Annotated in this window: 64 protein-coding genes, 1 tRNA gene and 1 pseudogene (2 of these 66 only partly in view); 23 read left to right on the top strand and 43 right to left on the bottom strand. The window is 68.3% G+C overall.

Features of this window, described 5'->3' with window-relative positions; translation table 11 throughout:
* Nucleotides 1-1,921, top strand: the 3' portion of a protein-coding gene (locus ACFQGD_RS31460) for a glycosyltransferase (RefSeq protein WP_390183443.1). Its footprint begins 41 nt before the window's first position; 1,921 of the gene's 1,962 nt are visible here — the last part of the coding sequence; the start codon falls outside the window, past its left edge; it ends in the stop codon at nt 1,919-1,921.
* Between the two features lie 151 nt (nt 1,922-2,072).
* Here the strand turns inward: ACFQGD_RS31460 and glfT1 are convergent, their stop codons facing one another.
* The 3 genes and pseudogenes from glfT1 to wzm all read right to left on the bottom strand — a co-directional run bounded on the left by glfT1 (nt 2,073) and on the right by wzm (nt 4,939).
* Entirely contained in the window at nt 2,073-2,987 is a 915-nt protein-coding gene (gene glfT1 / locus ACFQGD_RS31455; protein ID WP_345391600.1) for a galactofuranosyltransferase GlfT1, read from the bottom strand.
* A 266-nt stretch (nt 2,988-3,253) separates the two neighbouring features.
* Nucleotides 3,254-4,000, bottom strand: a pseudogene (gene wzt / locus ACFQGD_RS31450) (galactan export ABC transporter ATP-binding subunit Wzt/RfbE); the annotation flags it as partial.
* Nucleotides 4,001-4,003: 3 nt separating this feature from the next.
* Complete coding sequence (wzm, locus tag ACFQGD_RS31445) at nt 4,004-4,939, bottom strand: galactan export ABC transporter permease subunit Wzm/RfbD (protein WP_390183416.1); 936 nt, start codon at nt 4,937-4,939, stop codon at nt 4,004-4,006.
* A 423-nt stretch (nt 4,940-5,362) separates the two neighbouring features.
* On the opposite strand from wzm, the gene ACFQGD_RS31440 reads away from it, so the two are divergent.
* The 3 genes from ACFQGD_RS31440 to ACFQGD_RS31430 are packed head-to-tail and all read left to right on the top strand — an operon-like array spanning nt 5,363 to nt 9,440.
* Complete coding sequence (locus ACFQGD_RS31440; RefSeq protein WP_345391597.1) at nt 5,363-6,481, top strand: spore coat protein; 1,119 nt, start codon at nt 5,363-5,365, stop codon at nt 6,479-6,481.
* Between the two features lie 9 nt (nt 6,482-6,490).
* Entirely contained in the window at nt 6,491-7,654 is a 1,164-nt protein-coding gene (locus ACFQGD_RS31435; protein ID WP_345391594.1) for a polysaccharide pyruvyl transferase family protein, read from the top strand.
* Nucleotides 7,655-7,706: 52 nt separating this feature from the next.
* Nucleotides 7,707-9,440: an acyl-CoA dehydrogenase family protein gene (locus ACFQGD_RS31430; protein WP_345391591.1), complete on the top strand. Its 1,734-nt coding sequence runs from the start codon at nt 7,707-7,709 to the stop codon at nt 9,438-9,440.
* Nucleotides 9,441-9,460: 20 nt separating this feature from the next.
* Here the strand turns inward: ACFQGD_RS31430 and ACFQGD_RS31425 are convergent, their stop codons facing one another.
* A complete protein-coding gene (locus ACFQGD_RS31425) occupies nt 9,461-11,065 on the bottom strand; it encodes a lytic murein transglycosylase (RefSeq protein ID WP_345391588.1) in 1,605 nt (534 codons plus the stop codon).
* Between the two features lie 160 nt (nt 11,066-11,225).
* A complete protein-coding gene (locus tag ACFQGD_RS31420) occupies nt 11,226-11,807 on the bottom strand; it encodes a bacterial proteasome activator family protein (RefSeq protein WP_390183417.1) in 582 nt (193 codons plus the stop codon).
* A gap of 145 nt (nt 11,808-11,952) precedes the next feature.
* Between ACFQGD_RS31420 and ACFQGD_RS31415 the strand changes: the two genes are divergently transcribed.
* A complete protein-coding gene (locus ACFQGD_RS31415; RefSeq protein WP_345391582.1) occupies nt 11,953-13,152 on the top strand; it encodes a cysteine desulfurase-like protein in 1,200 nt (399 codons plus the stop codon).
* 3 nt (nt 13,153-13,155) lie between these two features.
* Here ACFQGD_RS31415 and ACFQGD_RS31410 read toward each other — a convergent pair whose 3' ends face one another.
* Nucleotides 13,156-14,130, bottom strand: coding sequence for an NAD(P)H-quinone oxidoreductase (locus ACFQGD_RS31410; RefSeq protein ID WP_345391579.1), 975 nt, complete (start codon nt 14,128-14,130; stop codon nt 13,156-13,158).
* Nucleotides 14,131-14,331: 201 nt separating this feature from the next.
* Between ACFQGD_RS31410 and ACFQGD_RS31405 the strand changes: the two genes are divergently transcribed.
* From ACFQGD_RS31405 to ACFQGD_RS31360, 10 genes are all read left to right on the top strand, one after another.
* Nucleotides 14,332-15,885: a M28 family metallopeptidase gene (locus ACFQGD_RS31405; protein WP_345391576.1), complete on the top strand. Its 1,554-nt coding sequence runs from the start codon at nt 14,332-14,334 to the stop codon at nt 15,883-15,885.
* 858 nt (nt 15,886-16,743) lie between these two features.
* Nucleotides 16,744-17,091 (top strand): site-specific integrase, encoded by a 348-nt coding sequence (locus tag ACFQGD_RS31400; protein WP_345391573.1) that lies wholly within the window; start codon nt 16,744-16,746, stop codon nt 17,089-17,091.
* Complete coding sequence (locus tag ACFQGD_RS31395) at nt 17,088-18,110, top strand: tyrosine-type recombinase/integrase (RefSeq protein ID WP_345391570.1); 1,023 nt, start codon at nt 17,088-17,090, stop codon at nt 18,108-18,110. The genes ACFQGD_RS31400 and ACFQGD_RS31395 overlap by 4 nt, the downstream gene beginning before the upstream one ends.
* Nucleotides 18,111-18,150: 40 nt before the next feature.
* On the top strand, nt 18,151-18,435 hold the full coding sequence (locus ACFQGD_RS31390) for a hypothetical protein (RefSeq protein WP_345391567.1): 285 nt from the start codon (nt 18,151-18,153) through the stop codon (nt 18,433-18,435).
* Nucleotides 18,436-18,583: 148 nt separating this feature from the next.
* A complete protein-coding gene (locus ACFQGD_RS31385) occupies nt 18,584-19,795 on the top strand; it encodes a helix-turn-helix domain-containing protein (protein ID WP_345391564.1) in 1,212 nt (403 codons plus the stop codon).
* 365 nt (nt 19,796-20,160) lie between these two features.
* Entirely contained in the window at nt 20,161-20,538 is a 378-nt protein-coding gene (locus ACFQGD_RS31380) for a hypothetical protein (RefSeq protein WP_345391561.1), read from the top strand.
* A gap of 34 nt (nt 20,539-20,572) precedes the next feature.
* On the top strand, nt 20,573-20,962 hold the full coding sequence (locus ACFQGD_RS31375) for a hypothetical protein (RefSeq protein ID WP_345391558.1): 390 nt from the start codon (nt 20,573-20,575) through the stop codon (nt 20,960-20,962).
* A gap of 239 nt (nt 20,963-21,201) precedes the next feature.
* The gene (tgmA, locus tag ACFQGD_RS31370) at nt 21,202-21,555 is read left to right on the top strand and encodes a putative ATP-grasp-modified RiPP (protein ID WP_345391555.1); all 354 of its coding nucleotides are present in this window, start codon (nt 21,202-21,204) and stop codon (nt 21,553-21,555) included.
* On the top strand, nt 21,552-22,505 hold the full coding sequence (tgmB, locus tag ACFQGD_RS31365; RefSeq protein WP_345391552.1) for an ATP-grasp ribosomal peptide maturase: 954 nt from the start codon (nt 21,552-21,554) through the stop codon (nt 22,503-22,505). Before tgmA ends, tgmB begins: the two co-directional genes overlap by 4 nt.
* Complete coding sequence (locus ACFQGD_RS31360; RefSeq protein WP_345391549.1) at nt 22,502-23,653, top strand: methyltransferase domain-containing protein; 1,152 nt, start codon at nt 22,502-22,504, stop codon at nt 23,651-23,653. Before tgmB ends, ACFQGD_RS31360 begins: the two co-directional genes overlap by 4 nt.
* Nucleotides 23,654-23,777: 124 nt before the next feature.
* On the opposite strand, the gene ACFQGD_RS31355 is transcribed toward ACFQGD_RS31360, so the two are convergent.
* From ACFQGD_RS31355 to ACFQGD_RS31265, 19 genes are all read right to left on the bottom strand, one after another.
* Nucleotides 23,778-23,864, bottom strand: a tRNA-Ser gene (locus ACFQGD_RS31355).
* Between the two features lie 55 nt (nt 23,865-23,919).
* Nucleotides 23,920-24,189 carry a hypothetical protein gene (locus ACFQGD_RS31350; RefSeq protein ID WP_345391546.1) on the bottom strand — a complete coding sequence of 90 codons (270 nt, stop codon included), beginning with the start codon at nt 24,187-24,189 and terminating at the stop codon, nt 23,920-23,922.
* Between the two features lie 55 nt (nt 24,190-24,244).
* Nucleotides 24,245-24,382: a hypothetical protein gene (locus tag ACFQGD_RS31345; RefSeq protein WP_390221126.1), complete on the bottom strand. Its 138-nt coding sequence runs from the start codon at nt 24,380-24,382 to the stop codon at nt 24,245-24,247.
* Nucleotides 24,379-25,062, bottom strand: a complete 684-nt coding sequence (locus ACFQGD_RS31340; RefSeq protein WP_345391538.1) for a peptidoglycan-binding domain-containing protein — start codon at nt 25,060-25,062, stop codon at nt 24,379-24,381. The genes ACFQGD_RS31345 and ACFQGD_RS31340 overlap by 4 nt, the downstream gene beginning before the upstream one ends.
* Before the next feature lie 3 nt (nt 25,063-25,065).
* On the bottom strand, nt 25,066-25,209 hold the full coding sequence (locus ACFQGD_RS31335) for a hypothetical protein (RefSeq protein WP_345391535.1): 144 nt from the start codon (nt 25,207-25,209) through the stop codon (nt 25,066-25,068).
* A gap of 96 nt (nt 25,210-25,305) precedes the next feature.
* Nucleotides 25,306-25,866: a hypothetical protein gene (locus ACFQGD_RS31330; RefSeq protein WP_345391533.1), complete on the bottom strand. Its 561-nt coding sequence runs from the start codon at nt 25,864-25,866 to the stop codon at nt 25,306-25,308.
* 3 nt (nt 25,867-25,869) lie between these two features.
* Entirely contained in the window at nt 25,870-29,133 is a 3,264-nt protein-coding gene (locus ACFQGD_RS31325) for a hypothetical protein (protein ID WP_345391530.1), read from the bottom strand.
* A complete protein-coding gene (locus ACFQGD_RS31320) occupies nt 29,130-29,999 on the bottom strand; it encodes a hypothetical protein (protein WP_345391527.1) in 870 nt (289 codons plus the stop codon). The genes ACFQGD_RS31325 and ACFQGD_RS31320 overlap by 4 nt, the downstream gene beginning before the upstream one ends.
* A gap of 4 nt (nt 30,000-30,003) precedes the next feature.
* Entirely contained in the window at nt 30,004-32,724 is a 2,721-nt protein-coding gene (locus ACFQGD_RS31315; protein WP_345391524.1) for a phage tail protein, read from the bottom strand.
* A 30-nt stretch (nt 32,725-32,754) separates the two neighbouring features.
* Nucleotides 32,755-32,919: a hypothetical protein gene (locus ACFQGD_RS31310; RefSeq protein ID WP_345391521.1), complete on the bottom strand. Its 165-nt coding sequence runs from the start codon at nt 32,917-32,919 to the stop codon at nt 32,755-32,757.
* Entirely contained in the window at nt 32,916-33,419 is a 504-nt protein-coding gene (locus ACFQGD_RS31305; RefSeq protein WP_345391518.1) for a DUF7426 family protein, read from the bottom strand. Before ACFQGD_RS31305 ends, ACFQGD_RS31310 begins: the two co-directional genes overlap by 4 nt.
* The gene (locus ACFQGD_RS31300) at nt 33,419-33,940 is read right to left on the bottom strand and encodes a phage tail tube protein (protein WP_345391515.1); all 522 of its coding nucleotides are present in this window, start codon (nt 33,938-33,940) and stop codon (nt 33,419-33,421) included. Before ACFQGD_RS31300 ends, ACFQGD_RS31305 begins: the two co-directional genes overlap by 1 nt.
* Before the next feature lie 13 nt (nt 33,941-33,953).
* The gene (locus ACFQGD_RS31295; RefSeq protein ID WP_345391512.1) at nt 33,954-34,388 is read right to left on the bottom strand and encodes a minor capsid protein; all 435 of its coding nucleotides are present in this window, start codon (nt 34,386-34,388) and stop codon (nt 33,954-33,956) included.
* Nucleotides 34,385-34,753, bottom strand: coding sequence for a hypothetical protein (locus tag ACFQGD_RS31290; protein WP_345391509.1), 369 nt, complete (start codon nt 34,751-34,753; stop codon nt 34,385-34,387). Before ACFQGD_RS31290 ends, ACFQGD_RS31295 begins: the two co-directional genes overlap by 4 nt.
* An 18-nt stretch (nt 34,754-34,771) precedes the next feature.
* Nucleotides 34,772-35,095, bottom strand: coding sequence for a hypothetical protein (locus ACFQGD_RS31285; RefSeq protein ID WP_345391506.1), 324 nt, complete (start codon nt 35,093-35,095; stop codon nt 34,772-34,774).
* 119 nt (nt 35,096-35,214) lie between these two features.
* A complete protein-coding gene (locus ACFQGD_RS31280; RefSeq protein WP_345391504.1) occupies nt 35,215-35,616 on the bottom strand; it encodes a head-tail connector protein in 402 nt (133 codons plus the stop codon).
* Between the two features lie 3 nt (nt 35,617-35,619).
* Nucleotides 35,620-35,883, bottom strand: a complete 264-nt coding sequence (locus ACFQGD_RS31275; RefSeq protein WP_345391501.1) for a hypothetical protein — start codon at nt 35,881-35,883, stop codon at nt 35,620-35,622.
* Nucleotides 35,880-36,761 (bottom strand): major capsid protein, encoded by an 882-nt coding sequence (locus ACFQGD_RS31270; RefSeq protein WP_345391498.1) that lies wholly within the window; start codon nt 36,759-36,761, stop codon nt 35,880-35,882. The genes ACFQGD_RS31275 and ACFQGD_RS31270 overlap by 4 nt, the downstream gene beginning before the upstream one ends.
* 2 nt (nt 36,762-36,763) lie before the next feature.
* Complete coding sequence (locus ACFQGD_RS31265) at nt 36,764-37,414, bottom strand: hypothetical protein (RefSeq protein ID WP_345391495.1); 651 nt, start codon at nt 37,412-37,414, stop codon at nt 36,764-36,766.
* A 147-nt stretch (nt 37,415-37,561) separates the two neighbouring features.
* Between ACFQGD_RS31265 and ACFQGD_RS31260 the strand changes: the two genes are divergently transcribed.
* Both ACFQGD_RS31260 and ACFQGD_RS31255 read left to right on the top strand, forming a co-directional pair.
* Nucleotides 37,562-38,020, top strand: coding sequence for a hypothetical protein (locus tag ACFQGD_RS31260; protein WP_345391492.1), 459 nt, complete (start codon nt 37,562-37,564; stop codon nt 38,018-38,020).
* A 10-nt stretch (nt 38,021-38,030) separates the two neighbouring features.
* A complete protein-coding gene (locus tag ACFQGD_RS31255) occupies nt 38,031-38,300 on the top strand; it encodes a hypothetical protein (RefSeq protein WP_345391489.1) in 270 nt (89 codons plus the stop codon).
* On the opposite strand, the gene ACFQGD_RS31250 is transcribed toward ACFQGD_RS31255, so the two are convergent.
* The 18 genes from ACFQGD_RS31250 to ACFQGD_RS31165 form a co-directional block, all read right to left on the bottom strand.
* Nucleotides 38,288-38,479, bottom strand: coding sequence for a hypothetical protein (locus tag ACFQGD_RS31250; RefSeq protein WP_345391486.1), 192 nt, complete (start codon nt 38,477-38,479; stop codon nt 38,288-38,290). The genes ACFQGD_RS31255 and ACFQGD_RS31250 overlap by 13 nt on opposite strands.
* Nucleotides 38,476-40,428, bottom strand: coding sequence for a phage minor capsid protein (locus tag ACFQGD_RS31245; protein ID WP_345391483.1), 1,953 nt, complete (start codon nt 40,426-40,428; stop codon nt 38,476-38,478). The genes ACFQGD_RS31250 and ACFQGD_RS31245 overlap by 4 nt, the downstream gene beginning before the upstream one ends.
* A gap of 21 nt (nt 40,429-40,449) precedes the next feature.
* Nucleotides 40,450-41,964 (bottom strand): phage portal protein, encoded by a 1,515-nt coding sequence (locus ACFQGD_RS31240; protein ID WP_345391480.1) that lies wholly within the window; start codon nt 41,962-41,964, stop codon nt 40,450-40,452.
* A 22-nt stretch (nt 41,965-41,986) separates the two neighbouring features.
* A complete protein-coding gene (locus ACFQGD_RS31235; RefSeq protein WP_345391477.1) occupies nt 41,987-43,249 on the bottom strand; it encodes a PBSX family phage terminase large subunit in 1,263 nt (420 codons plus the stop codon).
* Entirely contained in the window at nt 43,242-43,733 is a 492-nt protein-coding gene (locus ACFQGD_RS31230; protein WP_345391474.1) for a helix-turn-helix domain-containing protein, read from the bottom strand. Before ACFQGD_RS31230 ends, ACFQGD_RS31235 begins: the two co-directional genes overlap by 8 nt.
* Before the next feature lie 137 nt (nt 43,734-43,870).
* On the bottom strand, nt 43,871-44,728 hold the full coding sequence (locus ACFQGD_RS31225) for a hypothetical protein (protein ID WP_345391471.1): 858 nt from the start codon (nt 44,726-44,728) through the stop codon (nt 43,871-43,873).
* 59 nt (nt 44,729-44,787) lie between these two features.
* Entirely contained in the window at nt 44,788-45,111 is a 324-nt protein-coding gene (locus tag ACFQGD_RS31220) for a hypothetical protein (RefSeq protein WP_345391468.1), read from the bottom strand.
* A 120-nt stretch (nt 45,112-45,231) separates the two neighbouring features.
* Entirely contained in the window at nt 45,232-45,747 is a 516-nt protein-coding gene (locus ACFQGD_RS31215) for a WhiB family transcriptional regulator (RefSeq protein ID WP_254234706.1), read from the bottom strand.
* 154 nt (nt 45,748-45,901) lie between these two features.
* Nucleotides 45,902-46,528, bottom strand: coding sequence for a hypothetical protein (locus ACFQGD_RS31210; RefSeq protein ID WP_345391461.1), 627 nt, complete (start codon nt 46,526-46,528; stop codon nt 45,902-45,904).
* A 17-nt stretch (nt 46,529-46,545) separates the two neighbouring features.
* Entirely contained in the window at nt 46,546-47,067 is a 522-nt protein-coding gene (locus ACFQGD_RS31205; protein WP_345391458.1) for a zinc finger domain-containing protein, read from the bottom strand.
* Complete coding sequence (locus ACFQGD_RS31200) at nt 47,064-47,957, bottom strand: helix-turn-helix domain-containing protein (protein WP_345391455.1); 894 nt, start codon at nt 47,955-47,957, stop codon at nt 47,064-47,066. Before ACFQGD_RS31200 ends, ACFQGD_RS31205 begins: the two co-directional genes overlap by 4 nt.
* Entirely contained in the window at nt 47,954-48,202 is a 249-nt protein-coding gene (locus ACFQGD_RS31195; protein WP_345391452.1) for a hypothetical protein, read from the bottom strand. Before ACFQGD_RS31195 ends, ACFQGD_RS31200 begins: the two co-directional genes overlap by 4 nt.
* A gap of 95 nt (nt 48,203-48,297) precedes the next feature.
* A complete protein-coding gene (locus tag ACFQGD_RS31190) occupies nt 48,298-48,636 on the bottom strand; it encodes a hypothetical protein (protein WP_345391449.1) in 339 nt (112 codons plus the stop codon).
* Nucleotides 48,615-48,884, bottom strand: coding sequence for a hypothetical protein (locus tag ACFQGD_RS31185; RefSeq protein WP_345391446.1), 270 nt, complete (start codon nt 48,882-48,884; stop codon nt 48,615-48,617). Before ACFQGD_RS31185 ends, ACFQGD_RS31190 begins: the two co-directional genes overlap by 22 nt.
* Nucleotides 48,881-49,297: a hypothetical protein gene (locus ACFQGD_RS31180; protein ID WP_345391443.1), complete on the bottom strand. Its 417-nt coding sequence runs from the start codon at nt 49,295-49,297 to the stop codon at nt 48,881-48,883. Before ACFQGD_RS31180 ends, ACFQGD_RS31185 begins: the two co-directional genes overlap by 4 nt.
* Nucleotides 49,294-50,118, bottom strand: coding sequence for a recombinase RecT (locus ACFQGD_RS31175; RefSeq protein ID WP_345391440.1), 825 nt, complete (start codon nt 50,116-50,118; stop codon nt 49,294-49,296). Before ACFQGD_RS31175 ends, ACFQGD_RS31180 begins: the two co-directional genes overlap by 4 nt.
* The gene (locus ACFQGD_RS31170; protein WP_345391437.1) at nt 50,115-51,020 is read right to left on the bottom strand and encodes a YqaJ viral recombinase family nuclease; all 906 of its coding nucleotides are present in this window, start codon (nt 51,018-51,020) and stop codon (nt 50,115-50,117) included. Before ACFQGD_RS31170 ends, ACFQGD_RS31175 begins: the two co-directional genes overlap by 4 nt.
* Nucleotides 51,017-51,265 (bottom strand): helix-turn-helix transcriptional regulator, encoded by a 249-nt coding sequence (locus ACFQGD_RS31165; RefSeq protein WP_345391434.1) that lies wholly within the window; start codon nt 51,263-51,265, stop codon nt 51,017-51,019. The genes ACFQGD_RS31170 and ACFQGD_RS31165 overlap by 4 nt, the downstream gene beginning before the upstream one ends.
* Nucleotides 51,266-51,453: 188 nt before the next feature.
* Between ACFQGD_RS31165 and ACFQGD_RS31160 the strand changes: the two genes are divergently transcribed.
* From ACFQGD_RS31160 to ACFQGD_RS31135, 6 genes are all read left to right on the top strand, one after another.
* Entirely contained in the window at nt 51,454-51,921 is a 468-nt protein-coding gene (locus ACFQGD_RS31160) for a helix-turn-helix domain-containing protein (RefSeq protein WP_345391431.1), read from the top strand.
* Nucleotides 51,922-51,929: 8 nt separating this feature from the next.
* The gene (locus tag ACFQGD_RS31155; protein ID WP_345391428.1) at nt 51,930-52,478 is read left to right on the top strand and encodes a hypothetical protein; all 549 of its coding nucleotides are present in this window, start codon (nt 51,930-51,932) and stop codon (nt 52,476-52,478) included.
* A 182-nt stretch (nt 52,479-52,660) separates the two neighbouring features.
* A complete protein-coding gene (locus ACFQGD_RS31150) occupies nt 52,661-53,410 on the top strand; it encodes a GAF and ANTAR domain-containing protein (RefSeq protein WP_345391424.1) in 750 nt (249 codons plus the stop codon).
* A gap of 205 nt (nt 53,411-53,615) precedes the next feature.
* Nucleotides 53,616-54,011, top strand: coding sequence for an STAS domain-containing protein (locus ACFQGD_RS31145; RefSeq protein WP_345391421.1), 396 nt, complete (start codon nt 53,616-53,618; stop codon nt 54,009-54,011).
* Nucleotides 54,012-54,105: 94 nt separating this feature from the next.
* Nucleotides 54,106-54,327, top strand: coding sequence for a hypothetical protein (locus ACFQGD_RS31140; protein WP_345391418.1), 222 nt, complete (start codon nt 54,106-54,108; stop codon nt 54,325-54,327).
* 357 nt (nt 54,328-54,684) lie between these two features.
* A protein-coding gene (locus tag ACFQGD_RS31135) for a choice-of-anchor P family protein (protein WP_345391415.1) crosses the window boundary here: on the top strand, nt 54,685-55,067 show its 5' portion. Its footprint extends 1,186 nt past the window's final position; 383 of the gene's 1,569 nt are visible here — the first part of the coding sequence; its start codon is at nt 54,685-54,687; its stop codon lies off the right edge, out of view.

Genomic DNA, 55,067 nt, shown 5'->3' with positions numbered 1-55,067 from the left:
CGCCACGGCGACTGCCGAGGATCTGGCGAAGGCCAAGGCGGACAACGAGCCCATCCTCACCGAACACGTGTCGCATGGTCGCCTGCTCGCCCAGCGTGGCCTGTTCGTCGGGCCGTCCGACTTGGTAAGCCGGGATCTCTACGCGAGGGTCTCCGAGCACAGCAAGGGCATCGTCACGCGCACGCGCGACACCCTGACCGTTGGGCCGAACGCCGAGGTCACGACCAATACGTACTTCGGCAGGTTCCCCGCGTCCTACTGGCAGCGCTGGACCACGGCACGGGATGTGACGGTCGAGCTGACCGCCACCGGTACTGGCAGCGTTTACATCGGGGCGTCGGACTACGAAGGCGAGCCGCGCCGGGTGACGTCGTCCCATGTCGCCGACGCCGCCGCTCAGCGGGTCACGCTGGACGCTAAGATCGACAAGTTTTTCGACGGCGGCGCGATGTGGCTGGAGATCGAGACCGGCTCGGGCGAGTCGCTCACGATCGAGAACGTTCGCTGGACCGTCGACGCACCGGAGAAGATCCGGCCGACCGCGGTGACCATCTGCACGATGAACCGCGCCGACGACTGCCTGTCCAACCTGCGCGCGCTCGCCGATGACATCGACTCCATGGAGACGCTCGACGTCATCTACGTCGCCGACCAGGGTACGGACACGGTTGACTCCCGTGAGGGCTTCGCCCAGGTCGCCAGTGACCTCGGCGCGAAGCTGGAGTACATCCAGCAGCCCAACCTCGGTGGTGCGGGCGGCTTCACCCGTGGCCTCTACGAAGTCGCGAGCCACACCGAGACCGAACACGCCAACGTGCTGTTCATGGACGACGACGTGCTGCTCGAGCCGGACATTATCGTCCGCCTCACCGCGTTCTCGAACCGCTCGGCCGCGCCCGCCATCATCGGCGGTCAGATGCTGAACCTGCTGCACCCGCACCAGTTGCATCGGAGTGCCGAGTACGCGCTGCCGAACACACTGGAGACCGGCCAGGTCGTCAAGCACGCGCTCGCCCGCGCTGACCTGCTGCGCCTAGATCCCCGCAGTGGTAAGCCCAGGCAGCAGGAGCGCCGCGTCGATGGTGCCTACAACGGCTGGTGGGCCTGCCTCATCCCGTACGAGATCGTCGCGAAGTGTGGCTACCCGCTGCCGTTCTTCTTCCAGTGGGACGACCAAGAGTACGGCTTCCGGGTGAAGTCCAAGGGCTTCCGTACCGTCACGTTGCCCGGTGCTGGAGTCTGGCACGCGGACTTCCACTGGAAGGACTGGGACGAGTGGCACCGCTACTTCAACCTGCGTAACGCGATGATCACCGCGGCGCTGCACACGCCGTTCGACATCAACCTGCTCGCCAAGACGGTCACCGGGCACATGATCCGGTACCTGCTCGGCATGCAGTACGCGCTGACCGCCACGCTGTTCAAGGCGGTCGAGGACTTCCTCGAAGGGCCGGACGTCCTGCACGACGGTGGCGTCAAGGCGATGCAAGAGATCCGTGAGCTTCGGTCGCACTACCCGGAGTCGAAGCGCCACGATGCCACCGAGGTGCCCGGCGTCGGCTCGAACCGGATCGCCATCGTCAACGCGGGTCCGACGCCGACCAGGAAGAACCTGGTTATGATCAAGCGGATCATCGACAAGCTCCGCGGCAAGCACCGCTACAAGATCGGCCAGATCCCGGTCACCGATGCGCAGTGGTGGCACGTCGCGTTGTTCGAGACCGCCGTCGTCACTGACATGTCGCAGGAAGGCGTGCGGCTGCGCAAATACGACAAGCAGGAGATGATGCGGCTCGCCAAGCGCGGGTTCAAGCTGATCCGCCGTCTGCGCAAGGAAGGCCCCGCCGTGCGGGAGCAGTACAAGAAGGCGATGCCGGAGTTGACCAGCCGGGAGAACTGGCAGCGGCTGTACCGGTTGTGAGGTGAGTGGCGGGCCGGGCGGCGGCGCAGCCGCCCCATCGGCCCCGGTTCGCTGTTGATCTGAAGACGTTGCGGTCGCCATGACGACCACAATGTCTTCAGATCAACTTGTCGGACGGCGACCCGACGGACGTTGCCCGACGTCGCGCGGATCAGTAGCGGAAGAAGCGCTCGCGCTGGCCCTGCCGGACCAGCCGCAGCCACCGCACGAACTCGCGTGGGCTGTGCTTGTGGCCGATGAAGTACAGCCCGAACCGGATAACCTCAAGCATCCCCAGCTTGCGCATGCCGGGCTGGGAGAGCAGGTAACCCCGGTTGCGGTAGGTGAAGTACCGCTTGACGTCGTTCTCCGGGTCCTGCGCGTGGAATTTGCCCCACAGCATCGGCTTGAACTCGTCCGAGCCGTCGGGGTGCAGGTAGCGCACCTTCAGCGACGTCCCGAACGGCAGCCCGGAGCGCACCAGCCGCCGATGGACTTCGACCTCGTCGCCACGGAAGAACAGCCGCAGATCGGGCACGCCAACGACGTCCAACGTCGACGCGCGGAACAGCGCCCCGTTCATCAGTGAGGCGATGCCGGGAAGGAAGTCCTCGCCCAGCTCCTCCGACGTGCGCTTCCATGTAAGGCCGCGTCGTAGCGGGAAGGCGAGCTGATCCGGGGTGTCGATGTTGACGACCATGGGCGAGATGGCGGCCAGCTCGCGCGTCGTCGCTTCGTTGAGCAGGACTTCGAGTACGTGCTCATCGGCTGGCCTGCCGTCGTCGTCGGCGCACCAGACCCAGTCCGCTCCCATCGCGAGAGCGTGCAGCATGCCGAGCGCGAATCCGCCCGCGCCGCCGAGGTTATGGTGTGACGGCAGGTAGGTATGCGGCACGCCCGCCGCCTCGACGACGTCCTTGGCCGGCTGATCAGGGCCGTTGTCGACGACGATGAGGTGGTCGACCGGCCTTGTCTGCGCCGCGACGATCTTGAGGGAGTTGGCGAGCAGTTCGCGTCGATGCCGGGTGACGACGACCGCCACCACTGATCCGGTCGGCAGTGCCTGCCGCTCGCTCGACTCAGTCACTGGTCACCGCCGGTCGAGGGGGTGCCGGTGCTCGCCGGGTTGCTATCGGCCGCCGCGGGCTTGCCGTCGGACGTGGGCTGAGTGGGGCTGTCTGAGTTCCCGCCCGCGGGTGTAGCGCCGTTCGCGCCAGCACCCTTACCGCCACCGGCGCGGGGGCCGCCGCCAGCGCCAGGGCCCTTGCCGCCACCGCGACCGCCTCGGCCGCCGGGACCGCCCTTGCCCTTGCCGCCGGGGCCCTTCTTCACGCCGCGCCGGGCCGCCCGCTTTTCGAAGGGGTCCTTGCCCTTGTATTCCGTCAGCACGTCGCGCAGCGGGCCTTGCTGCTTCATCTCCCCGCCGTCCATCCAGATGGCTGACGTGCAGAGGTCCATGAGCAGGCCGTCTTGGTGGGAGGCGAAGACGAGCAGGCCGGAGCGGTTGACCAGGTCGACGAGCCGGGAGCGCGCCTTCTTGAGGAACGCGGCGTCGACCGCGCCGATGCCCTCGTCGAGTAGCAGGATTTCCGGATCGATCGACGTCACGACGCCGAGCGCGAGCCGCACCCGCATGCCGGTGGAGTAGGTGCGCAGCGGCATCTGGAGGTAGTCACCCAGCTCGGTGAAATCCGCGATGTCATCGACCCGTTTCTCCATCTGTTTGCGGGTCATGCCCAAGTAGAGGCCACGGACGATGATGTTCTCGTAGCCGGAAGTCTCGTTGTCCATGCCGACACCGAGGTCGAACACGGGCGCGACCCTGCCCCGGATCTTCGCGGTGCCCCTCGTCGGTTCGTAGATCCCCGACAGCAGCCGCAGCAGGGTCGACTTGCCCGCGCCGTTATGCCCCACGAGGCCGACGCGATCGCCCTCGGACAGCGAGAGGTTGATGTCGCGCAGCGCCTCGATGATGGGCACCTTGCTGTCCATGCCGATGTGGCCGCCGACCTTGCCGAGCACGCGTTTCTTCAGCGAACGGGTCTTGGCGTCGAAGATCGGGAAGTCGACGTAGGCGTTACGGACCTCAATACTGACCATGAGTCACACCCAATACGAGACACGGGCACGGTAGTTGCGCAACACCACCAGGGTGAGGCACCAGCCAATGACGGTGACGCTGAGAACGATCCACCAGTGGTGCCAGCTCTGCTCGCCACCGATCAGCGGCGCCCGCACGATCTGCAGGAAGTGATACATCGGATTGAGCTGGTAGATCAGCGTGCGTGGCCCGGTGTCGGCTCCTTCGCCGAACTTCGCGGCCAGGGTGTCAACAGACCACACGATCGGCGTCATGAAGAACAGCAGACTGCTGATCGAGTCGATGAACTGCGGGACGTCCCGAAACCGGGTGGAGATGATGCCGAACAGGAGGACGACCCACACGCTGTTGATCAAGAAAATCGCGAGAGCGGGGATCGCGAGCAGGGAGTACCAGCCGAGCCCGGGGTGTACGTCCTTCGCGTTGTCGACCAGCTTGTACGGCTCGTTCAAGCTCGTGAAGAACACCGCGATGACGATGACGTAGATGACGAGGTTGTGCAGGAAGATGATTGACAACCGCCACGTGGTGCGCAGTGCGTAAACCGTCAGCGGCGAGGGGAGGTGTTTGACGAGACCCGCGTTCCTGATGAACGTGTTCGACCCCTCTTTGAGGGACGACATGATGAAGTTCCAGGTGAGAAACCCCGCCGTGATGTACGGCACGTACGCGCTGATCGGAGCGCCGAAGAGCTGGGAGTACAGCAGCCCGAGGCCGATCGCGGTGATACCCATGCTGAGGGTGATCCACAGCGGCCCGAGTGTCGACCGGCGGTAGCGCTGCCTGATGTCTTGCCAGCCGAGGTGACTCCACAACTGGCGGGTGCGTAGGCCCGCGCCGATGTCGGCGAACGCGCGCCTGAACGTGCGCGACTTGTCCGTGTCGACCGCGGCTGGTTGGGTCCTGACGGGCGGCTCCGTCGTGCTTGTTTGCTGCACGAGCCATGAGGGTACCGGTCCGCTGCCGGGGCGGTTATGGCAGGCAGGACGTGCGACCGGACGAGCGGTGAGCCACGTCGATCGGCGTCTGGGATGTCGTATTCCGGTGTTTTCCCACTGCCGCGCGTCGGTGTCACAGGTGTCACAGGGCGCTCACCGGGAGCGCCTTCAAACGGGGACCAAAACTGATCGAGTCCGACCCCGCGTAGAGCACCACGCTCGCGGTGAAGGCGTCGCCCGCCTGACGCTCGACACGTCGTAGCCCAGCGAAGTAAGGCGTCCGGCAACTGAGCTGCTGTCCAAGTAGCCGTGAGATTCGTGTCCAAGTGGCCGCGTAGCGCGCGCATCCTTCGCCCTCCTGTGTCCCGTGTCATGCCGGTCGGACATCATGTGCGCGGACGTCGAACAGAAGGAGGTGCGGCCGTGACCCGGCTGCTGCTGCGGTCCGATGCGTCGGGCGCCATGGGGATCGGTCACGTCGGCCGCGCCGTCGCGTTCGCGGAAGAGGCGACGGCGCGAGGCTGGCAGGTCACCCACTCCGGCACCGTCGAGAACGCTGACTGGCTGGTCAGCCGGCTTGACGAGCTCGGTGTGAAGCGGGTGCCCGCCGCCGACGGTCCCGCCGCGCTCGGTGTGCTCGCCGCTGACGCGGATGTCGTGCTCGTCGACCACTACGACCTCGATGAGCTGCGCGACCCGGTCAACGCCGCCGGTGCGCTGCTCGTCTCGGTTGAGGGCGGGACGTTCGGTCGCAGGGCGGCGGACATCGTCGTGGATGCGGCGCTCCGGCCGCACGAACGGCCGGACGACGGCTCGCCGACCGTGCTCACCGGACCCCGCTACGCGCCGATCCGCCGGACCGTGCGCGACGCGCGTGAGCGCCGGAGCACCACATCACCCGACGGCGACCCGCCGCGTGTCGTCGTCGTGCTCGGCGGTGGGTCATTGTGGCGCGACACGGTGACGGCGCTCCTGACCGCGCTGCGCGACACCGAACAGCCGTTCCACGCGGACGTTCTCGCCCACGGAGACCCGGACGTCCCCACCGAGGGCAAGGGGCAGCGGTTCGACGTCGTCGCGCCGCATGACGGCCTGCCCAATCTGTTCGCCGACGCGGATCTGGTCATCAGCGCGGCGGGGATAACCCTGACCGAACTGTGCTGCATCGGTTCGCCCGCCGCGGTGGTCCAGCTCGTGGACAACCAGGCGATGAACTACGAGGCGGCCGTCGAACTGGGCGTCGCTGCCGGGCTAGGCACAGCGGAAGACCTGGCCGAGGACAACTCGGGTGCGGTTCGCGAGCTACGGCGGTTGCTGACCGACCGCGAACCGCGTGTGGCCTACGGCGACCGTGCCGCCGACATCGTCGACGGCGATGGCGGGGGACGAGTGCTCGACGTTGTCACCGAGCAGTTGGCGGAGGCTCCGAAACGCCCAAGCACGGCCGAGCGGCTGGCGGCGGTAGCCGAGCAGGCGGATGCGGACGAACCGCCGGCGGAATCGGCCGATTCGTCTCCGTCACTGGCGGAGGATGCGCCCTAGGATGTCGGCATGGCGCCCTGGGATCATCCACGAGACCGTATCTACTACCTGATCACCCCTGCCGGGTTCCCGAACTACGGCGATGAGCTGATCGCCGACGGCTGGCTGCGCTACCTCGCCGAGGTAGCGCCGGACGCCGAGGTATGGGTCGACACCCACTCGCCCGGCCCGGCTCAGCTGCTGCACGGCGCCACGCATCCCAGGGTGCGCTTCGTCGACACGCTGTGGCGGCTGTGCGGTGACGCCACCCGCGAGCTGGACTCGGACGACCCGTGGGAGGTCGCGGCGTGGGTGCAGCGCGCGGTCGCCGACCCCGGAATAGCTCCCGCGCGGCAGCACGGCATCGCACAGCTGCACCGCGCCGACGTCTTCCACGTGCTCGGCGGCGGATACGTGAACGGCATCTGGCCGCACCACTTCGGCTTGCTCGGCGGGGTCGCCGCCGTCGCGCGGACCACCAACGCGCGCACCGCGATGACCGGTCAAGGCCTCGTCCCGGTGCCTGAGGACGCGACCCCGCTGCTGCGGGCGCTGACCGGACGGTTCGACGTCGTCGACGTCCGGGACGCGGAGTCAGCCGACGTCCTCGGCATCGAGCCCGGGTTGGACGATGCGTTCCTAGCCATCGCGCAGCGGCCCGCCGTCGCGCCGGAGGACGTCTGGCCGGGCCAGGCGCCGCCCGAGGTGATGGTGTGCGTGCAGTCTGACCGCAACGACACCGGCCCCGGCGCGCTCGCGGGGGCGGTGCTGTCGCTGTTGCGGGTGTGGCGGGTGCGGCCGGAGACGGTGTGCTTCCTCGAGGGCATCCCGCGGGTCGACAACCGGATCGTCGGGCTGATCGAGCAGGAACTGCCTGGTGCGCGCTTCTACTCGTTCGCCGAGTTGTGGGACAACGGCTTGCCCGTGATGCCCTCGCAAACGTGGGTGTCGACGCGGTTCCACCTGCACCTGGTCGCCGCGGCGGCCGGAGCGTCCGGGATCGCGGTGCCGATCAGCGAGAACTACTACACGACCAAGCACCGCTCGCTGCTCGACCTCGGGTCCAACTGGACGTTGCTGTCCGACTTCGGCGAGCTTCCCGCGCGCCCCGGCCGGGGCGGATTCGACACGGAGACGCTGGACGGGTACCGCAAGCGCAAGCGCCAGCTGGCGGAGTCGGTGTACGCGGTGTGAAGTGACACGCCGCTGACGGGCGAGACGCGCCGAGTTCAGCCATGATCGGGGGATGAGCGACGACACGACGAACCAGCCAGCACGGGATCAGCAGGTCTCGTCGTTCGCGAAGTCGATGTTCGCCGGGGAGCTGCCGGACGAGCTGGTCTTCCCGTTCCCGAAGCTGAGCCGCGACGAGTCGCGGAAGGTCCACGGGCTGATCGACTCGGCGCACGAGTTCCTGGACGACTCCTACGATCCCGCGCTGGTCGAGCAAGAACGCTGGGTAGGCGATCACATCATCAAGGGCCTCGGTGAGCGCGGGCTGCTTGGGCTGTATGTGTCGCCGGAGTACGGCGGCCAGGGTCTGTCGCAGACTGGCTACTGCCGCGTGATGGAGGAGTTCGGCGGCTACGACGCGACGTTGTCGGTCGTGATGGGCGTGCACCAGTCCATCGGGATGAAGCCGATCCACATGTTCGGCACCGAGGAGCAGAAGGCCAGGTTCCTGCCGGATCTCGCCGCTGGTCGCAAACTCGCCGCGTTCGGCCTGACCGAGCCGAATGCCGGGTCGGACGCCTATCACGTTGAGACCTACGCGGAGCGGCAGGCGGACGGATCATTCCTGCTCAACGGCGAGAAGCGCTGGATAGGGAACGGCGCCAAGGACGTCGTCTGCGTGTTCGCGCGTTGTGAGAACGGCCACGTCGCGCTCATCGTCGAGAAGGGCATGGACGGTTTCGAGGCGCCGCACCGGTTCGACACCCTCGGCCTGCTCGGCAACGACCTGCGCAAGCTGACGTTCAACAACGTGCGCGTGCCGAAGGAGAACGTACTCGGTGAGCCGGGCGAGGGCTTCCGCATCGCGATGTCGACGTTGAACAACGGCAGGATGTCGCTGGGCACCGGCGTCGTCGGCGGCACGAAGGCGCTGATCAAGCAGGCCATCGAGCACACCACGCGCCGCGAGCAGTTCGGCATGCCACTAGCCGATTTCGAATTGGTCGAGGACAAAGTCGGCTGGATGGTGTCGTACCTGTACGGGTTGGAGTCGCTGGCGTACCTGACAACGGGGTTGGTCGACGCGGGCGTGCCTGACTACTCCGTCGAGTCTGCGATGTCGAAGGTCGCGGCGACCGAATTTAACTGGTACGCCGTAAACCGCGTGTTCCAACTGATGGGCGGCGAGGCGTACATGGCGGACTCACCGATCTCGAAGACGTTGCGCGACACGAGAATCTTCCCGATCTTCGAGGGCGCCAACGACGTCTTGCGCGCGTTCATCGCGTTGTCCGGAATGAAGACGGTGGCGGGGGAGTTCGAGGATTTGCGCTCGATCAACCTGTCCGATCCGATCGGGTCGATCGGGACGTTGGCGGAGTTCGTGCGTGGGCAGGTGAGTCGTCGGTTGCGTCCGGCGTCGTTGGAGGCGGCGCACCCAAAGCTGGCGAAGCAGGCCGAGGCGGTGTCGAACCAGACGCGGCAACTGCGGGGCGCGGTGGAGACGCTGCTGCGCACGCACGGCAAGGACGTCCAGCTCCGGCAGCGACAGCAGAAACGCATCGCCGACGCCGCGTGCGACATCTATGCCCAGGTCGCGACGATCTCCCGCACCACGGCGCTCTTCGAGGACCAGGGCGTCGAGGCCTCCGGACAGGAGCGCTACATCGCGTCGTCGTTCTGCGACCGCGCCGCGCACCGGGTCGGTGCTCAGCTGCGACTGGTGGAGCGCAACGACGACGAGCAGATGCACTCCATCGCGCGGCTGGCCTACAACCGGGGCGGATACACACCTCGGCTGCACTGACGCGGCCGTACTGACGGCGGTTACGCCGCGCCGTCTCCATCCGCGTCATTTCCGCTGGAGCGGTCTGATCCGTCAGTGTCGTTTCCGCCAGCGCCGTTGTTCCCGTCGACGTCGGAGCCGTCGGAGTTTCCGCTGGAGCCGTCGGACCTGTCGGATCCGTCGCCGTCAGGCGTTTCGCAGGTGCCGTCGTTTGGTCCCGCGTCGTTCCGCGGTGAGTCGTCGGTCGTGTCGTCCCGCGGACCGGCATCGTCCGTTTTGGTATCGCCGGCCCGGTCCTCGGTTTCCGCGCTCTCCTCGTCGGCGGTGCCGTCGGTGTCCGCTGGCTGCTCGCAGCTGGGATCGCCGGGCTCGGTGGGCTCGGTCGGGTCCGAGGGTTCGGTCGGTTCCGCTGGCTTTGTTGGTTCCGTTGGCTCTGTGGGTTCGGAAGGCTCTGTTGGTTCCGCTGGCTTTGTTGGTTCCGCTGGCTCTGTGGGGTCTGTCGGCTCCGAAGGTTCTGGGCTGTCTGATCCGTCCGGGCTCTTGTTCTCGTCGCTCGGAGCGGCAGGCGATTCCTCAGCTCCTTCAGTGTCCTCTGTGGAGTCCGAGTCGTGGTCGGTGTCTGGCGTCGACGAATCGTTGTCCGCGCTCTCCGCGTTGCCAGCGTCCGAATCCGGACCGGGGGAGTCTGCTGGCGTGGTTGCCGTGGGCGGTTTCGGGGGCTGCGCCGGGACGTCGTCTGGCTTCCGGTCTTTCGGCTTAGTCGCGGCCTCGCCAGCGTCGCGCGATGCCGCGAGCGTGTGCGTGACGGTTCGCCCGGCACTGGGTCGTGGCCCGAGCCCCGCGTAGTGATCGGCCCACGCCAGCACGGCCCGCACGTAGTCGAGTGACGGGTTGTAACTGAATAACGCCTGTCTAAGCTGCGACGGGTTGGAAAGGTCCCGCGCCCCAGCACAAAGGTAGACACCGGAACCCAGCGCGGCGTCGTAGACGTTGTGTGGATCGCGCACGCCGTCGTCGTTGCCGTCCTGCGCGTACCGCAACCACGTCGACGGCAAGAACTGCATGGGTCCGACCGCGCGCTCCCACACGGTGTCGCCGTCGAACTGGCCGCCGGTGCTGTCGGGGATCGTCGCCGTGCCCACGAGCGAGCCGTCGAGCCGGGGACCGAGGATGGGACTCGCCGTGCGACCGTCACGGAACAACGCACCGCCCCGCGCGTGCCCCGATTCGATGCGCCCGATGCCAGCGAGTACGGACCAGTGCAATTGGCAGGCCGCGTCGCGCCTGCTCAGGACATCCGCGGCGCGCCGGTACGCGGCAAGCACCTGTCGCGGGATCGTCCCGTCGCCGAGTGCGATGGCGGGCGACGGCTCCGCTTCGTCCGATGTTTGCTGGACGATCCGGTTGAGTCGCTCGCCGATGCTGGCCGCCTCGTGGTCCGAGGTCGATTCGTCGCGCTGGTTGCTTGTTGGAAGTGGGAAGTCCCGCGGCACCGGCGGATGTGCGGCGAAGTCCGGGAGCGCGAGCGGCACCGTTCCCGCGTCGTGTGGTTGCGCGCCCGCCGCGAGTGACGTCACGGCAAGCCCACACACGCATGCCAGCGTCGTGGCGGTAGTGCGGCGTGGCCCTCGCTCGCTTCTCGGCATCGACCGTTCCCCTCCCGTGAACTGAGCCGAGAGACAGTTACGCAGCGTTCACGAAGAGTGTCAAGGCGAGGCCTGCGCGGAGCGTAGTTCCGCTAAGACGTTTGGCTCACGTTGCTCACCGTTACGGCCGCCGTTGCTCCGAATAGCACAATTCGCGGCACTACAGGTACTGACCCGTGCCGGTCACGCCATGGTGCGGTTCGGCGCCCGGCTGCTGCATGCCGTGGCTGCCGGCGGGAAGGCCCCTTCGCATCTGGTCCAGCTGCGCCCGTGCCGCCATCTGCTGTGCGAACAACGCCGTCTGGATGCCGTGGAACAGTCCCTCCAGCCAGCCGACAAGCTGTGCCTGTGCGATCCGCAGCTCCGCGTCCGACGGTGTCGTCTCCGCCGTGAATGGCGCGACGAGGCGCTCCATCTCCTCCTGAAGTTCGGGCGCGAGCGCCTGCTCCAGCTCCTTGACAGACGTCTCGTGAATCTCGCGTAGCCGGTTGCGGCTCGCGTCGTCCAGCGGAGCTGCTTTGACCTCATCGAGCAGCTGTTTGATCATGGTGCCGATACGCATGACCTTCGCCGGTTCTTCGACGAGATCGCCGACGCCGTTCTTCTCGTCGGACTCGGCGTCCGTTGGGATGCGCGCGGTGCCGACAGGCGCGCCATCGGGGCCGACTACAACCACGCGATGTGACTGGTCCTGTTCGCCGCCGCCGGTCGAGTCGGGTTCAGGGGTGTTCGGCTCCGTCATGTGCTCCATCCTGCAATCTCTGAGTTGGTGGCCTGCGTGCTGTTGCGTGGTGCCTGTCCTGAGGGTAGTCGGCGCTCCTCCTAATGGCTGCCGGTATTGGTCGACCCGGAGATCCGCGTTGGTTAGACGTCCGTACGGTGTCATCATGCCGTTCGACATCGCTCGGATTCGCGGGCTTTATCCCGCACTGGGTGACGGGTGGATTCACCTTGACGGCGCGGCCGGGATGTTGGTCCCCGAACAGGTCGCGTCGGCTGTCGTCACGGCCATGCGGGCGCCAGTCTCCGGTCCTGGCGCGGCGTTTCCCGCCTCGCAGCGCGCGGAAAGCATCGTCGCCGCCGCCCGTCGCGCCGTCGCTGACCTGGTCGGCGGCCATCCGGACGGCGTCGTACTCGGCCCCAACCCCGCGGTGCTGATCAAGCGGTTCGCCGACGTCTGCGCCGAGACCTGGACACTTGGCGACGAAGCGGTCGTGTCCCGGCTGGACGAGCTGGCCAACCAACGGCCGTGGCAGCAGGCGATGCGTCGCATCGGCGGCGCGGTGCGCTGGGGCGAGATCGACATCGAGACCTGCGACTTGCCCGCATGGCAGTACGAACGACTCGTCTCCGCACGCACCAAGGTCGTCGCCATCACGGCTGCCGCCGGAACCATCGGCACCCGGCCGGATCTGCCAACGGTGGCGGAGTTCGCCAAGCGCGTCGGCGCGATGGTGTTCGTCGACGCCACCTACGCCGCTCCGTTCGTCCCGTTCGACATCGGCGCCTCCGGCGCGGACGTCATCGCGTTGTCCGCGCTGACCTGGGGTGGCCCGTCTGTCGGCGCGCTGGTGTTCCGCGACCCCAGCGTGCTGAATCAGCTGCCTCCGGTCGCGCTGGACGCATCGGCTTCCGGTCCGGAACGGCTTGAACTAGGCCAACACCCATACCCGACGCTGGCGGGCCTCGTCGCGTCGATCGACTTCCTCGCGAATCTCGATGACGCCGCGAAGGGCTCTCGCCGCAATCGCCTGCTGACGTCGATAGGTTCAGTCAAGGCCTACACCAGCGAGCTGCACGACAGAATGCTCGGCGAACTGCGCGCGATGCCGCACGTCACCGTGATCGGCGACGCGATCCGCCGGATTCCCGCGCTGGCGCTTACCGTGCGTGGCAGGAAGGCGGCGGAAGTCGCCGCCCACCTGGCCTCGCAGGGGATCTGTGCGTTCACCGACGACGGGTCGGATGGCCTGTTCGGCTCGCTCGGCGTGGCCGAGGTCGGGGGTGTGGTGCGCATTGGGCTCGCGCACTACAGCAACGACTTCGACGTCAACCAGTTCGTGCGAGCGTTGTACCAGCTGCGCTGACGGTCAGGAGTGCGAGGCGAGCAGGATCTTGCCGAAGATGCCGCCCGCGTCGAGGGTCCGGTGCGCCTCCGCCGCGTTCGACATCGGCAGAACCTGGTCGATCACCGGGGCGACCGAGCCCTGCTCGACCAGCGGCCACAGTCGTGCGCGGACGTCCGCGACGATCGCCGCCTTCTCCTCGACCGGCCGTGCGCGCAGGCTCGTCGCGGTCACGCTCGCTCGTTTGACCAGCAGCTTCGCGATGTCCAGCTCGGCCTTGCGGCCGCCCTGCATGCCGATCACGACGAGTCTGCCGCCGGTCGCGAGCGCGTTGACGTTGGGTTCCAGGTACTTCGCACCCATGACGTCGAGGATCACGTCGGCGCCACCGTGTTCTTTGACGCGCTCGACGAAGTCCTCGGTGCGGTAGTTGATCGTGACGTCGGCCCCGAGCTGGCGGCACCGCTCCAGCCGGTCGTCGTCGCCAGCGGTGACGGCGACCCGCGCGCCGAGCGCCTTGGCGACCTGGATCGCGTGCGTGCCGACACCACCAGCGCCGCCGTGCACCAGCAGCAGCTCGTCCTCGGCGAGATCGGCGGCGATGACGACGTTGGACCACACGGTGCACGCCACCTCAGGCAGGCCAGCCGCGGCGATCAGCTCAACTTCGCCAGGCACCGGGAGTAGCTGGCCCGCGGGTACCGCGACCTTCTCCGCGTAGCCGCCGCCGGCGAGAAGGGCGCAGACCTCGTCGCCCTCCTGCCAACCTTCGACGTCATCACCGACCTCGATGATCGTGCCGGAGCACTCCAGTCCCGGGTACTCACTCGCGCCGGGCGGCGGTGGATAGAGGCCCTGCCGCTGGAGCAGGTCAGCGCGGTTCACCGCTGACGCGGCAACGTCGATGAGTACCTCGCCCGGACCCGCGACGGCGTCCGGGACCTCGGTCCATCGCAGTACCTCCGGCCCACCGGGTTCGCTGATCGTGATCGCGTGCATGCCCCTCAGTGTGTCATCGCCGATTTCGTCCGTCCCTCGGCAATCATGGGAAGCGTGTTTGACCAGTGCATAACCCGACGAAAGAACGGTTGACGCTCTCGATAACACGCGTGCAGTGTGATCGGTTACCAGGTGCGAGGTGTCCGTTCGGGGTGGCGCCTCGCACCTGCCACGCATCCAGTAATCAGGGGAGTTCCTTTCATGTCACGAACTAGGAACCGATTCGCCGCCGCCATCGCGGTCGGCGCGAGCGCTGCCCTTGTCCTCACCATGGGACCGGGCGCGGCCGCGAAACCGAAGGATTCGTTGCCGCAGGATCTGGCGAAGGCGGTGAGCGCCGCCAAGATCAACCGACACTTGATCGCGTTCCAGCGAATCGCCGATTCGAGCGGTGGCAACCGCGCCGCGAGCACCGAGGGCTACAACCGTTCCGCCGAGTACATCGCGCGAAAACTGGAGAGGAAAGGTTTCGATGTCACCCGGCAGGAGTTCCCGTTCGTCTACGACGAGACGCTTGCCGAGAGCCTGACCAGCGGTGGAAACGACTACGACGTCATCAGGATGAGCTACAGCCCGTCCACCCAGGAGGGCGGCGTCACCGCGCCGCTCGCCGAGGTTCCTGTCGATGACACGCCGGGCTGCGAGGCGAGCGACTACGACGGCGTCGACGTCGACGGCAAGATCGCGCTGATCAAGCGAGGCGCGTGCACGTTCTTCGACAAGCAGAAGTTCGCCGGTGAGGCCGGTGCGGTCGGCGCGGTGATCTACAACCACTCGCCCGGTCCGGTGAATGGCACTCTCGGTTCGCCGGGGCAGATTCCCACGGCGGGCCTACCTCAGGAGCAAGGTGAGGAACTGGTCTCGATGGCTGGCCAGGACGCCACCTTCAACATCCAGGGCATCACCGAGGACCGTACGACCTACAACGTGATCGCGGAAACGACGACCGGCCGTACGGACAACGTCGTGATGGCCGGTGCGCACCTGGACAGCGTCGCCGCTGGTCCCGGCATCAACGACAACGGCAGCGGTTCGGGCGCGTTGTTGCAGACCGCGCTCGCGCTCGGCGGCGACCCGGACGTGGAGAACGCGGTGCGTTTCGCCTGGTGGGGCGCAGAGGAGCTGGGTCTCGTCGGTTCCGAGTATTACGTCGAGCAGCTGTCGTTCGAGCAACAGCTCGACATCGCGCTGTACCTGAACTTCGACATGATCGCCTCGCCGAACGCGGGCTACTTCGTATACGACGGTGATGACTCGGATGGCGTCGGTGCTGGCCCCGGCCCGTATGGGTCGGCCGCGATCGAGGAACAATTCGCCTCATACATCGAGGACAACGGCACCCCGACGGAAGGCACGGACTTTACCGGCCGCTCCGACTACGGCCCGTTCATCGAGGTTGGCATTCCCGCCGGCGGTCTGTTCACCGGCGCCGAGGTTCTGAAGACCGAGGCGCAGGCCGAGAAGTGGGGTGGCGACGCGGGCGTCGCGTACGACGAGTGCTATCACCAGGAGTGCGACAACCTGGGCAACGTCAACTACGACGCTCTGGACGTCAACGCCGACGCGATGGCGGCCACTATCGGCACGTACGCGCTGAGCACCGAAGACGTCAACAACGTCGAGCCCGGCATGATGAAGTCCAAGAAGATGATCGCGCAGCAACGCTCCGGCGAGCGGGTGCACATCTCGCACACGCACACCAACCAGCACGGTCACGACACCGACCACGACGCCTGCAACCGCGACTCCCGGTAGGCATCGACTCGTGGGATGAGGGTGACATCCATCCTCATCCCACGAGTGCTGTCTGGGCTCGCCTTCGTCAGGGTTCTTGCGCGCCGAAGCGGACATACCGTGCGATAGCCGGCGCCATTCTCGCAAAGACCCGGCGAAGTCGCCCTGGGAACGGTGTGGACATAACTGAGTGCGGCTCCGCGCTGTCTAGTCGGAAGCCGCACTCAGGTTCTGACGAGTTGTTATGGCGATTGACTGCGGGCGGGCCGACGGCTGGCACTGCCGGCATGGGTGCAGAAACCGTACCGAGGTAGCGCCTGACCACCGCCGAAGTGCGCGAGGATGTGGCGCACGGACAGAACGCCCGCGTGGCAACTGCTCACAATCCCGTCTGGTCCGTTTGGTCCGTACCAGGCGCGGGTACACAGCTGGCAGTCAATCGCGGATGGTTACCTGACACTGCATCACCTGGCCTCTCCCGGTAAGGCCACAGCCCGCTGGCGCCCGGAATGGCGCACACCACCTCACGGGCTCAGCCATCCGTTCACCTCCCAGCATGCGCGCTTTGCGTCGCACTGACAAGCACGTTCACTCCTCCTGGGACTTCGGCGTGTCGGCCGGGGCGGACCAGGCGACTCCTGCCTTCGCGCGACCAGCTAGGCTCGACGTCAGCAGGGAGGCGTGGCAGAGCGGCCGAATGCACTCGCCTTGAAAACGTGCGACCTGCAAAGGCCCCGCCACGCAGAGCCCCACGCTTTCCCTGTGAGTCGCTGAACTGCGGAAACGCGGTTCAGCGGTGATCTTCACAGTGCACAGTTGAGCGAGCACAGCGCTTCCAGTGCACACGCCTGGTGACAAATGGGAACCAGGTTGGTGAACGTGAAGACGAAGAAAAGCAGCGCGCCGGGCGAGTGGGGAAAGCTCGTCGAGGGATGGCGCGAGTACCTCCAGTTCAGTCACACAGCGTCAACGATCACTGTCTATCAGTCGGTGGCCAACCGGTTTGGCGTGTGGGCGCACGCTCGTGGCGAGCGTCCGAACGCAATCGAGCCACTGACGGTGCAGGCGTACCTCGACAAGGTTCGCGCCGAGAAGAACCTCGCCGCGGCAATGCTCCACCGCTCGGTGTTGCGCGGGTTCTTCCGGTGGGCAGTCGACGCCGGCGAAGTCGAGTCCTCGCCGATGGACGGGACGAACCCGCAGGGCCGCAAGGGGGCAGCTCAGTGACCGCCGTCCTGCTCGCTCCCGAGCCGCCTAACCTCGTCCTGGTCGACGCCGAGCCGATGACGTTCAGGCTCCGCTCGGGGGCGTACCTCCAACTCCCGCCGGGTGAGTGGGGGGAGATCGCAAAGGAGTGGGGGCGTTCCCTGCTCGCCGACAACAAGTCGGAAAACACCATCAGGATTTACCTCTACGCCTTGCGCAGGCTCGGCGAGTGGGCCGTCAAACAGGTATTCAAGGCCGACGGCAAGAAGCAATTTGGCTACGGGCCGACGACAGTCACCACGTCGGCACTACGGCAGTACATAGCGGACCTGATCGAACGCTCGTCCCCCGGCAACGCGAAAAACCACTTCCGCAGCCTGTGCACGTTCTACGTGTGGATGGTCGACGAGGAAGAGGTCGACCGTTCGCCGTTCGACCGGATGAAGACGCCACAGGTGCCCGAGAAGCCCATCCCAATCGTCACGTACGACATGATGAGCGCCCTTCTCAATACGTGCTCGGGCAAAACCTTCGTTGACCGCCGAGACACGGCCATTCTGCGCGTTCTTTGGGACACCGGCGGCCGACGCAACGAAATCGGATCGCTCAAGCTCGATAACCTAGACCTCGATATCGAGTGCATCCTCGTGCACGGGAAGGGACGGCGTGACCGCACGATCCCGCTCGGAGCGAAGACCGTGCAGGCGTTGAGCCGGTACCTGCGGCTGCGCGGGCGACACCTGCAACACGCGTTCCCCGACCTGTGGCTCGGCTCAACTGGGCAGGGACCGCTACGCGTGCCGGGCATCCGGAACATGGTGTCGCGCCGAGCGACCGAGGCCGGGATCGGGCATGTTCACCCGCACATGTTCCGGCACGCGCTCGCGCACTACTGGCAGCTTGAGGGCGGCAACGAGACCGACCTCATGCGGATCATGGGGTGGAAGTCCCCCGAGATGTTGCGCCGGTACGGGGCAAGCGCGGCGGCCGAGCGGGCACACAAGTCGCACCGGGCCTTGCGCATCGGTGACCGCGTCTAGCGACCCAAACGGGTGACAAGCGGTGCGCTGTGCTCGGAGCATGACCGAACAGGGGATGACTCCGGCACAGCGCACCCTGCGCGCGAAGGTCGCGGCCTACACCTCGTGGGCGAACACGACCGATCGAGCAGCGCGCACCGCGGCGGCGCGCAAGGCAGCGCACGACCGGTTCGAGGACCAGGTCGACCCCAACCGCGAGCTACCGCCGCCGGTTCGGGCCGCACGCGCCGAGGCAGCGAGGAAGGCGTACTTCTCTGGCCTCGCGTTGCGAAGCGCGCAGGTCCGGGGTCGACGTGCTCGACCACGGAAGACCAACAGAACGTGACAGCGCTGAACAGCTACTCCATTCAGGGGGCACTCGGGTCACTGTCCGTGACAGTGACCGCCGTAAGGATCTCGTCACGCTCTCGCCTTACTCACCCGGTCGTGATGTGCGTACCGTGGAATGCGTACGAGAAACGGGAGGTGCCCCGATGACGAGTCCGATGCCTGACGCCTCAATCGGCGACCGCATCCGCCGCTTTCGCGGCAAGTCCATGACGCAACAGCAGCTCGCCACCGCGGCCGGGTGCAGCGTCGACCTAATTCGCAAGATGGAACAGAACAGGTTCCACTCTCCGTCGATCGGCACGCTTCACAAGATCGCTAAGGCGCTCGACATCGACACGTCGCTGTTGCTTGCCAAGGGGCACCCGTTGCCGTCCGCCAAGCCCGACGAGGGTGTCGTCGCCATCCGGCACGCCTTGACCTCCGTCGACGACCTGCTCGGCGACGTGACCGGCGAGGCGGTGTCGCCCGACGAGGCTCAACGCATCGTTGATCATGCGTGGGGTCTGTACTGGGGTGGCCGGTACAACACCCTCGCGACCGTGTTGCCGACGGCGATCTCGCAGGTTCGCGCCACGGTGCACGCGGCATCCCCCGCCGAGCGCGTGCACGCGAACGAACTCATGACGCGGCTGTACTGGGCGACGGGCTGCACGCTCGTGCACATGGGACAGCCCGACGCCGCGTTCCTGGCTATCCGGATGGCTCTCACCGCTTCCGAGAAGGCCGACGACGAGCTGCTGCACGCCACCGTGCGCGGGTCGGTCGCATGGCAACTGCTCGTGCAGGGTCGCTACGACGAGGCGGTGCGCATCGCAACGTCGACCGCGGAGCGGATCGAGCCGCGGGGGGACGTCGCTCCCGAGCAGCTCTCGGCGTTCGGAAGCCTGCTCATCACCGGTGCGACAGCGGCAGGTCGAGCGCGGAAGGTTGGCGAGGCGAACAGCCTCATGCAGTCGGCCGGCGAAGTGGCGAACCGGATCGGCTACAACCGGAACGACTACGAAACGGCGTTCGGTCCGTCGCAGGTGATCATGCAGACGGTCGACGTGCATGTCGTCACCGAGAACTACACCAGCGCGCTCGACGCCGCGACGCTGATGCCGCGTGAAAACGGCTTGCCGTTGGCTTCGGCGGCGCGGCACCTCGCAGATCGGGCGTACGCGCACGCTCGCCTCGGAAACGATCAGCAAGCGCTCGACACGCTGCTCGTGATGGAGCGCCAGGCGCCCGACTGGGTGCAGTACCAGACCCTCCCGAGGCTCGTCGTTGGCGAACTCGTCGAGAACCACCAGCGGCGAGTCAGCTCGTCGAAGCTGTTCGGACTCGCGAAGCGTCTCGGAGTGCAAACCACCTGATCGGCGGACCCAGGTAGGAACCACATTCCTACCTGGGTCCCCGTGGTTACTCATAGCGTCATCTCTGATACCGGAGGTGGCGCTATGAGTTTTAGTGAGGCCGTTGTCTGGCTTCTCCCTGGCGGAGTCGCTGTTTACGTGCTCATCTCCGTGTTCGTCTCCCGAGTGCGGCACGTCCGTCGACATCGCGCCAAGTTCCACGCCATCGCGGACGACGTCACCGTTTCCAAGGCCAATGTTGGCGAGCGTGACCAGGCCCCGCGGCACGATCCCCCGCGTGTCGATGGTCCGCACAAGTCCGTGACGGGCGCGGGGCGGTCAACCCCCCGAGCCCTCCGCGCCCGTCACGTTCCACGGAGTGCGTCATGAGCGGCGCTAGCGACGATGCGTTGAAGGCGCTCACGGCTCGACGCTTTCGCCCGATTCAGCTTCCCGAGTTGATGATGTTCACCTTTGGGCACGACGAACCGTTTATCGACGTTGTCCTAGCCCGGAGCGAGGACGACGCCACGGCTTACCGATCTCGTGTCGACGAGAACGACGTCAGGTTCGACGCGTTGGCGCCGGGCAACGTCGTGTGGTGGCGTAACGGCGACTTGCCCGCCGTTGTCGACGAGCTGCTCGACCTGCCTCGACCGGACGAGCCGCGGGCACCACGCCTGGTAGTGCCAACACCAAGCAGCCTATGGGTTCCGCCGAGTACACGGCCCGTCAACCGCGAACGTTCGTTCCTGGAAATTTGACATTTTCTCCGACTATTGAATAGTGGTGTATTTCATGCCTGGAATCGGCGTGTTCAGTTGGGTTCTGATCATTATTGCTGCGTTGAGTGCGGGAGCGCTCGCGTACTACTTGCGGCCGTCGATCGGTCGCCATGCGCGTAAACCCGCCCGCATGAACATCGACGAGCCAATCTCAGCGGACGACGTCGAAACCACGGTCGTTCTCGGGAACCTCTATGGGGCGGACCTCATCAGCGGGTACGAGACATACGACCGGTACCCGGAATACGTCTACGAGGAAGAACAGTCCGCACTCGTCCGCCCCTACCTGCTGCACCACCTTCGGACGATGGACCCCGAGCGGACAACGGAACTTGCCGCCTTCAAATGGCTCGACGATGAGGACTACGCGGCCCCAGGGACGCCGGTACTGGTCGCCGCGTGATTCCGCTCGCCGATCACCCGGTTACCGGGTTCCTGGGGGTAACCGTTCGTAATGACCAGCCCGGCCCGCTCTAACCGGTTGGGGCTCGCGAGCGCCGCGGCGCGGGCGCAAGTCTTGATCACGCGGCAGGACACAACAGAACAGACTCCCCGTATTGATGCGGACCTGAACGCATCGCGCCGAACGGGGCTCAACTTGCCAGACACAACCAGTGTTCGGCATGAGGAAAGGAACATCGAATGACCGCGATTCTCGCACCGGTCGAGTTCGCCGAGGACCCGATCGCCTCGCACTCCGCACAGTTCGCGTTGGCGGCCTCGTTCAGCCAGCGATCGACTGACTGTGTGCCGTCGTCCGCGGAGCTGCGACCGTGGAACCTGCGTGCGATGCAGGCGCCCGCGGGAACGAGGCACCCGCTGCCGGAGTACAGGTACGACCACGAGCAGCAGACCGCAGTCACCCCCGACGGCCGCACGCTAATCGAGATCGTCGACGCGACCGCGAACTCGGTGTCGGACAACGACGGCGACGAGGGCCGGTCGGAGGACTGGAGTTACGACGCTGTTCTCGACCAGCCGTCCCCTGCTGCATGACGGTTCTGATCCTGGCGCGTGACTTCGACATGAGCGCCGACAACATGGTGCGCGCACTGCGCGAACGTGAGGTCGACGTGTGTCGGGTCAACACGGCCTGGTTCCCTGCGCAGCTCAGCGTCTCCGCTGAGCTGCGCGGGGGGCACTGGTCCGGAACGCTGCGCACAGAACACCGAACGCTCGACCTCGACGAGGTGCGAGCCGTCTGGTACCGCAGTCCCGAGGCGTACCAGCTCCCCGCCGAACTCAGCGCGGCCGAGCGGCACCACGCGTTCATGGAAGCGAAGTACGGCCTTGGCGGTGTGCTCGCGTCACTCCCGGTGCTGTGGGTGAACCATCCCGCCCGTGCCGCGGACGCGGCGTACAAGCCGGTTCAGCTCGCGACCGCATCTCGGTCGGGCCTCAGTGTGCCCAACACGGTGATCACGAACGAGCCGGCGACGGTGCGGTCGTTCGCCGACCGCGGCAAGACGGTTACCAAGCTGCTCGGAGCGTCGTCGATCTACGAGGAAGGGCAACGCAAGGTCGGCTTTACCCGGCTTGTCGACGAGGCCGACCTCGCGGACCTCCGGGGGATCGAGGTCACCACGCACTGTTTCCAAAGCTGGGTGCCGAAGTCCTTCGAGACTCGCGTCACGGTGGTGGGTGAGACCATGACCGCGGTAGCGATCCACGCGGGGAGCGCGAGCAGTTACGTCGACTGGCGCACGGACTACGACGCGTTGTCGTACGAGCTGACCGACTTGCCCGACGAGGTCGCCCGCGGTGTTCGCCGGCTGATGGACAGCCTTGGATTGACGTACGGAGCCCTCGACTTCGTCGTCACGCCCGACGGCGAATGGATTTTTCTGGAGGTCAACCCTGGCGGTCAGTATGGGTGGATCGAAGCGAAGACAGGGGCGCCACTGACCGACCAACTCGCCGAACTACTTGCGGAAGGGACACAGTGATACCGACAGATGTCGACTGGGCCGCCCGAGCCGAGGGGCTTGCCGACACCCTGAAAGAGCGTGGCGACCTCCACGCCGAGGCTTGGCGTGTTGCCGTCGCTTCGGTCCCGCGGCATGTGCTCGTGCCGAAGACGTACCAGCAGGACGGCCAGACCGGGGAATGGCGCGAGATCGACACCGCGTCGCCGGAAGGGCTCGACCTGGTGTACTCGCCGGAAACCTTGGTCACGGCGCTGGAAGACCGGAACGGGCATCAGTACGCGGTGTCGTCGAGCACGAAACCCGATCTCATGGTGCGGATGCTCGAACTACTCGACATCAACGACACGCACCGCGTCTTGGAGATCGGGACCGGCACGGGCTACAACGCCGCGTTGCTCGCGCAGCGCCTCGGCGACGGCCAGGTGTTCAGCGTCGACGTTGACGCCGGCCTCGTCGACGGCGCTCGTGAGCGGCTCGCCGAGTTCGGTTGCCGTCCGACGCTCGCCGCGGTGGACGGTGAGCACGGCCTACCCGACCACGCGCCGTATGACCGGATCATCGCGACGTGCTCGGTTCCGTCCGTTCCCTGGCAGTGGGCCGAGCAGCTCACCGACGACGGGCGGGTGCTGGTCGATCTCAAGCTCGCGGTCGGTGCCGGCAACCTGGTGTACCTGAACCGGAAGCCGGGGCGACTCGAAGGTCGGTTCACCGAACGGTGGGCGGCATTCATGGCGATGCGACACGAGGGAGACCTCGTCACCGCGAACCGGCCGCGGTCTACCGATCGCGCCGAGCGCACCACCAACACGCCGGCCCAACCTTGGTGGTCGCACCGCGTCGTCTGGTTCCTGGCGCAGTTCGCCCTACCGCGTGGCGTCTCCTACGGGATGCGCCTCGATCCGGACACCAGGAAGCCCACCGCGGCGACGCTGTCCAGCCCGGATGGTTCGTGGGTCGAGGTCGCCCTCGACGAGGTCGACGGGGCGCACCAAGTCGTCGAGGCCGGAGTCACCGCGCTGTGGGCCGCTGTGGAACAGGCATACGAGCAGTGGCGCGACCTTGGCGAACCGGACTGGCCCCGCCTGGGGCTGACCGTCACCCCCGACGGACAGCACGTGTGGCTCGACGAGCCAGACGGCGAGGTCAGTTGGACCGTGCCGCGGTAGCCGCTGAGCAACAGCGTTCCGGCGCCACTTCGCCTAAGCGGTCAACGAGAAAGAGCCGCCCCGCACCCGGTGAGGGTGCGGGGCGGCTCTTTCGGTGCGACGACCGAAACGTACTGGTCTGTTGCGGTAGCGGTGGGATTCGAACCCACGGAGGGGATCAACCCTCAAGCGTTTTCAAGACGCTCTCCTTCGGCCGCTCGGACACGCTACCCGGCTTGCTGATCAGCGTATCCGAGTGCCGAAGTCGTTATGTCAACCGGCGTCTCCTACGGCGTATGGCTGTCTGACCTGCGGTAGGTCGGGGGCTGCGCCGAGCCAAGCAGTACGCGGGTGAGCCAGTCGGGCAGCCGCGGCTCGATCCAGCGCACGAGCGGGTAGACCACGCCGAGCACGATCGGCAGCACGACCAGCTCGCCGGCGCTACCGAGTGCGCCGGTGACGAAGTCGGGCACGCCGAGGGAGACCAGCCACGCGACCAGGGCCGACCAGGCGACCGGAACGACGGTACGTAGCCACGAGATGAAGCGATCAGACATGTGTTTCTCCACAGGTGGGGACAACTTTGGGGACAACTTCGAACATGTGTGCGATCTAGTCGCGTTCGGCGAGTTCGCGGTCGCCCTCGGCGAGCGCCTTCTCGATCTCGCCGACGGCGACCCACGCGCGTTGGCCGAGCACGCCGAGCACCAGGCCGAGCGCGACGGCGAGCAGGACGGGCACCGGTCTCACCCGCCGAGCAGCCGGCGCCAGGTGTTCGGGCCGACGATGCCGTCGACCGCGAGCCCTGCGCGCTGCTGCATGTACTTGACCCGTGCCTCGGTGGCCGGGCCGAAATCGCCGTCGACGGCGAGCCGGGACAGCGACGGGTACCAGGCGTTCAAGATCCGCTGAGCCTCCGAGACCGCGGCGCCCTTGGAACCGCGCCGGATGGTCGGCCGGGCGCCCGGCGTCGGTCCGGGTCCGGGCTGACCTCCACCGCCGAGAACCTGCTGCACGCGCTCGGCGGTGAGCGTGCGCGCGGAGTGCCACGAGTGTTCGACGTGCAGGTGATCGGTGTGCGGGTGGGTGCCGTTGTATGGGCGCCACCCGGCGTGGGGGTAGCTGCCCGACCAGATGCGGCGGTTGTAGATGACGCACTGAATGCCGAGTTCCGCGGAGTTCGCGACGAGCTTGTCGGCGAGGACCTGCGCCCAGCCGGCGCCGACGGGCACGCCGAGGTCGGCCGCGCGTCCTTCGCCGTGCAGGCTGGTCGACTTGGTGCCGGGGATGCCGCGGCAGTTGTAGATGCCGAGGTTTCGCCCGCCCTGTCCGCCGTAGGCGCCGAGGAACCACGCCATGAGCGCGCGGGCGCCGCTGCTCGGCGAGCCGGTGCAGGATCGAGCCGGCTCGTATCCGACGTAGATGCCCATACCTCACACCCCCTCGGCGGCCGGCGTCGCCTCGGCGGCCGGCTCGACGTAGTCGGGGTGGGCCGGGTCGGTGATCTCGTCCGGCGTCGGGTCGGGGGCGGTCGGGTCGACGACGTCGCCGGTGTCGGGAATGACGGGTGTACTCATGCGTTCCTCTCATTCGATACAATTCGCTCGCCCCGTAAACGGGCGCACCAAATCCGCCCTCGCCATGAGAGCTAATCAGGCTTGCTTTAGATGGGCCTACAAATCGACGCCAGTTGTCATGTGTCGCGTGAGTTCTTCCCGGTATCGATTTCGGTCAGCGTTAACCCTTGCCGCATCGTTCGCCACTAGCATTCGCAGCGCCGCGAACTGGTCATCGTCGGCGATTTTCGCAGTTCTCTTGATGGTGGAGACTTCATCGTCGCGAAGCAGTCTGGCCTCAGACTTTAGGTTTCTGATGGCGGCATCGGCGAGAGCGACCTCGTTTTCGAGCACGGTCCCAACATCGTCGGGGGTTGATCTTTGGGCAAGTCGGGCACGCGCGTATTCGACATTGAGTTGCAACTGTTGCGCCTCAACTGCCTTACCTAACGAAGGTTCCATCATGCCTGGCGTGGTCGGGGCGCCGCGGTAGCCGTGCAGACGCCAGTTGAGCACCTGCACCGGGTCGTCGACGTCGTACAACTCCATGTCGCACGCAATGGCTGAGCGCGGCAGAATGTACAGTTCGATGCCATATTCGGTGTGCTGCACAATCCGATAGCACGGACCGAGACCCTGCTCGTTCGTTATCGCTGAGCTGGCAATCTTGATGTCCACTAGTCAGCCGCTCCTGATTATCAGCCAATGGATGTCAATTTCTGCACCCTTGCCCCAGTTGAATTGAAACCCGTTGAAGTCCCATCGGCTGACTCCCCAAGTAATACCGTCTTGAGGGTTTCCCGTGACAAGGGTGCAGTGCGGGACCGGTGGCGCTGAAACCACGGTCGATCCGTAATCTATGCGTACCGAGAACGCGCCAGGGTTGATGTGGGTAATGCCGAAGCCGAACATGGTTGTGCGTCCCATTCCGCGAGGCAGAATGCCATCAATAGAAACTCGGCCGTCGCCGGGCGCATTGAAGGCAACCGGGGTGTTGCCGTTGCCGAACGCACTACCCAGTCGCCACCCGCCACCCTTGCGCAGGATCAGCTCGGAGCGGCCGGACGAGTTGCCGACCTGCTCGGCCGAAAGTGACCAGAGGGTTCCGTCTTCGCGGCCGTGCACCGTGGGCTCGAACCCTGGCGAGCCGGCCATGCCGGTGAAGTAGATGCCGGGGTATCCGCCGAACACGCTTGCGTCGACGATGGCGCGAACCCCACTGGTGCCGGTGCGCAAGGTGCCGGCGATGTCGGCCGCGCCGGTACTCGCCGAGACGTCGACGGTGCGCGTGCCGGAGCTGTTCCACGCCCGTAGCCCGTCCTCGTCGAGCTGCACCCGCGGGTTGGTCGCCGAGGTGCGGATCGTCGCGCCGGTGATCACCTTGCCGTCGATGGCGTCAGCCGAGAGCTTCTCGGCGGTGATGGTGTTCGCCCGGATCGCCGAGGCGGTCACCGATCCGACGGCGAGCTGATCCGCGGTGATGCTGTTCGCGACGATCTTGTCGCCGTAGATCGGCCGGCCGATGAGGTCAGGCGGAACGAGCGGTTTCGTGCTGATCGTCGCCGGCTCGGATGCGGCCGAGGTGTTGCCGCTGCGATCAAGGGCGGTGAGCCGGAAGGTGCGCGGCTGGTTGTAGGGCTGTCCGGCGACGACGAGCGTGCCGGCGCCCTCCAACTGCCCGACCCGCGCCGGGTCGGCTGAGACCTTCGGGGCCACGGTGAGCAGCCCGACCGAGGCTCGCGGCCATTCGAGGTAGACACCGGCCGCGGTGCCGTCCAGCTCGGCGAGTTCGGCCTCGGTGAGCGTGGCGGTGTGCACGCTCGCGCCGTTGACAAACACCTCGACCGCGCGACCGGACACCGACAGGCCGAGCGTCAGGTCGTCGAGCGTGGCGCCGGCGGGCAGCGGGATCGGGGTCGCGCGGCTGTTGGTGTCGGAGTCGACGAACAGCGCGAGGTCATTGCCCGCGGAGTTCCGCCGCGCGAGCACGTACACCGCGCGCTCGCGGTAGGGCCATTCCGGGGACGGGCCGGGGCGATACCGGGCGTAGACGCCGGCGCGGTACTGCGTCCCGACGGCGAGGTTTCGCGCGGTGACGACGTAGTCGCGGGCGCCGGTGTCCCGCGTGGCGAGCAGGTCCGAACCCGAAGTCAAGGTCAGCTTTCCGTCGGCCACGGTGTAGGCGGGTTCCGAACCGGACAGCAGCACCGACCACGTGTTCGGGTCGAGCTTGTTGTCGCGGTACGGCCAGTTCTCCGACCAAATCGGAACGTCGCTGCTTGCCGACATCCACACGTCGAGGTGGGAGAAGTCCGCGGGCATGAGCTCGCCGGCGGCGCCCTTGCCGTCCCACTCGACGTGGATCACGCCGAGGCGGGTCGTCAGCCGCGGCGCGGAGGGAACCGGCGGCGCCTCGGTGTCCGCGGCGATGGTCACCGCGGACGGCGCGGAGAACGGCCCGAAGACGCCGGCCTTGCTCACCGCGCGCACCTTGAACGCCCATTCGGTCCCCACGTCGTAGGGCGAGCCGGTCGCGGTGTTGTCCGGGTGGGTGGTCTCGGTCAGCTTCGACCAGGGCAACCCGACGACGTTGGGTCGCTGGTACAGCTCGTACCGGGCGACCTCGATCACCGTGCCGTCGACGGCTTTGTCGACCCTGCCCCACGTGGCGGTGATCTGGCCGCGGGCGGCGCCGTCGGAATCGAGGTAGGCCGAGGTCGCCATGATCAACCCCGCCGGTGCGGCCGGCTCGCGCGGGTCCGGACCTTCCGGCGCGGGCCGGGCGCCGCTGCCCCCGGTCGCGGTCGCTCCGCCCACAATGCCCGCGGTGCGCTTGGCGAGGCGCAGCTCGCGCTCGATAAGCCTGTCGTTCAACACCAGGTTGCCACCGAGCGTGCCGGCCTGGTCGCGGGTGAGGGTGATCTGCCGCAGGCGCAGCGGCACCAGGGCGCCGGCGTCGCCGGGGGCGAGCACGTAGTCGCCGGGCCGGTAGTGCTTGAGCGGTAACCACTTCGCCGCGGCGAAAGTGAGCCCGCGGGTGACCTGTACGCGCTCGCGGCCGGTGCGGTCGAGTTCGGCCTCGGCCAACAGGCGCATGGTGCCGGGGTCGCGCACCCCGCCTTGGGTGATGAACCCTTCCCATCGTCCCCACGGGGCCGGCGCGTTGGGGTTGGTCAGTTCGAGCCGGGCCGCGCCCTCGCCCTTAACGTAGACCGCGGAGGCGACGTCTTCGAGCGTGCCGGTGTCCGGGGCTTCGGTGATGTCGCGGCCGAGGCGCAGGTCGACGGGGCTGTCGCCCTCGGCGAGGTTGCGGCCGAGGGTGGTGTCGGCGTTGAACACCCGCAGCGTGCGGCCGGACAGGGTCCAGTCGAGCACGCCCTGCTCGGCGAGGTTGTCGAGCACGGCGAGCACGTCGATACCCGGCTCGTAGTAGATGGTGAGCACCTTCGACCAGGCGGCGCCGGCGCTGTCGACGGTCGGGGTGAAGTCGACGACCAGGCCGGCGAGCGCGCCTCGCGCCTTGGCCTCGGCGACGAGCGTGCCGAGGATCGTGCCGGGGGTGGCGGACAGAAACGGCCGTTTGCCCTCGGCGTTGTCGCGGTCGGAGGGGAACAGCCGAGCTTTGCGGAGCATCCACGCGTAGGCGGGCAGCTCGAACGCGCGGGCGCCGGTCGGGTCGGTGACGTCGCCGCTGCGCTTGATGCGCAGGAACCGGCCGCCGTCGACCTCCGACCAGGTGCCCAAGGTGGGGTCGTAGGTCTCGACGGCGACCTCGATCGGCGTGGCGAGCGCGGCGGCGCCGGGCGCTTTCAGGGGGTAGGACAGGCGGAGCGAGCCGACGTCGTCCAGCGGCAACGCGACCTCGACCGACAACGGCACGGGCAGCACGCCGAGGCGGTCGCCGTTGGGCGCGTGGGCGACGAGCCGCACATCGAAACCGGTCACAGGTACGCCCTTCCCGCTCGCAGCTCGATGAGCGTCGCCTCGGTGGTGCCGGTGCCCTCGACGAGCACCTGCACACCACGGTCGTGGGCGGATGTCACCGCGGCCGGGGTCAACGCCAGGAACCGGAACCCGGAGCCCGGACCGCCGGTGATCACGCGGCCGGTCGCGTTCGCCTCGGTGCCCTCCCAGGTGACGCCGGGCGCTTCGTGGGCGTCCATCCGGCCGCAGTGCACCCGCAGTTGCCGGCCGGTGGCGAGCGCGCCGGGGTAGGCCACCCATCCGCCGGTGGCGGTGTCGGTGACGCGCAGCCCGGTCACGGGGCCGGTGATGCGCAGGACGGCGTCGAGCACGGGCGCCGTCGCACCGTCCAGGGTGGCCACCCGGACCGGGGCGCCGAGGGTGGTCGTTGACCAGGTCGACGGCGTGACGTCGCGCCAGAACACGCCGGGTACGCGCAGCACCACGGCCAGGCGGGCGCGGGCGGCGCCGAGCCACACCTGCGGTTCGGAGGCGGTCACGACCTTGGCCTCGGCGCGTAGGTCCGAGACGCCGGCCGCGGGTGAGTACCGGACGTCGAGCAACCGGTGCCGCACGCCGAGCAGCGCGTACACCGCGCGCATGTTGAGTTCGAGGCCCTGCGCGCCCTGGTCGACGCCGGCCGGGTTCACGCCGGTGATTCCGAGGGTGAGCCCGATCGTGGTCGCCTCGACGTCTTCCCCGACGAGCGGCAGCTCGCCGGGTCGTCCGGGCACCGACACCGCGGCCGTGCGCACCCCCGGCAACGGCCGAACCTGTGTTGCGGCAAGGAGTTTCCAGCAGCCGGCGGGGTGATCCAGCGGAACACCGTCCACTGTGTAGGTCGCCACCGAATCACCCCCACCCGAGCGCGCCGGCGTACTGCAACCCGCGGTTGACCGTGGTCGAGGTCGGTTCGGCCTGCGGGTAGTGGTTGGTCACGTGGACCACCGGGCCACCGCCGGCCGCACCGCGGCGAGCCTCGAACGGCGCGAGGTTGCGCACGAAGTCCACCCCCGCCGGTGCAGCGATCCGCGGCGCGGGAATGACCGCGGGCGGAATTGGCGGAGGGGTCGCCATGTCCAAGAACGCCCGATTGAACTTGTCGGACATCTTGTCAACGCCGATGATCAAACCCTCGCCGATGTTGATGCCGGCGCCCATCATGAGCCGGGAAGGCGAGTTGATACCAAAGAAGCTCTTGACTCCCTCCCAGGCGGAGCTAACAAAGCCCATGATCTTGTCTTTGATCCACTTGCCGACTGCGCCAATTCCATTGACGAGGCCCTGAACGATGCTCTTTCCGGTTTCGTACAACCAGCTTCCGGCATCGCGTAGCATCCCGAGCAGAACGCCCGGTAAGTCACGGAAGATTCCGACGACGAGGTCAATTCCGCCGCGAATGGCGCCCTTGAGCATTTCCAGGGCGCCCGACGCGATTTTCTTGATGCCCTCCCAGGCTCCCGACCAATCGCCCTTGACCAGCGACATTGCCGTCTGGATGATCCCGGATACGACCGAGACCGCGCCCTGAATAATCGGCACGATTCCGTTCTGGAAAACGGAAATCACGGTTCCGAGCAGCGAATCGAGGATAGGTAGCGCAACCGACGTAATGATGTTGATCAGCGGCTCGAAGTCGCTCACCAGTCCGGCGAGTCGCTCGCCGACAAAACCGATCGCACCGGCGAGCAGATTTCCGAGAAGCTCGATCAGAGGCGAGGCGGCAGTCACTACGAGCGACAGGATTTCGGCCGCTTTCTGGATAATCGGAACCAGTCCGACGGCCAGTTTTTCAATCAGCGGCGCCGCTGCGTTCGCGATCGTCGAGAAAACACCAGCTATCGCGCTAAGGGCAGGCGATAAAGCGCTCACGATCTGGCCAACCAGTCCACCGAGAACGCCGAGCAAATTGTTTACCGCGTTTCGGAACTGCTCGTTACCGGCGTATAGGGCGGTGAGCAGGCCGAGCACGATGCCGACGGGGCCGGTCAGGAACGACAGCGCGCGGCCGAGGCCACCGACGCCACCGACCAGGTTCAGCAGCGGGCCGACGAAACGGCCGATGGTGCCGAAGACGGTCCCGAGTCCGGCGAGCACGCCGGACAGCGGGCCGAAGGCGACGGCCGCCACGCCGGCCGCGGTCGCGATGCTGGTCAACAGGGCCGGGTTGGCGGCGAGGTAGTCGGCGAGCCGCACGACGTAGGGGGCAAGGCGTTCGATCGCGCCGGCGAGCTGCTCGGCGAGCACCCGCGCGAGCAGGGCCGCCAGGGGCGCGACCGCGGCGAAGACCTGCCCGAGCGGGCCGACCGCACGGGACAGGGACGCGACGGCCTCGCCGATCACGGGGCCGATCTCGGCCACGGCCGGAGCGATCGAGTTCGTGAAGGCGTTGCCCAGCTCGAACAGCACCGGGCGCAGCCCGGAGCCGGCCGCGGAGATGCCGCCGAAAATCTGCGTCAGGGCTTGCATTCCCTCGGCCGAGCGCAGGAAGTCACGCGCGGCGCCGGTGGCCTGCACGAGCACCGACAGCGTCGTCACGCCCGAGCCCTGCGCGGCCGAGAAGACGGCCGCGATGATGCCGCCGACGTTGCCGAGCAACTGAGCAAGATCACCGACGGCCGACATGCCGTTGCTGATCCACTCGGCGAGTTCGCCGGTTTGCCGTGCTGTGGCAATGAAGTCGGCGAACCGCTGTGCGGCATCACCGGCGCCGGCGGACAGACCGGGGAGCATCTCCGCGCCGACCGCGGCGACGTCGCGGAAGACCGCGAGCAGCGGGCCGGTTGCGCCTGCGAGGTCGGCGACGACGGTCTCTGTCGAGGCGAAGATCGCCCGCGTGTCGTTCATCGTCTGCGCCTCGCGCAGGAACCCCGCGGCGCCGGCCGCGGCCACCCCGAAGGACGAGGCAACGCCGGTCATGCCCTCGCGCAGGATCGGCAGATACGACCCGCCAAGCTGACGGACAACCGAGCCCATCTCGGCGAACAGCTCTTGCTGTACCGACCGCTGAACCTCGCGCCACGCCGGGGATAGCTCGCGCACGGCGACCGCGGTCTCGCGTGCACTCGGCGCGAGCTTGTCGAGGGACTCGGCGAACTTCTTCGGGTCGTCCATCGACGACATGGCCTCGCCGAAGCCGGACATGCCGACCTTGAGCGTGACCATTGCCGCCGCACCCGCGGTGATGGCGGCAGGGAGCAGCAGCAGGGAACCCGAGGCGGTCGCCGCCCCGCCGGCGAGCGCGCCCAAGCCGGAGCCGGCGAGGTTGGCCGCGCCCGCCATCACCCCCAAGCGCAGCGTCGCGCCCCCGACGTTGGTCACCAGGGCGGCGACCACGCCGGTTACGCCGCTGACAACCCCGAAGATCGAGCCAATGCCGCCGTTGAGACCGCGGGCGAACCCTCGGCCGGAAGCGTCGCCCTCGGCGACGAACCGGCCGCGGACATCCCGTAGCCGGCCGTTGGCGTCGCGGCTGAACCCGTCAAGTTCCTTGCGTCCCTGCGCAAGTCCTCGACGCCAACCGGAGTTGTCAACCGAGAGGTAGCCGACAAGCTCGCCGATCGTCAGTGCCACGGGGTCACCCCCCGCGGACTGGTCAGCGGTTCATCGACTCGGCGAGGACTTCGCCGGGGAGAGCGCGCGAGCTAGGCGGGACTCGCACGAGAGCAGCCCCACCACGCGGACGCGCAACCAGCGCCACGAGCGGGCGCGCAAGATGCCCGACTCGACGTCGACGCCGTACACCTCGTGCAGGTCAGCCTCGATCAATGCCCAGTGGTCGAGGATTTGCGCCCACGTGTGGCCGTCTTCGCCGGCGCCTTGCGGGTGCGGGTCGTACCACTCGCGGAGCCCTGTCGCCGGGTCGATCGGTCCGCCGCTCGTCGCGTCTCCCGATTCCCGGCTGAGGCTTCCGGGGAGCCGGCCGCGTTCCAATACGCCTCGGCGGCCTCGCGGGACACCGCGGCGTCGAGCCACGCGGTAACGCCGGCGACCTTGAGCACCGGCCACGGCACCCGGTCAGCGAGCATCTCGTCGTAGGTCGCGCCGAGCGCGTCGCGGTAGAGGTCGACCTCTTCGGCGTCGTCGAGCGCGATCTCGTCGAGCGGCTCGCCAGACTCCGCCGCCTTGGCCGCGTGCGCAGCGACCTCGGCGAGCCGCTGCAACCGCAGACCGGTCTCAGCGTCCACGGGTGCTACCTCGTAGGTCTTTCCCTTGTACGGCAAAGACAAACCAGCGTCGAGTACCTCGGAGAGGTCGCGGAATGCCATCAGGCCACACCCCTTTCATCGTCGACGGTGACCGAGGTGCCGGCGGGCGGATTCGTTGCGGGGTTGGGGATTTCCGTCGGTAGGTCCTGTCCGTTCAGCGTGAAGTTGAACGGTTCGAGGTCGGTTACGGCGCCGCCCTTGGTGAACCCCGAGACGGTCGCGGTGCCTTCGTAGGCATCGGGCGAGCCGTCGCGCCGGTACCAGCGCACGCGGATGTTCGCGGCGAACCCGACGATGCGGCCGGCCTTGCGGATGGCTTCCTGTCCCGGGTCGGGGGTGAAGGTCGCGGCATCGGTGCGCTTGCGCTTGCCCTCGGCCTCAATCGACCACGTGCGCTGTGTGACGACGGAGGAACCCCAGCCGTTGCCGTCGAAACTGCTGTCGTCTTCGGTGTTGTCGTCGGTGGTCTCGGTGAAGTTGGTCAGCCCGTTGACCCGTGTCCACTGGGGATCAGTGGCACTCGGGGCGCGGGTGTCGACCTCCAATGCCCAGTCTTTGGCGAGCAGTGAGCGCAGCGCCATGTCGGCAGCCTCCTTACGTGCGGTGTCGGGTGGGTCGGTGCGCGGTGAGCTGGTAGGTGTCGGCGTGCTCGAAGCGGCCGGACTGGTCGCGGCCCATCGGGAGCGAGGCGGTGCGCTGCGCGAGGTGCACCAGGGCGCCGGCGAGGTCGAGGTGCGTCGCGCCGTGCAGCGCGTCGAACACCGCGTCGATGAGGTCGAGCGCCTCGCGCGGGTCCGCGGTCGCGCTGCGCGCCCGGACCTGGAGGCCGAGCACACTGTCGGCCTGGTCGACGTCGTCGACGAGCGGATACGGCGTCAGCACCACCACGCGCGGCGGCGAAGCGGGCACTGCGCCGATGACGATGCCGACCTCGTCGTCGCGGTAGATCCCGTTCGGGCGGTAGGTGCCGACGCCGGCCGCGGCGAGGTACTCGGCGAGCCCGTGCGCGAGGGTCGATGTCCAGCTCACGACCCGAGCGCCTTCCGGATCTGCGCCTGAATGAGCCGGGCGACGACCTCACGCTCGCTGGCTAGCGCGCTTTCGAGGTACTTCGGTCCGCCCTCGCGGTGATGCCAGGTCAGTTCTTCGTGTTGCCGTGCGGCATAAGGGGTGTCGTAGGACACGGCCGCGGTGAGGGAGTCGGCGTCATGGCTCGCGGTCGCGCTGTTGCGCAGAGCCGCGGTATCGAGGGGCGCCCGGTCCACCGACACCGCGCGCACGTGCTCGGCGCCAAGCGCGAGCCCACGAACGGCGCCGGCGTGCGCCGCGGCGTCGACCTGCTTGCCGTTCCACTCGACCCGAACCCCGCCGTTGCCGCGAACCTCGAACGCCATGCCGCACCCCCTTCTCGGTTAGGTGAGTGCGACCTCGCGGTGCGAGTAGCTCGACGGGTGGTCGAACAGGTTCGAGGTCAGGACGCGGCCGGTGCGTTCGTGTGGGGTGCCGGGCCAGACGGTCACCAGGGACCGCACGGGGATATGTTCGTGCGGCCGGGTGCGCACGGTGGTTTCGCTGATCAGCTCGTCACCGTCGGCCGAGCGCACGAGCCGGCGCCGGTCCTCGACGAACGTGCGCCGGATGGTCACCGGGTCGCCGTGGACGTCGCCGTACGGGCCGGTACCGAGGTAGGGGCGCACGGTGATCGTGTGCGGCAGCAGGACCGCGGGAACCTGCATGGGGGTTTGTTCACCCCCTCACTGCGTGTCGCACTGGTTGGCGCCCTCATCGGTGCACGCATGGGTGCATTCATCGGTGAGTGCATCGGTCCTGAACTGCGGAAACGCGGTTTGCCTCGCTATTTCGCGTTCCCGTGGCGGTCCGGGGTGTGCGGTGAGTGGGAGAGCAGTCCGGCGGTGGCGAGGATGCGCACCGCGGCCGGCGCGAGGTCCGGCTCGGTATCGGACTCCGCGCGCTTGAGCCGAACGGTGCCGATCTGGGACTCGACGAACCGGCCGCCGGCGCCGGTCTCGTCGCCGGTCTCGCCCCACCACTGCACCACCGCGCAGGTTGCGCGCTTGAGCGCGTCGCGCACCTCGACGTCGACGGGCAGCCCGTCGGGAGTGGTGTCGTAGACCGCGGTGAGCAGCAGCGAGTCGACCCGCTCGGACGCGCGGGCGAGCTTGCGCGGGGTGTCCTCGTCGACCACGCCCGGACCGGCGTAGTCGACGAGGTCGGCCGGCGTGGCGTAGACGCGCACGGGTTACCCCTCGTCGTCCTCGTCGAACAGCCGGGCGAGGTCATCACGCGAGAGGCTCTCGGCGTCGGTCCGGGTGTAGCCGCGGGACATGGCGAAGTCGACCCACTCGGCTTTCCGCGCGCCCTTGGCCGGCCGCGCCGTGGTGACGCGCTCCGCGGACTCGAACGGCTGCCACACCTCGGGGAGGGCGTCGAGCCGGTCGGCCATCCACGAACCGGCGTCCGGCTCGTGGACTTCGCCGGTGCGCACGTTGCGGTAGGCGGTCACGGGGTCGCCGCCTTCCGCTTCATCAGTACGGCGCGCTTGGCGTCGAGGGTCTTCACGCCCATGAGGCAGTCAATCGAAACGACATCCTGCTTCTTGGACATGTCGTAGCCGTAGATCACCCGCAGGCCAAGGCCCTTGTACGAGACGACCGAGCCCTGTCCGGCGCCGATGCCTCGCGGCAGTGGCAGCGTCCGGGTTGCAAGGGCGAACGCCTCGCGGCGGAAGGCCACCGAAACGCCGTCCTTGATGTTCTGCGACATGTAGTTGTCGAACCCGCGCTTGCGCCCGATGCTCGCCTCGCGCAGTGCGGTTCCGTCGTCGCCGACCTGCTGCGCCTGCGTGAACAGCGGGTCAGTCTGGAACCGCTCGGTAAGGGCGGTGTCGGCGACCGCGCGCCGGTCGGCGGTGGGCACGTTCGCGTCGTTGAGCACCTTGCCCGCCGCGGGCAGCACGTCGGAGACGTTGACCTTGGCCGGGTCGTACTCGACGGTCTGCGTGACATCGGCGCGCAGACTGAGCACGAGCCGGTCGGCGTACTGGCTGATGGCCTCCATTGCCGGGGTGAGGAACTGCTCGGAAAAGTCGGTGATCCGCATCGACCAGTCCTCGGAGGTGACCGCGAACGACACGTCGGGGATCTTGTCCAGGGTGAGCGTGGTCGAGCCCTCGCGCGCTTCCTGCAACACGATGCCGGTCTGTCGGTTGAACTCGTTCACCGTGAAGACGGCTGGCTTGCGAATGGTGATGGTGTCGCCGCTGGTGCCGGTGAAGTCGCCTTCGTAGTCGCGGTGGACGAGTCCGGCCATGACGGTCTGTTCGTAGAGCGTCGCGATTGCCTCGCGGGCGATCACGTCGACGGTCAGAAGCTGGTTGGGCATGGTCAGCTACGCCCCTTCCTGGTGCGCTTGATGTAGTCCTCGATCGAGAGCGAGCCGAGGTCGTCGCCACCGGAGGGCGAGCCGCCGGTGATCTCTCCGCCGCTGCGTGGCGCCGCGGCAGGCGCGGCGGACAGCCGCGGGTTTTCCTTCACAGCCGCGGTGATGGCCGCGGCGACCTTGTCGGCGAAGCCGTCGGCCGCGGGGTCGAGGTCGGCGACGCGCTTGCGGAAGCCGGTCGAGTCGAGCAGCGCGTCGGGGTCGGCGCCGGCCGCGTCCGCGGAGCGGTACACCGCGAGATCGACCGCGCGCTCGCGCGCCTCGCGCTGTGCCGCGGTGAGCTGGTCGGTGACCTGCTCGACGGTCGGCGCCTCGTCGCCGGCGGTGATGCCGAGCGCACGCGCGATCTTGTCGACGATGTCCTGCTGTGCGCCTTCGGCCTTGGTGCGCCACTCGGTGACCTCGGTGCGCAGCGCCTCGACGTCCGGCGAGGTCGTCGGCGAGCCTTGCTCGGCGCCGGTGTTAGAACCGCTGTTCGGCTCGCTGTTAGAACCGCTGTGAGAACCGCCCGGACCTGCGGACGTGGTCGGGTCCGGGGTCGGTGGCGCATCCGCGGCGCCACCGTCGGCCGGCGCGTTGGGCACGGGTGCGGACATGGGAGAGCCCTCCTAGACGTACTCGGGTGTGTGGTCTGTGCCTGATGACCAGGCAAAACAAAAAGAGTGTCGTCACGGTTGTTGACGACACTCCGAGGTGAACCGCTAGAGTGTTGTCAACAATAAAGACAACACTTAGGGGTGGACATGAACGCGTTGTTCAATGCCGAGGCACTGCGCGCGGCGCACCGCGGGCAGTTCTCCCTCGACCTGCTCGGCGAGGTCGATCAGGCGTCGGCCGAGCAGCCGCTCGCCGAGCAGCCCGTCGTCGACGAGCACCAGGTCGACGAGCTGTTCACGATCACGCTCGGCGGCGAGCCGACTGACGGCGCGCTGTTCGGCTTCCTCATCCCCGGTCCGCCCGAGTCCGAGGTCGTCGTCGAGTCGGTGCACAGCGATCCGGCGACCTGTGGTGCCCGTGGCTACCGCCGGGCGGCCTGCCCGGTGTGTTGGCCTCGGCCGGACCGGTGCGGGTGGGGCACCTGTTCGCGGCGCGCGCCGTTCTTGGTCATCGACACCGACGGCGACGAGATGCCGGCGTGCCTGCGGTGTGCGCGACTTGCCCGCACGGCGGGGTTCGGCGTGGCCGGCCGTCGTCATGGGTGAGACTGCGCAGGTGGCAACGATCGAACACGCCGGCACGGCGACAGTGGGTGAGTGGCTCGGCGTGGCGGGCGCGACCGTGACGCAGTACCTCGCCCGCTACGCCGGCACCGACAACCCGTGTCCGGAACCTGACGTGAAGATCAGGCAGGGCAAGGGATTCGTCTACGGATGGGCGCCCAGCCGGGAACAGGAGTGGCGCGACTGGGGCACACGGCGCCTCGGACAAGGCGCGGCCGGGACGTCGAAACCGGGCAGCGGGCGCCGGAGTCAGCCCGAGTAGTCCACCGGGAATGACGCCGTGCCGCTCTGGTAGCCCGCGCGCCATGCGTTCGCGAGCGCCTGCTCGGCGAGGCTCGGCGGGTTTCTCGTTGTGCGGTAAGGGTTTGCGGCCGGTTGTCGGTTCTCCGCCGCGGCTCGCCCCTCGGCGAGCGCGGCGCGCACCTGGTCGGACAAGGTCACTGCAACCAGTCCTCCCCACCTGTGCGGAACCCAGCACCGCGGGCGCCTCCGACGTCGTCGAGCAGCCACGCGGCGTACTCGTCGAAGGTCATCCTACCGTTGGCATCCCACCATTCCCGCAGCTCAGGCGAGGCCCATTTGCGGGCGCGGCTCGCCGGTCCGGTGAACAACTCGCGCGGGTCGACGCCGGCCGCTTCCCCTGCCGGGGTGAGCATGTGCCCGCGCGTGGCATCCTCCGCGGCGATGTACTGCTCGTACACATGGTCGCGGTAGGCGGCACGGGCAAGCTCGTCGAACCCGCGACCGGTGTAGCCGTCGGCCCGTAGTCGCCGAATGGCCTCGGTACGGCGCAGCGCCTCGACGGTCGTGCCGGTCGCCTGCGCCCACGCCTCTTGATCGTCCATCCCTTCGGCGACGAGCCGCTCGTACTCGGCGAACTGCTCGGCCTGCTGCTGCTCGCGCCGAGCCTGCTCGCGCTCGCGCCGTTCCTCGCGGCGCCGGTGCTCGGCGTCGCGCCGGTCCAGCTCGACGAGCACCAGGTCGACCAACACCTCGTCGTCGCCGACCTCGCCGAGCCGGTCGGCGAGCGCCTCGTCGGACAGCTCGCGCAACTCCGAGGCGAACCGCTCGCGCTCGCGCTGTTCGGCCTCGACGCGCTCGCGCTCGGCCTGCTGCTCGGCGGCGAGCCGCTCGGCCTCACGCCGGCGAGCCTGCTCCGCGGCGACCGCGTCGAGCCGGGTCTGCTCGACGGTGCCCTCGGCGAGCTGCTCGGCGAGACCCTCGCGCCGGCGCCGAGCAGCCTGCATGGGGCCGTGCCCGAGGTTGAGCTGCTCGCGGTAGCGCTTGCGGTTGAGCCCGGTCGCCTTGACGTGCTCGCGGATCTCGGCCTGTAGATCGCGGATCTTCGCGGCGGAACGCTGCGCGTCGGCCGGGGTGAGCGCCCCGGCCTGTTTGCGCTTCTCCCGCCGCACCTTGCGTTCCAGCTCGCGCAGGTCTTCGCGTTCGTCCTCGGCGACCTGGTCGTGCTCGGCCGGTTCGGCGAGCCGGGTCACGCCGGGGATGAACGGCAAGAACGTGTGCCGACAGTTCGGGTGGAACAATCCCGAGGCACGGGCCTCGGTGACGGTGCCGGCGACCTCGACGAGCATCGGCTCGCCGGTCAGCTCGTTCTCGACGCGACGCTGTCCGGCCGGGCCGGAGCGGGCGAGGATGCGCCCTTGCCAGACCGAGCACAGCGCGCACCCGTCGGAGGTGCGCGAGACGGTGACCAGGTCGACGCCGAGGTCGTCGAGGCGGGCGAGGTGCCCGTCGTTCCACGCGCGGGCGGTCGCGGTGCGGGTGGCCATCTCGACGTAGCTCGCCAAGTTCCACGCGCGACCGGACCTGTCAACGAACCCCGTCACCCCTTGGGAGACAAGGCGATCCCACGCCGAGCGCTGCGCCGAGCGGGTCGTGCCGATGCCGAGCAACTGCGACGGCGCCGCGGCGGCTACCGCCACTTGGTAGGCATCCTGCGCCCACCGCAGCACCCGCAGGTACAGCGCTTCGAGCCGGCTCGTCAGGTCCGCGGCAAGCAGCGCCGCGGCATCCATGCCGGGGATGACGTCGCGCAGCGCGGCGAGCTGTCCGGCATCGAGCGCGCCGGCCTCGTAGAGCTGGGAGAGCGCGGCGCCGCTGCCTGCCTGCCACGCGGCGAGCACGGCCTCGGCCGCGGCGGTGTCCGCCTCGGCCCGTAGTTGGGTGATCATCCGCTCGACGGCGAGGCGCAGCTCGCGCACCGCGGCGGCCTTCTCCGCGGCCCACGCCGGCACCTCGCGGCCGGCGCGGGCGCGTCGAGCGATGTCGGCGAGCAGCCGCGCCTCGGCCTCGGTGAACGTGGCGAGGATGTCGCGGGCGAGCTGCTCGACGACCTCGGCCGGGTCGGTGCCCGGTGGTGGCTCCCACGGCATCGCGCTCGCCCCCGCCCCCGGTCAGACTCCGCGGAAGGTTGCTGGGTCCGGCACGGCGCGGCCGGTCTCAGTGAGGATGCGCGCGACCTCGGCGTCGACCTGCTCGTCGTCCCACTCCGGGTGGACCATGCGCACCCGCACGTCGGTCGAGGCAGCCTCGGCGGCGAGCAGGGTTTGCGCGGTGCGGGCGAGTTCGGCCGGGTCGGGTTGGGCCTGGTCTCCGAAGTCCACGACCGGGGTCTCGTCGAGCCCGATGCCCGTGCCGCCGAACACCGCCCGGTCGACGTCGAGCAGCGCGCCGGCGAGCGGGCCGAGGGTGGCCTGCCAGTACCGCGACTTTTTGTCGCGGGTGGTCTCCGACATCTCGCGCCGGTCGGTGACCTCGGTCGCGGTGACCCCGGTCGCGCCGGAGACCTCGCCGAAGCTCGACGGCGAGTAGCCCGCGGCGCGCAGCACGTCGAGGGTGATCTGCTCGACGGTCTCGCGGTGCTCGCGCACCCGGATCGCGAACTGACTCGGGGTGATCGGCGGCGAGCCGTCGCCGCGGCCGGTGAGCATGTTCAACTCGGTGAAGACTTCTTGATCGTCGTCGAACACCGCGCCCTGTCCGGGGCCGAGCGGTTGCAGGTAACCCGCGGGCACCAGTAGCCGGGCCTTGGCGAGCCGAACGTCGCGCATCCATGACGAGTACGTCTCGTCGAGCGCGTCGAGCAGCGGCTCAACCCCGTCAAAGTCGCTGCGCCCCAACGGTTTCAACGCCGGGACCGACCGCCACTCGCGCGCCGGTCGGATGTTGGGGACGTAGCCGGCGGTGAGCCGGCGGGTGCCGGTCTCGATCGCGCCCTCGGCGTCGACCAGCTCGGCCGCCCACGCGGTCGAGGGGTGCTCGGTGAGGGGGATCGGCCGGCCGAGTTCGTCGTCGGTGCCCTCGTGGAGGCTGTGCACGATGCGGCCGGGTTCGTGCCGTTCGAGGTGCCGCACGACGTTCGCCCCGTCGGAATGCTCGACGGTCTGCCAGAACGTCACCGCGGCCAACTGACGCCACCGCCATTCCGGCACCGCGGCGTCGGCGTCGACGGCGTCGAGCATCGCGTGCCGAGCCACGTCAGCATCCCAGACCACCCGCAGGTAAACCCCGCCGAGCGCGGCGGCGACCTCGGCCGCTTCCAAGAGCGCGGAGTGCACCGCGGCCGTGTTCACGATCTCGTCGAGCCGGGTCTGCGCCGAGGCGTTGCCGACGGTGATCCGCGGAGGTTCAGCGAACAGCAAGTCGGCCGAGGCGGTCGCGATGTCGGAGGCGAGCGGCACGTGTAGCCGGGTCCGCTGCTGTCCGCGGGGGCTGGTCGGCCGTCCCCAGAAGAACCGGGAGACGGCGCCGACCAGTCCGCCGCGGTACTGGCTCGGGCGGGTGTGGACGGCCGGACCGTTGGCGTAGAACGCGGCGAGTTGCTCGGGCTTGCCGACGTACCAGGCATCCCACTCGCGCATTCGCTGTGCGGCGCGGTTGAACGGCGCCGGCGGCCACTGATTCCCCATCGCCTGACCCCCTTTTCACTGGTCAGGCGGCGAGCGCGAGTGACGCGCGCCAGAGATTTTCGGTGGTGGTGATGGCGTAGCGGCCGGCGTCGAGGCTGTGGTCGGCGACCTTGACCGGGGCGTCGGTGCCCTTGGCGGTCGCGTCGTCGTCCCACGAGTAGCCGGGGGCTTCGCGGATGAAGCCGGCACAGCGGTCGGCGACGCGCAGTCGCTTCTCGGCGAGCAGGCTCGACATGGTCCGGATTCCGTACGCGACGTCGTTGTCGGCCGCGGCCGTGGTCACCCCGTCGTTGTGGAGCTGCACCCGGAAGGAGGCGGCCGAGGGGTCGGCGACGACCCATTGCGGACGCAGCTCGGTCACTCGCGGCAGGTGCGGCCGGCCGAGCCAGTCGCGCAGCCCCGCCGAGAGCTGCGAGTCGGTGAGCCGGACCTGTGCGTGTGCCGGGTCGTGGCGCCACTCGTCGACCAGGTAGAGCCGGTGGTCGACACCCTCGCCGAGCAGCAGAGCCGCGGTTGCGTTGGTGGTGCCGTAGTCGATGCCGACGGCGAGTAGCCGCGCCATGTCGGGGAGCTGCTCCCAGGGCACCACGTGATCGGCCGGGTTCCACATGTCATAAACGGCGCCTTCGGCGGCGACCCACTCGCCGAGCACGAACCGCCGGTACCAGAGGCCGGTGTACTCGCGGCGAATGCTGTCCTTGTAGGACTGCTCAAGGGCCGGGTTGTCGTCGAGCACGAAGGAGAACGAGCGCCAGTCGGGCAGTTCGCCGAGGCGGTCGAGGTACTTCCGCTTGACCCAATGTGCAGGTGAATCGGGGTTCGTCGTGCAGAAGACCTGCGCGCCCGGAACGCTCATGCGGCCGAGCAACTGCGTAAAGAAGTCCTCGGCGACGACGGTCAGCTCGTCGACGTAGGCGCCGGCCACGGTCATACCGCGCAGCACCTTCTCGGCCTTGGCATCCGAGGCGCCGAGCACGTACACCGTGCGGTCAAGAATCCGGGCGGTCGGGGCGCCCGCGGTGTAGTGCACGTGCTCGGCGACCGCCCCGAACAGGGACGGGTCTTGCAGCGGCGCGAACACGTTGCGCGCGACGCTGTCCCGCGTGCGGCCAACGACCACGAGCTGACCGCCGCGGGGCGCGTTGGCGACGTAGATCAACCAGCGCAACAGCGATGCAATGGTCTTGCCGGACCGGATGGCGCCCGACCAGATCGACACGCGAGTCGAGGACTCCCGCAGCGACTCGACCTGTTTCGCCGAGAGCGGCAGCTCAAGGTCAGTCATCACCGGCGGCCCGGATGCCGAGTGCGGCGGCGAGCCCGCCGAGCATCGACTTCACGCCCTCGCTGCCCTTGTCCGCGTCGACCTGCTCAAGGCGAGCCGCGGCGGCGAGGTGGGTCGAGGTCGCCGAGGCGAGCGCCTTCTCATCCGGCGCGGGCACGTGGTCGAGCACCTTGGTTTCGATGCCGTGCACGGTGGTCGCGGTGAACTTGTACGCCGGCGCTTCCAGCCGGGCGAGCACCCGCTCGGCGCGGCCGTAGAGCCGGCCGACGATCTCGGTGCGCCGGGCGCGATTGTCGACCTGCCGGGCGTGCGTGGCCGCGGCGGTGGCCGTGCGGTCGAACGAGAGGCCGAGCGAGCGCGCGATACCGGTCACCGTGGATGGCGAGCGGCCGAGTGAGCGTGCGATGTCGTTGCGCGTCTTGCCCTCGGCGTGAAGTTCGCGCACGCGGTCGCGGTCGGCATCGGTGATCAGGTTGCGCGGCAAGGGGATCACCTCGCCGTGCGCAAGAGAGACGACAGCCCCGAACCCAGGGGGGAGGGGGTTCGGGGCTGTCGAGATTGGAGGAAACGGGGAATGGATCTCCGGATGCGGGTACAGCTCACCCGCTGCTGATGACCATTCTACGGGGACTTGGCACCGGATCGGGTGACATGACGAGCCGGTGAGGCGAGCGCGAGGTCGATCACGTCGCCGACCCGGTACCGCGGCCGACCGCGGTTGTCGGGCGCCCGCTTGGCGAGTTTGCCGGCGTGCGCCCATGTCCGGACGGTGTTCGGCGACAGGTCGCGGCCGAGCAGCCGGGGCAGTGCGCGGGCGAGTTCGGCCGCGGTCGCCAGGGTGCCGCGGGCAGCGTCGAGCAGCGTTTCGCGCAGGGCCTGCACGTCGTGCCGGGTGCCGCACTCGCGGCAGGCAACGACGGCGCGCTCGGGCCGGGCGTAGAGATCGGTGCCGCAGTCCGGGCACGGTCCGCAGTACACGCGCGCCGGCGGAAGGTCGACCGCACGGCGTACCCGCTCGACGGTGTCGGCGACCTCGTCGACCAGCTCACCGCCGGCGGGGTGGTACTCGACCCATGAGGGGTGTCGGCGCAGCCACGCGGCCATGTCCGGCACGGTGTCGTCGAGGCCGAGGGGATCGAGCACAGCGTCGACGAGTGCCTCGCCGTTCGGGCCGTTCTCCCCGGTCGGTACCGCTCGGCGTGGTCCGTGCGTCTCCCAGAGTTCCCGGACCCACGTCGACAAGGTGTTGCGCAGGTCGTCGCGCACCTCGGCCGCGCCGAGGTTGTACGGCAGTCCGACCTCGGCCGGACGCGAGCCGACCCGCGGCCCGGTCCGGGTGAGCCGGGCGACCTGGTCGTCGAGGTCGTCGACCAGCTCGGCGACCTCGACCAGCTCGGCCCGGACCCTGCCGAGGCACAAGCCGCACACCGTGCCGCCGGCGGTCGGATTGCTGCACGAGGGAACGGTGCACGTGATCATGCACCCGAGCCTCGACAGCCGATGTCACCGGCACGGCGAGCAGCAGCTCGTCGACGGCCTCACGCCGTGGTCGCGTCCTGCACTTGGTCGTCGAGGTCGTCATCGGCGGGCAGAGCGTCGAGCAGCCGCCGGCGACTTCCGCCGCACTCGCGGCACGGCTCCGTGCGGTTGATGTCGAACGCGCAGCGGCACGGCGCGGCGAACCACTCGACGCCGTTCTCGTCGCGGTGCGGGGTCCGCTCGACCTCTTGGTGTGCCCGCGGCAGCGTGCACTCGACCCCGTCGTCGTGCGGGTGCGTCTCCCGGCAGTTCACCGGGTCGGCGAACTGCACCGCACCGCGTACGAGCGCGTGCCGGGCGCGCTGGTCGTAGTCCTCGCTCATGTCTTCCCCCTCGGCTTCTTCCCCTCGAACGACGTTACCGACCTCGCGTTCGCCGTGTCGCTGTTTGCCCTGCTCAACTCAGTGATAACCCTGATTATCACGGTGCTGATTGATCACCGATCATGCTGCAACGGCGACCAGGTCGAGGCGGTCGGCACCGGTCTCGACCTGGTCGGGCGCCGGCACACCGGGCAGCGGCAAGAGGTACTGACCGGCACCGGTCCACCTGCGGCCGGTGCGCATCGGCTCGGCGAGCACGATCGGCCGCACCCACGGGTCACCGGCACGGCGGCGCCGAAGTCGCTCCCGCTCGTAGGCGGTGTGCGCCTCGCGGCAGAGAGCACAGCGGCACCCGTGCTTGGCGTAGCGGCTGTTCGTGGCGTGCGGCGGCAACACCGCGGGCACCGGGTGCCCGTCCTGCTCGGCGAGCGGCGCCCGCTCGGCAGCGTCGAGCCCTCCCCAGATACCCCACGCTTCCCCGCCCGCGAGCGCCTCGGCGAGGCACTGCTCGCGCACCGGGCACGCGGCACACAGCGCCCGGCACTCGGCGACCTGCTCGGGCGCCGGGTCGATGAAGTCCAGATCAACCCGCCCGCGGCAACCGGCCCGCGAGCGCCACTCGGGTAGCCGGACCATCACGCGACCTCATCCAGCGGAGAACCGAGCGCGGCGAACAACCACGGCAGCGCGCCGGCGGCCACGAGCGTGAACCGAACCGGGACAACGCTCCGATCTCGGGAACAAAACCCCAATTCTGTAGCTGAGTTCGCCTTTCTGCGCCTGCTGCTGCTCATTGCGCCACCCCGCCGAGCGGCTCGCCGTAGCCGGCCGCACGCAGCAGCGGCACCAGGTCGCCGAGTTCCATTCGCACTGGTCGGGACACTGCGGGTGTGCGCGCGTCGGCGACCAGGGCGACGAGCTGCGCCGCGGGCAGCCACACCCACCAGCGCCCAACGTCGGCCTTGCCGCGCCGGCGGACGACGAGCAGGCCGAGGTCGGCCGGAACCGTGCCGGGTCCGCCGAGGCGCTGCTGCTCGGTCTCGGCGAGCCACGCCTCGACGGCCTCGCGCGCCTGGTCCTTGACCTGCCACACCAGCGCCGGCGTGCCGGTGATGTCGCCGGGGTCGGCGACCGTGCGCCCGCCGGAGGTGAAGCCGGTCCGCACGGCCCGCTCGGCACCGGGGAACCCGTGGTCACGCAACCAGCCGGCGACCTTGCGCTCGGCCTCGGCACCGCGGCGCCGGTTGGCCGCGCCGAGCCGGGAACGGTCGACGGCCGAGGGGTCCGCACCCCCGGTTCCTGACCCCCGATAAGTGGCTCTTACCAGCGGTGAGGCGGTGCGCCGAGCAGCCTCGCCCGCGTGCGCGCGACGGCGCCCGCGACCGGTCGCGACCGTCGGCTCGTCGGTGTTGCTCATGGTTTCCCCCAACGTGGTCATGACGTGGTGAGCGCGGCGTCGAGCCGGGCAGGGTGCGCGGGCGTCTTGGTGAGCGGCTTGCCGCCGGGGCCGGTGCATCGGGCGCCGGGTTGGGCGCGGCAGTACGGGCACGGCACGCGGAGGTAGGCGCGGCGGGCGTCGGCTTCGGCCTCGGCGTACTCGGGGTCGACTCCGCGGGTGATGGCGAGTGCGGCCGTCACGCGGGTGACTCCGTCGCGGATGGCGCGCAGTCCGGCGTCGTCGAGCTGACGCGCGGTGCGGCGGGCGCGCAGTTCGGCCTCGTGTCGCCGTTCGGCGGCCTCGCGTCGGATCGTGCGCCAGAACGCGACGATGTCGGCCGGCATGACGGTCTCGCTGCTGTGCCGGTAGTGCTCGCGGACCGCGGCGCCGGCGACGTCGGCCGGGACGTCGTCGAGGATGCCGGCCCACATGGTCAGCACGTCCGGGTCGGGTTGCGGAATCCGCGCGTCGACGGCCGAGGCGGCGCCGAGCAGGGCGGCGACCTCCCCGCGGTTCACCGGTAACCGCCTTCGACGGCGAGCTGCTCGACGGGTTCGGCCGAGGGTTCCTCGGCGAGCGCCAACCAGCCGCGGACCTTGTCGCCCCTTGCGCTGCGCGGTGTCGACGAGCGCGCGGCCGGGTGCTTGGCGAGCTGGGCGGCCTTGACCGCGTCGTCGTACAGGTGCGGCAGCAAGCCCGGTCGAGCGTCAACTCGGCGGTTCCACTCGTCGAGCGCGGCACGCAGCGGCACCAGGTCGCCACCGTCGCGCAGGATGCCGTCGGCGTGCTTGGCGAGCGCGCGAATGGTCGCCGGGCGGTAGGGGGCGCCGGTCTGCTCGCGCCAGGCGGACACCAGCCGGTAGGCGTCCGGACGTACCGCGGTCGCCGCGAGGTCGGCCGGGGTGGTGGTGCCTCGCGTGTGCGTGCGCGCGGTACGCGCGTGTGCCCGTGTGCGCGCACCCGCGGGCGCGAGGCTGCTTGGTTCCGTAGTTCGGTTCTGTAGTTCCGGTTCACCTTGGGCTGTCGCTGTGTCACCCGCGTGGGCTGTCGCCCTGACAGTCCGGGGGTGCCGCTGTGACACCGGGGGACTGTCGTTCTGACCACCGGGGGTGGGTGTCACCGTGTCCGGCCGCGGGTGGTTGTCGAGGGCGAGGCGGTACTCGTTCGAGGTGTCAGCGCCGGAGCCACGTTGCCGACGGGCGCGAGCGATCAGCCGGCGGTCGGCGAGCGAGTCGAGGGCACGGCGCACCGTGCGCTCGGATGCCTCGGTCTCGCGGGCGAGGGTGCGCACTGAGGTCGTCGCGCGGCCGTCACGGTTGGCGTGCTCGGCGAGCACGACGAGAACGAGTTTCGGCATGGGACCGCCGGCGGTCTGCTCGGCGGCCCAGCGCAGCGCGTGCACGCTCATCGAGGACCCGCCGCGGCGTACTGCTCGGCGAGCATGGACGCGTCGACGTCGAGCAGCTCGGCGACTTGGTCGAGGGTGTCGCCGTTGCGGCGCCGGATGCGCAGCACCTCGGCGACCTCGGGCGCGGGCAGCGCTCGGTACGGCCGGCGTCCGTTGAGCGCGGCCTCGACGGCGAGCGCATCGAGCCGTCGACCGGCGTCGCTGGTTTGTGTGTGGTCGGTGGTGCGAGTCGAGCCAGTGAACATGAAAACCCCAGGTGGAACGCAGCGGGCGCGGGCGTGCGTCACCGCGCCCGCCGCGAGGTGGCGACGGACTTCGTCGTATGTGGTGGGTTGGTGGGCTACGCGGCCGAGGCGCGCGTGTTGCCGATCCAGACCCGGTTACGGCTCGCGCGACGCGAGCGCCTACGGCTTCGGTACTCCCCGCACGGCACGATCAGCCGGCGCGCGGCCCACGTGCCGAGCACGGAAGGCAGCACGTTCGGCGAGTGCGCCTCGACGTCGTCGGGAATGCCCTTGCGGATGTCCTCCGCGGTGAACGGGCGCCCCTCGCGCACCAGTTCGGCGAGCACGGTCTCGGCGGCCTCGCGGTAGCGCCGGTGGACGGCGACCGCGGCGGCGAGGTTGGCCTCTTGCCCTGCGTTCCGGTCGGCGAAGGCTAGGGCGAGCTGGTCGACCACGGCGGCGCCTCCCTTCCCGTCGGCGCGGTGCGGATGTCGCGCGCCCACTCGACGAGATCGGCGAGCAGCGCCCGGTACGCGGCAGCCTCGACGGCCCGCTGCGCCGGAGTGCGCGCCTGCACCACAGCGCAGGTCGGGCACTCCGGGCAGCACGGCGCGCAGTCCACGGGATCGCAGCAGCCGCGGGTCGAGTGGGCGCCACAGCAGACGATCACCCGACCCGTCGACACGATCTCGGCGACGGTCACGAAGCCACCCCCCGAAGCGCGTTGCGGAGGGTGGACAGGGACCGCTCGGCGCGCTGTGCCCGTTGCTTCCACTCGTCGCGCTCGCTGGTCATCTCGTCGAGTTCGCTCGTGACGTCGTCGAAGTCGACCAGGCGGCGAAACACCTCGGCGAGCGATAGCTCACCGAACGGCGCGAGCACGCTCGTTCGCGCCGGCACGTTGTCGGTGCGGTGCTTGTTCAGGTGCGGCCGGATCGACCGGACGTTCGCCGAGGTGTAGTCGCAGTGCACGCACCCGTAGGTCGTGCTGCCATCCTCCAGCAGCAGGGTTCGCGTCTGCTGCCACAGCACCGGCGTACCGGCGCGGCTCCGCATGGGCGCCTCGGTGGGCTCGTCGGCGATGACTTCCAGCCCGTTGACGACGGTCGCAGTCATCGCTCACCACCCGCCGCGGCCTCGACGTCGGCAGGCTCGTCGGGCCATTCCTCGACGAGTTCGGCGTCGACGATGTCCTCGGCCGGCCTCGCCGGTGCGTCGGGCACCTGGTCGACCGGCGGCAACGACTCGACAGGCACCTCGGGCAGCCGCACGTACTCGGCCGAGGTCGGCACCCACTTCGCGAGTTGGTGAGCGGCCGACTTGAGCCACATCGACGCCGGGTTCCACTGCCACGGCGAGTACTGCGAGTCGGCCCCGTCCGCCTTGGATTTGATCAGGGCAATGTCGTCGCCGGACAAGACAACGACCTTGCTTGTCGCGCCGTCACGCATCACCGCGTAGGCGTAGGCGAGCACCAGGTCGCCGCGGGGCGAACGCCAGTCGACGCCGTGCACCGGCCGGTCGTGCTCGCCAGGGTTGTAGTCGAACCGGTCGTGCTCGCGCACAACCTCGACCTTCACCGACGACACCGCGCCGGCCCGGTACATGAGTTCGACCTCGCCCTGATACCCGGTGATGCCGAGCACCTCGGGGCGTCCCTTGACCTTGCGCGGTACGAGGTAGAACTGCTCCGTGCCAGGTTCCAAACCTTTGCGCGCGGCTTCAAGGAGAGCCTTCAACAGCGAGGCGGGGTTGCTCTTGGCGGCCTGCTCAAGCTGCTTGTTTCCGCGGATGGCGGACTGTGCCACCCGCAACCACGTGTCGGCCTTGATGTGGCTCGGCAGCACGGTTGCGAAGTCGGTGCGGTACTTGCGCACCAGGGCCGTCGGAGAGCTGTCGCGCTGCGCGACGGCGGTCGAAATGGTCTGGCCGGTCATGCTGCTGCGCTCACCTTCTGCGGCGTCGAACGGATAGGAGACGGGCGCAGGGAAGGGGGCGCGTCACCGCGGCCCGGCACCCGGATTGCGATGGACTCGCCGGCGACCACGGCGCGGCGCCCGGACCCGAGCGCGTCGAGCACCTCGGCCGTTGCCTGCTGCTTGGCTGCCTCCGCGGCCTTGTGCTCGGCCACGGCCCGCCGGTAGCGATCTGCGAGTGCCGGCTCGATCTCGACCTCGACGTCGTCGATATCCGGGTGCAGCTCGCGCACCACGCGGAAGGTCGCCCCGTGCTCGTCGATGTCGGGGCGCTCGTCGCGCTCGACGGTGTCGAGAAACTCGCGGCCGGCGGTGCGCAGCACCTCGGCCTCGGCGAGGTTCCAGTCGACGACGTACTCGCGGAAGTTCAACCCGGAGGTGAGAACGGCGACGTGCGCACGGCGCAGGCCGAGGGTGTCGAGCTGCCACAAGACCTGAGCGCGGTAGTGCACCGGTACCTCGTCGGTACCCGGCTCGCCCCACTCGGCGGTGTCCGTGGCCGTCTTGATCTCCAACAGCGCGCGGCCCGCGACCGCGGACAGCAGCCGGTCGGGCGTGGCCACCTGCCACGGCCGAAGCCGGCTCGCCCATGTGCCTGTGCGGCGCACCCGGTACTCGGGGTGCTCGGCCGCGAACCACTCGGCGATCACGGCCTCAAGAAGCCGGCCGCGCCGCATGGCATCGTTGTCAGGCTCCGGCGCCGCAAGACCCTTTTTCTTGTGCCACAACGAAAAACGGCTTTCCCACGGCGACAACCCCAGAACCGCGGCGATCTCCGAGCCCCCCAGCCCGGACGAACGCGCGGAAAGCCACTCAGCAGAGCCGGGCGCCCACGTCCCCAGTCGAACCGCGGCGCTGCTCATGCTGCAACCTCGTCGGCGACCTCGCCGACCTCGCCGACCTCGAACACCTCGTCGAACGACACGTCGAACGCGGTCAGGGTGGCTGCGATGAACGGGTTTCCCGGCAACTGCTCCCCGTCGAGCACGCGCCCGACGGTGGACTGCGAAACGCCGAGCTTCTTCGCGATGGCGTAGCGCGATCTGAGCCCAGCGCCGTTCGCGATCTTGTCGAGCACATCAACGCGGATGCGCACGCGTGGTGACATTGAGTACTCCCCCACAGAGTTTCGCGAGCGGAAGTTGACCACCCGCGAAACCGACACTACGTGCGCCTACAAGCGACTTACAACGGTTGCGTGCGCGGAAGTACCAGGTAGATCGTTCGATGGAGGGAGCGTCATCCGTTCGTACGGGGGATGCCAGTACTTCCGTCCTCGGAAGTAGGATGCGCAACATGAGTGACACGGCATGGTCGCGCTACGTCGACGACCAGCTCGCCCGGCTGGGATGGACTCCGGCCGAGCTATCGCGGAAATCCAGCGTGTCCGAGGGCCGCATTTCCTCTTGGCGCACAAAGGGAACCGCTCCCACGCTCGACAACGCGCGAGCGGTCGCGAAAGCCCTTCGGGTTGATCTTCTTCCCTTGCTTGCCGAGGCGGGACTGCTCACCAGGGAGGAGGTCGGTCGACCACTCTCCGCGTACACAGATCACGAAATCTGTAGCGAGATTGAACGACGATTCGTACATCTCCGACAAATAGTTCCCGATGATCAGGTGAGAGTTGCCACAAAGGACAGCGGTAACTCGTTGAGCCTGGTTGCCGATGAGCCAAGTGGGGAGATGTTGAGAGATCAACAAGACGAAGCCTGGACTAGCGACGCGGAGTTGCCCGACCCACCCGGACCGGAGACCGGCGCCTGACGTGTCGCATGGACGCGAAAGGGGCGGGCTTGCACTGGGGGCAAGGCTATGACCCTCTCGGACACGCCGAGTCGCTCGGCGCCGAGGTCTACCCATCGTGGAAGGTGGCCGGCTGGGGCGATTACCGCGCCGGCCGGATTCGGTATCACCCGCGACTCACGCAAGCCGAGGCGCGGTGCACGGTCGCGCACGAAGTCGTTCACCACGAACACCGCGACGACGTCCTCGGGTACTGCGGCGTGGGATGGCTCGACGGGCGGCTCGAACACCACGTGCACGCCGTCGCCGCTCGGCGCCTGGTCGTCGTCTCCGACCTCGCCGAGGCGGTGCGGTGGTCCGACCACCCGAACGAGATCGCCGAGCAGCTCGTCGTCGACACCCGCACGCTCTACGTGCGAGTGCTCGGCCTCTCCCTTGGCGACTACCGCGAGCTACAGGTGCGCGCCCGCGGCAGCGTCCGCCGGTCGCTCGACGACGTCCGCCGGTTCGCGGCGAAACGGCTCCCGACCTGCTGTTCGCCCCGTCGAATCAAGATCAAACCCAGTGCACACGACTAGGCGGGTTGCGCTCGCTGCTAAGGTGCGTTTGTCCAGCACAGGACCAGGCGTGCACAGCGCTAACCCCCTCTCAGCTTGAAAGCGAGCGTCGGGAAACCGACCGGGGGTTCAAATCCCTCCGCCTCCGCAGTTTGCGACGCAGCAACCGCGCTTACGCAGGAGTGAGACGGGTACCCCTAAGCATGTCTCCTGACGATGGTGGCGCGGGCTACACGACGTCGGACCGCTTTGACGCGGTCGCCGGTGCGCTGGAACGACTCCGCGGGCTCCACGACATCCATGAGCCGCTGCAAGCGGTGCTGCAACGGTTCGCGGAGTCCGCGCGCGACGCGATCGACGGCGCGGACGCGGTGAGCGTGACGACAGTGAATGGCGATGTGACGCGCACCGTGGCCGCCACCGATGAACGGGTGCTCCAGATCGATGAGGCCCAGTACGCGGCGGGCGACGGCCCGTGCCTCGAGGCCGCACGCACGAAGCAGCCGGTTCGCGCGCTGGTGCGGGAGGCTCGTGAACGGTGGCCGGACTTCGCCGCCGCCGCGGAACGCCTCGAGGTGCGCTCCTACCTGTCCGCGCCGCTCCTGATCGACGACGAAAATGACGGCGATTTGGTAGGCGCACTCGACGTCTACGGGTGCACGGACGGAGCCTTCGACCCGCTCGACACCGCCTTGTTGCGGATGCTCACCCTGGCCGCATCGGCAGCCATCAGCACCTGGCGTCAATTGCGCCAGGCCCGCGACGTGATCGATCAACTAGACGAGGCGTTGACATCCCGAGCGGAGATCGAGCAGGCCAAGGGCGCGCTGATGGCGCTAAACAAGATCTCGGCCGATGAGGCGTTCGAGCGGCTGGTCAAGCTGTCTCAAGACTCCAACGTCAAGCTGCGTGTCCTTAGCCGTCAGTTGCTGGTCTCCCTGCGAGCGGAGTGATCATCTGGCGTTCACGCGATAGACGTGGACAGCAGTTGACCATTTTAGCCCCCGGTCTCGTATGATCGGATGTGCGGTTCAGCCCAGTAGCCGCCGGTCCAGAGACGAGATGTCGCGGGCCGGTGCGCTGCCTTTTAGTCGGCCGGGCTGGTGAAGCACGGCTCAAAGTGCGCCGCCCCGCTGCGATGGGATGGAGGCGAGTGCCGTGACTAGTAGTTCTCACCACACCGGTGACCGGGACGAGGCTGCCGATGTGCTGTCCGGGTCGCAGCTGACAGTGGACGTGGAGCACAAGAACGATGCCGTGGTTGTGCGAGTCACTGGCGAGATTGACCTGTTGACCGCGCCACGTGTCGAGGAGACGATCATGCCCCTCATACGGCAGCAGCCGCCGGTTCTGGTGGTGGATCTGTCTGGCGTCACCTTCCTCGCGTCGGCTGGGCTGAAGCTGTTGGTCGCCGCGCAGCAGGCGTCACGAGAGGGCACGCGCATCCGGGTTGTGGCGGATGACCAGCACACGTTCCGGCCGATTGAGATGACCGGTCTCACCGAGAGTATCGCTGTCTACGGGACCGTGGCGGATGCGCTGAACGTGGAGTGATCCACGGTTTCGTCGGCATCGACGTCGTGATCTCGCTACCTTGGCGAAGCCGCGATGCATGATCGCGGCTTCGTGTGGGTAGAGGAGAGTCCCTGTGGAGGAGAAGGTCATCCACAATCCGTACGCCGCGGGCATCATGGCTATCTCGGCGGTGGCGGTTTTCGCTGGCACGGTAACCATCGCGACTGATGACTCGTGGTCTCCCGGTTTCACGGTCCAGGAATGGGTGGGTCTAGGCCTGATCGGTATCGGTGTCCATGCGGCGATCGTGTTGCTTGGTGTCTTGGCGGTGCGCTGGTGGCATAACCAGCGATGACACTGTGCGATCGTTTTCAAAGCCGTCGTTCTAAGCAACGGTACGAATGGGTTACGCCAGTCACGCATCGTTGCTGGTGCGGAAGTCGCAGTCGGTGTAGGCGAAAGAAATGAAAGTCTTACTCCAAACACCGTAACCTCCAGCGCTCTCAGGTCGACGTACCAGCGTGGTCAGTCATAGAGGCTGTCGGGGGGCCACGACGTTGAACCAGAGAGTTCTGGAGGGACGACTATGAAGGCCCCATTTGGTATGGGGAAGAGACGCTACGTGATGTTGGCGTGTCTTTCAGCGTTCGCGCTGACTGTGTCCGGTGCTGTCGCGTTTGCTGGCTCGTCCAATTCGAGCAACAGCGAAGCTGTGATCACCGGTCAGTTCAGCGACGAGTGTCGTGACTTCGAAGCGGATGTCGAGAAGCCAGACGGTAAGCCCAAGGACATCTCCTATGTCGAGCTCCACTATGCCGACGGGCGAGTGGTGAAGGACGAGGATGTCAACAGTCCGCACTACGAGATCGATGAAGGCCCCGGTGACGAGAAGACGCACGTCTTCGTCAAGTCAGGCACGACGACCGAGCGATTCGACTGTGACGGCAACGGCGGCGAAGATCCCGAGTGCTCCGACGGTGTCGACAACGACGGCGACAAGAAGACCGATTTCCCCGAGGACCCGGGCTGTGACTCGGCTGAGGACGACAGTGAGGCGCCGAACCCGGAGTGCTCGGACGGTGTCGATAACGATGG

This window comes from Haloechinothrix salitolerans, from assembly GCF_042662605.1.
Lineage (GTDB): Bacteria > Actinomycetota > Actinomycetes > Mycobacteriales > Pseudonocardiaceae > Haloechinothrix_A > Haloechinothrix_A salitolerans.
The sequence above is the reverse complement of the archived record's forward strand: the minus strand, read 5'-3'. Positions and strand labels throughout refer to the sequence as shown.

Coding starts and splice junctions, on each gene's coding strand:
- ACFQGD_RS31435 (WP_345391594.1), top strand. CDS start 6,491: ATGGCGCCCTGGGATCATCCACGAGACCGTATCTACTACCTGATCACC.
- ACFQGD_RS31430 (WP_345391591.1), top strand. CDS start 7,707: ATGAGCGACGACACGACGAACCAGCCAGCACGGGATCAGCAGGTCTCG.
- ACFQGD_RS31425 (WP_345391588.1), bottom strand. CDS start 11,065: ATGCCGAGAAGCGAGCGAGGGCCACGCCGCACTACCGCCACGACGCTG.
- ACFQGD_RS31420 (WP_390183417.1), bottom strand. CDS start 11,807: ATGACGGAGCCGAACACCCCTGAACCCGACTCGACCGGCGGCGGCGAA.
- ACFQGD_RS31415 (WP_345391582.1), top strand. CDS start 11,953: ATGCCGTTCGACATCGCTCGGATTCGCGGGCTTTATCCCGCACTGGGT.
- ACFQGD_RS31410 (WP_345391579.1), bottom strand. CDS start 14,130: ATGCACGCGATCACGATCAGCGAACCCGGTGGGCCGGAGGTACTGCGA.
- ACFQGD_RS31405 (WP_345391576.1), top strand. CDS start 14,332: ATGTCACGAACTAGGAACCGATTCGCCGCCGCCATCGCGGTCGGCGCG.
- ACFQGD_RS31390 (WP_345391567.1), top strand. CDS start 18,151: ATGACCGAACAGGGGATGACTCCGGCACAGCGCACCCTGCGCGCGAAG.
- ACFQGD_RS31385 (WP_345391564.1), top strand. CDS start 18,584: ATGACGAGTCCGATGCCTGACGCCTCAATCGGCGACCGCATCCGCCGC.
- ACFQGD_RS31380 (WP_345391561.1), top strand. CDS start 20,161: ATGAGCGGCGCTAGCGACGATGCGTTGAAGGCGCTCACGGCTCGACGC.
- ACFQGD_RS31375 (WP_345391558.1), top strand. CDS start 20,573: ATGCCTGGAATCGGCGTGTTCAGTTGGGTTCTGATCATTATTGCTGCG.
- tgmA (WP_345391555.1), top strand. CDS start 21,202: ATGACCGCGATTCTCGCACCGGTCGAGTTCGCCGAGGACCCGATCGCC.
- tgmB (WP_345391552.1), top strand. CDS start 21,552: ATGACGGTTCTGATCCTGGCGCGTGACTTCGACATGAGCGCCGACAAC.
- ACFQGD_RS31350 (WP_345391546.1), bottom strand. CDS start 24,189: ATGTCTGATCGCTTCATCTCGTGGCTACGTACCGTCGTTCCGGTCGCC.
- ACFQGD_RS31340 (WP_345391538.1), bottom strand. CDS start 25,062: ATGGGCATCTACGTCGGATACGAGCCGGCTCGATCCTGCACCGGCTCG.
- ACFQGD_RS31335 (WP_345391535.1), bottom strand. CDS start 25,209: ATGAGTACACCCGTCATTCCCGACACCGGCGACGTCGTCGACCCGACC.
- ACFQGD_RS31305 (WP_345391518.1), bottom strand. CDS start 33,419: ATGGCATTCCGCGACCTCTCCGAGGTACTCGACGCTGGTTTGTCTTTG.
- ACFQGD_RS31300 (WP_345391515.1), bottom strand. CDS start 33,940: ATGGCGCTGCGCTCACTGCTCGCCAAAGACTGGGCATTGGAGGTCGAC.
- ACFQGD_RS31290 (WP_345391509.1), bottom strand. CDS start 34,753: ATGGCGTTCGAGGTTCGCGGCAACGGCGGGGTTCGGGTCGAGTGGAAC.
- ACFQGD_RS31285 (WP_345391506.1), bottom strand. CDS start 35,095: ATGCAGGTTCCCGCGGTCCTGCTGCCGCACACGATCACCGTGCGCCCC.
- ACFQGD_RS31270 (WP_345391498.1), bottom strand. CDS start 36,761: ATGCCCAACCAGCTTCTGACCGTCGACGTGATCGCCCGCGAGGCAATC.
- ACFQGD_RS31265 (WP_345391495.1), bottom strand. CDS start 37,414: ATGTCCGCACCCGTGCCCAACGCGCCGGCCGACGGTGGCGCCGCGGAT.
- ACFQGD_RS31260 (WP_345391492.1), top strand. CDS start 37,562: ATGAACGCGTTGTTCAATGCCGAGGCACTGCGCGCGGCGCACCGCGGG.
- ACFQGD_RS31245 (WP_345391483.1), bottom strand. CDS start 40,428: ATGCCGTGGGAGCCACCACCGGGCACCGACCCGGCCGAGGTCGTCGAG.
- ACFQGD_RS31240 (WP_345391480.1), bottom strand. CDS start 41,964: ATGGGGAATCAGTGGCCGCCGGCGCCGTTCAACCGCGCCGCACAGCGA.
- ACFQGD_RS31235 (WP_345391477.1), bottom strand. CDS start 43,249: ATGACTGACCTTGAGCTGCCGCTCTCGGCGAAACAGGTCGAGTCGCTG.
- ACFQGD_RS31225 (WP_345391471.1), bottom strand. CDS start 44,728: ATGATCACGTGCACCGTTCCCTCGTGCAGCAATCCGACCGCCGGCGGC.
- ACFQGD_RS31220 (WP_345391468.1), bottom strand. CDS start 45,111: ATGAGCGAGGACTACGACCAGCGCGCCCGGCACGCGCTCGTACGCGGT.
- ACFQGD_RS31215 (WP_254234706.1), bottom strand. CDS start 45,747: ATGGTCCGGCTACCCGAGTGGCGCTCGCGGGCCGGTTGCCGCGGGCGG.
- ACFQGD_RS31210 (WP_345391461.1), bottom strand. CDS start 46,528: ATGAGCAACACCGACGAGCCGACGGTCGCGACCGGTCGCGGGCGCCGT.
- ACFQGD_RS31200 (WP_345391455.1), bottom strand. CDS start 47,957: ATGAGCGTGCACGCGCTGCGCTGGGCCGCCGAGCAGACCGCCGGCGGT.
- ACFQGD_RS31195 (WP_345391452.1), bottom strand. CDS start 48,202: ATGTTCACTGGCTCGACTCGCACCACCGACCACACACAAACCAGCGAC.
- ACFQGD_RS31180 (WP_345391443.1), bottom strand. CDS start 49,297: ATGACTGCGACCGTCGTCAACGGGCTGGAAGTCATCGCCGACGAGCCC.
- ACFQGD_RS31175 (WP_345391440.1), bottom strand. CDS start 50,118: ATGACCGGCCAGACCATTTCGACCGCCGTCGCGCAGCGCGACAGCTCT.
- ACFQGD_RS31170 (WP_345391437.1), bottom strand. CDS start 51,020: ATGAGCAGCGCCGCGGTTCGACTGGGGACGTGGGCGCCCGGCTCTGCT.
- ACFQGD_RS31165 (WP_345391434.1), bottom strand. CDS start 51,265: ATGTCACCACGCGTGCGCATCCGCGTTGATGTGCTCGACAAGATCGCG.
- ACFQGD_RS31160 (WP_345391431.1), top strand. CDS start 51,454: ATGAGTGACACGGCATGGTCGCGCTACGTCGACGACCAGCTCGCCCGG.
- ACFQGD_RS31155 (WP_345391428.1), top strand. CDS start 51,930: ATGGACGCGAAAGGGGCGGGCTTGCACTGGGGGCAAGGCTATGACCCT.
- ACFQGD_RS31150 (WP_345391424.1), top strand. CDS start 52,661: ATGTCTCCTGACGATGGTGGCGCGGGCTACACGACGTCGGACCGCTTT.